The organism is Pseudomonas sp. GW821-FHT11G12 (assembly GCF_058808055.1).
In genome coordinates this window covers 281,568-338,552 of the sequence record NZ_JBXARH010000001.1, presented here as the reverse complement: position 1 = coordinate 338,552, position 56,985 = coordinate 281,568, and the positions used below count along the sequence as shown (strand labels likewise).

Annotated in this window: 49 protein-coding genes and 3 tRNA genes (2 of these 52 running past the window's edge); 24 read left to right on the top strand and 28 right to left on the bottom strand. The window is 60.8% G+C overall.

Going from position 1 to position 56,985, the window contains the following annotated elements; all coding sequences use genetic code 11:
* Positions 1-1,179: the 3' portion of a substrate-binding domain-containing protein gene (locus AC1RR7_RS01485; RefSeq protein ID WP_273538139.1), read on the top strand. 156 nt of this gene lie to the left of the window's left edge; the window shows 1,179 of its 1,335 coding nt (coding positions 157-1,335); its start codon lies off the left edge, out of view; the stop codon is at positions 1,177-1,179.
* A gap of 133 nt (positions 1,180-1,312) precedes the next feature.
* Here AC1RR7_RS01485 and AC1RR7_RS01480 read toward each other — a convergent pair whose 3' ends face one another.
* Positions 1,313-2,542: an acyl-CoA dehydrogenase gene (locus AC1RR7_RS01480; RefSeq protein WP_102621748.1), complete on the bottom strand. Its 1,230-nt coding sequence runs from the start codon at positions 2,540-2,542 to the stop codon at positions 1,313-1,315.
* Between the two features lie 176 nt (positions 2,543-2,718).
* On the opposite strand from AC1RR7_RS01480, the gene AC1RR7_RS01475 reads away from it, so the two are divergent.
* The 5 genes from AC1RR7_RS01475 (at position 2,719) to AC1RR7_RS01455 (ending at position 6,932) form a co-directional block, all read left to right on the top strand.
* Positions 2,719-3,663, top strand: a complete 945-nt coding sequence (locus AC1RR7_RS01475) for a LysR family transcriptional regulator (protein WP_011334997.1) — start codon at positions 2,719-2,721, stop codon at positions 3,661-3,663.
* 55 nt (positions 3,664-3,718) lie between these two features.
* The gene (locus AC1RR7_RS01470) at positions 3,719-4,120 is read left to right on the top strand and encodes a MerR family transcriptional regulator (RefSeq protein WP_007951507.1); all 402 of its coding nucleotides are present in this window, start codon (positions 3,719-3,721) and stop codon (positions 4,118-4,120) included.
* 29 nt (positions 4,121-4,149) lie between these two features.
* Positions 4,150-5,049 (top strand): hydroxymethylglutaryl-CoA lyase, encoded by a 900-nt coding sequence (locus AC1RR7_RS01465; RefSeq protein WP_273538127.1) that lies wholly within the window; start codon positions 4,150-4,152, stop codon positions 5,047-5,049.
* A 1,070-nt stretch (positions 5,050-6,119) separates the two neighbouring features.
* Complete coding sequence (locus AC1RR7_RS01460; RefSeq protein ID WP_236194455.1) at positions 6,120-6,485, top strand: DUF6124 family protein; 366 nt, start codon at positions 6,120-6,122, stop codon at positions 6,483-6,485.
* Between the two features lie 87 nt (positions 6,486-6,572).
* Complete coding sequence (locus AC1RR7_RS01455) at positions 6,573-6,932, top strand: DUF6124 family protein (RefSeq protein WP_493155832.1); 360 nt, start codon at positions 6,573-6,575, stop codon at positions 6,930-6,932.
* A 100-nt stretch (positions 6,933-7,032) separates the two neighbouring features.
* Here AC1RR7_RS01455 and AC1RR7_RS01450 read toward each other — a convergent pair whose 3' ends face one another.
* Positions 7,033-8,730 (bottom strand): AMP-binding protein, encoded by a 1,698-nt coding sequence (locus AC1RR7_RS01450; protein WP_493155830.1) that lies wholly within the window; start codon positions 8,728-8,730, stop codon positions 7,033-7,035.
* A 201-nt stretch (positions 8,731-8,931) separates the two neighbouring features.
* Here AC1RR7_RS01450 and AC1RR7_RS01445 point away from each other — a divergent pair, with 201 nt between their 5' ends.
* The 4 genes from AC1RR7_RS01445 to AC1RR7_RS01430 are packed head-to-tail and all read left to right on the top strand — an operon-like array spanning position 8,932 to position 14,493.
* Positions 8,932-10,095, top strand: coding sequence for an isovaleryl-CoA dehydrogenase (locus AC1RR7_RS01445; protein WP_102621744.1), 1,164 nt, complete (start codon positions 8,932-8,934; stop codon positions 10,093-10,095).
* Positions 10,096-10,107: 12 nt separating this feature from the next.
* Positions 10,108-11,715, top strand: coding sequence for a carboxyl transferase domain-containing protein (locus AC1RR7_RS01440; protein ID WP_007951515.1), 1,608 nt, complete (start codon positions 10,108-10,110; stop codon positions 11,713-11,715).
* A 13-nt stretch (positions 11,716-11,728) separates the two neighbouring features.
* Positions 11,729-12,544: a gamma-carboxygeranoyl-CoA hydratase gene (locus AC1RR7_RS01435; RefSeq protein WP_096822302.1), complete on the top strand. Its 816-nt coding sequence runs from the start codon at positions 11,729-11,731 to the stop codon at positions 12,542-12,544.
* Complete coding sequence (locus tag AC1RR7_RS01430; RefSeq protein ID WP_102621743.1) at positions 12,544-14,493, top strand: acetyl/propionyl/methylcrotonyl-CoA carboxylase subunit alpha; 1,950 nt, start codon at positions 12,544-12,546, stop codon at positions 14,491-14,493. Before AC1RR7_RS01435 ends, AC1RR7_RS01430 begins: the two co-directional genes overlap by 1 nt.
* A gap of 39 nt (positions 14,494-14,532) precedes the next feature.
* Here AC1RR7_RS01430 and AC1RR7_RS01425 read toward each other — a convergent pair whose 3' ends face one another.
* Positions 14,533-15,189, bottom strand: a complete 657-nt coding sequence (locus AC1RR7_RS01425) for a LexA family protein (protein WP_102621757.1) — start codon at positions 15,187-15,189, stop codon at positions 14,533-14,535.
* A 129-nt stretch (positions 15,190-15,318) separates the two neighbouring features.
* Here AC1RR7_RS01425 and AC1RR7_RS01420 point away from each other — a divergent pair, with 129 nt between their 5' ends.
* The 3 genes from AC1RR7_RS01420 (at position 15,319) to AC1RR7_RS01410 (ending at position 18,635) form a co-directional block, all read left to right on the top strand.
* Positions 15,319-15,657 carry a DUF6124 family protein gene (locus tag AC1RR7_RS01420; protein ID WP_096822304.1) on the top strand — a complete coding sequence of 113 codons (339 nt, stop codon included), beginning with the start codon at positions 15,319-15,321 and terminating at the stop codon, positions 15,655-15,657.
* Between the two features lie 467 nt (positions 15,658-16,124).
* Positions 16,125-17,276: a M14 family metallopeptidase gene (locus AC1RR7_RS01415; RefSeq protein ID WP_096822305.1), complete on the top strand. Its 1,152-nt coding sequence runs from the start codon at positions 16,125-16,127 to the stop codon at positions 17,274-17,276.
* A gap of 150 nt (positions 17,277-17,426) precedes the next feature.
* Positions 17,427-18,635: an MFS transporter gene (locus AC1RR7_RS01410; protein WP_493155828.1), complete on the top strand. Its 1,209-nt coding sequence runs from the start codon at positions 17,427-17,429 to the stop codon at positions 18,633-18,635.
* Between the two features lie 9 nt (positions 18,636-18,644).
* Here AC1RR7_RS01410 and AC1RR7_RS01405 read toward each other — a convergent pair whose 3' ends face one another.
* Together AC1RR7_RS01405 and AC1RR7_RS01400 are read right to left on the bottom strand one after the other, a co-directional pair.
* On the bottom strand, positions 18,645-19,190 hold the full coding sequence (locus AC1RR7_RS01405; protein ID WP_096822307.1) for a cytochrome b: 546 nt from the start codon (positions 19,188-19,190) through the stop codon (positions 18,645-18,647).
* Positions 19,187-20,281, bottom strand: coding sequence for a catalase family peroxidase (locus tag AC1RR7_RS01400; protein ID WP_493155827.1), 1,095 nt, complete (start codon positions 20,279-20,281; stop codon positions 19,187-19,189). The genes AC1RR7_RS01405 and AC1RR7_RS01400 overlap by 4 nt, the downstream gene beginning before the upstream one ends.
* A gap of 157 nt (positions 20,282-20,438) precedes the next feature.
* Here AC1RR7_RS01400 and AC1RR7_RS01395 point away from each other — a divergent pair, with 157 nt between their 5' ends.
* A complete protein-coding gene (locus AC1RR7_RS01395; protein ID WP_096822309.1) occupies positions 20,439-20,945 on the top strand; it encodes an RNA polymerase sigma factor in 507 nt (168 codons plus the stop codon).
* Complete coding sequence (locus AC1RR7_RS01390; RefSeq protein WP_493155825.1) at positions 20,942-21,694, top strand: anti-sigma factor family protein; 753 nt, start codon at positions 20,942-20,944, stop codon at positions 21,692-21,694. Before AC1RR7_RS01395 ends, AC1RR7_RS01390 begins: the two co-directional genes overlap by 4 nt.
* A 5-nt stretch (positions 21,695-21,699) precedes the next feature.
* Here AC1RR7_RS01390 and AC1RR7_RS01385 read toward each other — a convergent pair whose 3' ends face one another.
* The 7 genes from AC1RR7_RS01385 to AC1RR7_RS01355 all read right to left on the bottom strand — a co-directional run bounded on the left by AC1RR7_RS01385 (position 21,700) and on the right by AC1RR7_RS01355 (position 28,130).
* Positions 21,700-22,671 (bottom strand): Csu type fimbrial protein, encoded by a 972-nt coding sequence (locus AC1RR7_RS01385; RefSeq protein WP_096822311.1) that lies wholly within the window; start codon positions 22,669-22,671, stop codon positions 21,700-21,702.
* Positions 22,668-25,025, bottom strand: a complete 2,358-nt coding sequence (locus tag AC1RR7_RS01380) for a fimbria/pilus outer membrane usher protein (RefSeq protein WP_493155823.1) — start codon at positions 25,023-25,025, stop codon at positions 22,668-22,670. The genes AC1RR7_RS01385 and AC1RR7_RS01380 overlap by 4 nt, the downstream gene beginning before the upstream one ends.
* 108 nt (positions 25,026-25,133) lie before the next feature.
* Positions 25,134-25,916: a fimbrial biogenesis chaperone gene (locus tag AC1RR7_RS01375; protein ID WP_096822313.1), complete on the bottom strand. Its 783-nt coding sequence runs from the start codon at positions 25,914-25,916 to the stop codon at positions 25,134-25,136.
* Between the two features lie 23 nt (positions 25,917-25,939).
* Entirely contained in the window at positions 25,940-26,440 is a 501-nt protein-coding gene (locus AC1RR7_RS01370) for a Csu type fimbrial protein (protein WP_096822314.1), read from the bottom strand.
* Between the two features lie 4 nt (positions 26,441-26,444).
* Positions 26,445-26,981, bottom strand: a complete 537-nt coding sequence (locus tag AC1RR7_RS01365; protein ID WP_102621735.1) for a Csu type fimbrial protein — start codon at positions 26,979-26,981, stop codon at positions 26,445-26,447.
* Positions 26,982-27,000: 19 nt separating this feature from the next.
* Positions 27,001-27,534, bottom strand: a complete 534-nt coding sequence (locus AC1RR7_RS01360; protein ID WP_096822316.1) for a Csu type fimbrial protein — start codon at positions 27,532-27,534, stop codon at positions 27,001-27,003.
* An 86-nt stretch (positions 27,535-27,620) separates the two neighbouring features.
* Positions 27,621-28,130: a Csu type fimbrial protein gene (locus tag AC1RR7_RS01355; protein WP_493065207.1), complete on the bottom strand. Its 510-nt coding sequence runs from the start codon at positions 28,128-28,130 to the stop codon at positions 27,621-27,623.
* A 297-nt stretch (positions 28,131-28,427) separates the two neighbouring features.
* On the opposite strand from AC1RR7_RS01355, the gene zapE reads away from it, so the two are divergent.
* Complete coding sequence (zapE, locus tag AC1RR7_RS01350; RefSeq protein ID WP_493155821.1) at positions 28,428-29,558, top strand: cell division protein ZapE; 1,131 nt, start codon at positions 28,428-28,430, stop codon at positions 29,556-29,558.
* A 63-nt stretch (positions 29,559-29,621) separates the two neighbouring features.
* Positions 29,622-30,935, top strand: a complete 1,314-nt coding sequence (locus AC1RR7_RS01345) for a protein kinase (protein ID WP_493155819.1) — start codon at positions 29,622-29,624, stop codon at positions 30,933-30,935.
* A 56-nt stretch (positions 30,936-30,991) separates the two neighbouring features.
* Here the strand turns inward: AC1RR7_RS01345 and AC1RR7_RS01340 are convergent, their stop codons facing one another.
* Positions 30,992-31,696 carry a YebC/PmpR family DNA-binding transcriptional regulator gene (locus AC1RR7_RS01340; protein ID WP_007951538.1) on the bottom strand — a complete coding sequence of 235 codons (705 nt, stop codon included), beginning with the start codon at positions 31,694-31,696 and terminating at the stop codon, positions 30,992-30,994.
* A 219-nt stretch (positions 31,697-31,915) separates the two neighbouring features.
* On the opposite strand from AC1RR7_RS01340, the gene AC1RR7_RS01335 reads away from it, so the two are divergent.
* Positions 31,916-33,322, top strand: a complete 1,407-nt coding sequence (locus tag AC1RR7_RS01335; RefSeq protein WP_493155817.1) for a type VI secretion system Vgr family protein — start codon at positions 31,916-31,918, stop codon at positions 33,320-33,322.
* Between the two features lie 3 nt (positions 33,323-33,325).
* On the opposite strand, the gene AC1RR7_RS01330 is transcribed toward AC1RR7_RS01335, so the two are convergent.
* On the bottom strand, positions 33,326-34,723 hold the full coding sequence (locus tag AC1RR7_RS01330; RefSeq protein ID WP_493065208.1) for an FAD-dependent oxidoreductase: 1,398 nt from the start codon (positions 34,721-34,723) through the stop codon (positions 33,326-33,328).
* Positions 34,724-34,790: 67 nt separating this feature from the next.
* On the bottom strand, positions 34,791-36,116 hold the full coding sequence (locus AC1RR7_RS01325; RefSeq protein ID WP_493155815.1) for an MFS transporter: 1,326 nt from the start codon (positions 36,114-36,116) through the stop codon (positions 34,791-34,793).
* Between the two features lie 270 nt (positions 36,117-36,386).
* On the opposite strand from AC1RR7_RS01325, the gene AC1RR7_RS01320 reads away from it, so the two are divergent.
* Complete coding sequence (locus AC1RR7_RS01320; RefSeq protein WP_096822323.1) at positions 36,387-37,286, top strand: LysR family transcriptional regulator; 900 nt, start codon at positions 36,387-36,389, stop codon at positions 37,284-37,286.
* On the opposite strand, the gene AC1RR7_RS01315 is transcribed toward AC1RR7_RS01320, so the two are convergent.
* Positions 37,256-38,116, bottom strand: a complete 861-nt coding sequence (locus tag AC1RR7_RS01315) for a LysR substrate-binding domain-containing protein (protein WP_102621726.1) — start codon at positions 38,114-38,116, stop codon at positions 37,256-37,258. The genes AC1RR7_RS01320 and AC1RR7_RS01315 overlap by 31 nt on opposite strands.
* A 113-nt stretch (positions 38,117-38,229) precedes the next feature.
* Between AC1RR7_RS01315 and AC1RR7_RS01310 the strand changes: the two genes are divergently transcribed.
* From AC1RR7_RS01310 to AC1RR7_RS01300, 3 genes are all read left to right on the top strand, one after another.
* A complete protein-coding gene (locus AC1RR7_RS01310) occupies positions 38,230-39,339 on the top strand; it encodes a 2-aminoethylphosphonate--pyruvate transaminase (protein ID WP_493155813.1) in 1,110 nt (369 codons plus the stop codon).
* A 57-nt stretch (positions 39,340-39,396) separates the two neighbouring features.
* Positions 39,397-40,224 (top strand): phosphonoacetaldehyde hydrolase, encoded by an 828-nt coding sequence (gene phnX, locus AC1RR7_RS01305; RefSeq protein WP_493155811.1) that lies wholly within the window; start codon positions 39,397-39,399, stop codon positions 40,222-40,224.
* A gap of 190 nt (positions 40,225-40,414) precedes the next feature.
* Entirely contained in the window at positions 40,415-40,969 is a 555-nt protein-coding gene (locus tag AC1RR7_RS01300) for a cytochrome b (protein ID WP_096822327.1), read from the top strand.
* Here AC1RR7_RS01300 and AC1RR7_RS01295 read toward each other — a convergent pair.
* Positions 40,966-41,874 (bottom strand): 1-aminocyclopropane-1-carboxylate deaminase/D-cysteine desulfhydrase, encoded by a 909-nt coding sequence (locus AC1RR7_RS01295; RefSeq protein ID WP_493065159.1) that lies wholly within the window; start codon positions 41,872-41,874, stop codon positions 40,966-40,968. The genes AC1RR7_RS01300 and AC1RR7_RS01295 overlap by 4 nt on opposite strands.
* A gap of 41 nt (positions 41,875-41,915) precedes the next feature.
* Positions 41,916-43,952, bottom strand: a complete 2,037-nt coding sequence (locus tag AC1RR7_RS01290) for an oxidoreductase (protein ID WP_493155809.1) — start codon at positions 43,950-43,952, stop codon at positions 41,916-41,918.
* A 205-nt stretch (positions 43,953-44,157) separates the two neighbouring features.
* Between AC1RR7_RS01290 and AC1RR7_RS01285 the strand changes: the two genes are divergently transcribed.
* The gene (locus AC1RR7_RS01285; protein WP_493155807.1) at positions 44,158-45,288 is read left to right on the top strand and encodes a nitrilase-related carbon-nitrogen hydrolase; all 1,131 of its coding nucleotides are present in this window, start codon (positions 44,158-44,160) and stop codon (positions 45,286-45,288) included.
* 3 nt (positions 45,289-45,291) lie between these two features.
* Positions 45,292-46,332, top strand: coding sequence for an AraC family transcriptional regulator (locus AC1RR7_RS01280; protein ID WP_273535485.1), 1,041 nt, complete (start codon positions 45,292-45,294; stop codon positions 46,330-46,332).
* 315 nt (positions 46,333-46,647) lie between these two features.
* Here the strand turns inward: AC1RR7_RS01280 and AC1RR7_RS01275 are convergent, their stop codons facing one another.
* The 10 genes from AC1RR7_RS01275 to AC1RR7_RS01230 all read right to left on the bottom strand — a co-directional run.
* On the bottom strand, positions 46,648-47,484 hold the full coding sequence (locus AC1RR7_RS01275; RefSeq protein ID WP_493155805.1) for a DUF2242 domain-containing protein: 837 nt from the start codon (positions 47,482-47,484) through the stop codon (positions 46,648-46,650).
* Between the two features lie 226 nt (positions 47,485-47,710).
* The gene (locus tag AC1RR7_RS01270) at positions 47,711-49,582 is read right to left on the bottom strand and encodes a SurA N-terminal domain-containing protein (RefSeq protein WP_102621719.1); all 1,872 of its coding nucleotides are present in this window, start codon (positions 49,580-49,582) and stop codon (positions 47,711-47,713) included.
* A 233-nt stretch (positions 49,583-49,815) separates the two neighbouring features.
* Positions 49,816-50,088 (bottom strand): HU family DNA-binding protein, encoded by a 273-nt coding sequence (locus AC1RR7_RS01265; protein WP_096822334.1) that lies wholly within the window; start codon positions 50,086-50,088, stop codon positions 49,816-49,818.
* Between the two features lie 148 nt (positions 50,089-50,236).
* Entirely contained in the window at positions 50,237-52,633 is a 2,397-nt protein-coding gene (gene lon / locus AC1RR7_RS01260; RefSeq protein WP_096822335.1) for an endopeptidase La, read from the bottom strand.
* A gap of 162 nt (positions 52,634-52,795) precedes the next feature.
* On the bottom strand, positions 52,796-54,079 hold the full coding sequence (gene clpX, locus AC1RR7_RS01255) for an ATP-dependent Clp protease ATP-binding subunit ClpX (RefSeq protein ID WP_007951558.1): 1,284 nt from the start codon (positions 54,077-54,079) through the stop codon (positions 52,796-52,798).
* 112 nt (positions 54,080-54,191) lie between these two features.
* Positions 54,192-54,827, bottom strand: a complete 636-nt coding sequence (clpP, locus tag AC1RR7_RS01250; RefSeq protein WP_007951559.1) for an ATP-dependent Clp endopeptidase proteolytic subunit ClpP — start codon at positions 54,825-54,827, stop codon at positions 54,192-54,194.
* A 92-nt stretch (positions 54,828-54,919) separates the two neighbouring features.
* The gene (tig, locus tag AC1RR7_RS01245) at positions 54,920-56,230 is read right to left on the bottom strand and encodes a trigger factor (protein ID WP_011335037.1); all 1,311 of its coding nucleotides are present in this window, start codon (positions 56,228-56,230) and stop codon (positions 54,920-54,922) included.
* Between the two features lie 401 nt (positions 56,231-56,631).
* Positions 56,632-56,707 (bottom strand) — tRNA-His (locus AC1RR7_RS01240).
* Between the two features lie 76 nt (positions 56,708-56,783).
* A tRNA-Leu gene (locus AC1RR7_RS01235) sits at positions 56,784-56,868 on the bottom strand.
* Positions 56,869-56,926: 58 nt separating this feature from the next.
* Positions 56,927-56,985, bottom strand: a tRNA-His gene (locus tag AC1RR7_RS01230) (it continues 117 nt past the right edge of the window).

The window sequence follows — 56,985 nt, the reverse complement described above, 5'->3', positions numbered from 1 at the left end:
AAAGAACAGGGACTGTCGAAAGTCCACAGCGAAACCCCGGACACCGCCAACGAACAACGGGTCGTCGGTCTGACGGCCCAAGGCAAACGGGTCGTGGTGGAAATCGCCGCCCATGGCTCCAGCACCGGTTTCACGGCACTCAAAAGCAACAGCGCCGATCTGGCCGCCTCTTCTCGTCCGATCAAGGACAGCGAACTCGCCAGCCTGCAACCCCTCGGCGACCTGAAAAGCCCCGGCGCCGAGCAAGTCATCGCCATCGATGGCCTGGCGATCATCCTTCACCCCGCCAATCCGCTGAACCAATTGAATACCGAACAACTGGCGCGCATCTTCAGCGGCGAGGCGAAGACGTGGGAAGAACTCGGCGGCAAGGGTGGGACGATTCATCTGTATGCGCGGGATGATCAGTCCGGGACCTACGACACGTTCAAGGAACTTGTCCTCAGTCGTCGTGGGAAAACTCTGAACAACTCGGCGAAACGTTTCGAATCCAGCGAGCAATTGTCCGACGCGGTCAGTGCAGATCCGCAAGCCATCGGTTTTATCGGCCTGCCCTATGTGCGCCAGGCCAAAGCCGTGGCGATTGTCGATGGACAGTCCCTGGCGATGTTGCCGCTGGCCAGCCTGATCGCCACCGAAGACTATCCACTGTCGCGACGGTTGTTCTTCTATTTGCCACCCGACAGCCTGAACCCGTGGGCCCGGGCGTTGGTGGATTTTGCGCAAAGCCGTCAGGGCCAGGCGATTGTTGCGGCCAATGGCTTTATCGCCCAAACCGTGCACGCCATCTCGGTTACGCCGAATGCGCTGATGCCCGAGGGGTATCAATCCCTCAGCCGGCACGCCCAGCGTCTGACCGTGAACTTCCGCTTCGAAGAAGGCAGCGCGAGCCTCGACAACAAGGCCCGGCAGGATCTGGCCCGGGTGTTCGACTATATAAAGCACCACGAGAAGACCGACCGTGCAGTGACATTGGTAGGGTTCGGCGATGCCAAGGACGATCCGGCGCGGGCGGATTTGCTGTCAAAGCTGCGGGCGATGGCGGTACGTCGGGAGCTGGTGAAAAACGGCGTGGTGTTGCGCGAGGTGCGCGGATTTGGCGCGCTGATGCCGGTGGCGACCAACAGCGGGGATGAAGGCAGGATCAAGAACCGGCGGGTCGAGGTGTGGGTTTACTGAATCTGATGTCCTGATCGTTCCCACGCTCTGCGTGGGAATGCATACCGTGACGCTCCGCGTCACAGTGGACGCAGAGCGTCCATGGCTGCGTTACCACGCAGAGCGTGGGAACGATCAGGGGTGAAGTGCTGGATCAGCGCTCGCTGCGCAGCATTTCCTTCGGCACGTACTTGCCGATCTCGAATTTGCCGATCGCCGCGCGGTGCACTTCGTCCGGGCCGTCGGCCAGGCGCAGAGTGCGTTGCATGGCGTACATGTAGGCCAGCGGGAAGTCGTTCGACACCCCTGCACCGCCATGGATCTGGATCGCCCGGTCGATCACCCGCAACGCGACGTTCGGTGCGACGACCTTGATCTGCGCAATCTCGCTCTTGGCAACCTTGTTACCCACGGTGTCCATCATGTACGCCGCCTTCAGGGTCAGCAGGCGTGCCATGTCGATTTCCATGCGCGAGTCGGCGATCTTGTCGACGTTACCGCCCAGACGCGCCAGCGGTTTGCCGAACGCGGTACGGCTCACCGAACGTTTGCACATCAGTTCCAGTGCGCGCTCGGCCATACCGATCGAACGCATGCAGTGGTGAATCCGGCCTGGGCCAAGGCGACCTTGAGCAATTTCGAAGCCGCGTCCTTCACCGAGCAGGACGTTTTCGTACGGCACTCGCACGTTGTCGAACAGCACTTCGGCGTGGCCGTGGGGTGCGTCGTCGTAACCGAACACCGGCAGCGGACGGACGATCTTCACGCCTGGGGTGTCGACCGGCACCAAAATCATCGAGTGCTGGGCGTGGCGCGGAGCGTCAGGGTTGCTCAGGCCCATGAAGATCAGGATCTTGCAGCGCGGATCGCAGGCGCCGGAAGTCCACCATTTCTTGCCGTTGATCACCCACTCATCGCCATCACGCACGGCACGAGCAGCCATGTTGGTGGCGTCGGAGGATGCGACGTCCGGTTCGGTCATCGCAAACGCCGAGCGAATCTCGCCGCGCAGCAGCGGTTCGAGCCAGCGCTGTTTCTGTTCTTCGTTGGCGTAACGCACCAGCACTTCCATGTTGCCGGTGTCCGGTGCCGAGCAGTTGAACGGCTCGGGACCGAGCAGCGAACGGCCCATGATTTCCGCCAATGGCGCGTATTCGAGGTTGGTCAGGCCGGCGCCCAGTTCCGACTCAGGCAGAAACAAATTCCACAGCCCTTCAGCCTTGGCCTTGAGTTTGAGTTCTTCCATGATCGCGGTCGGCTGCCAGCGGTCGCCCTCGGCAACCTGCCGTTCGAACACGGCTTCGGCCGGGTAAACGTAAGTGTCCATGAACGCGGTCACGCGCTCACGCAGTTCTTGCACCTTGGGCGAATAAGCGAAATCCATGAGCAATTACCTTTTTTCGGCAGGTTGTTTAAGTCATGCAATCGATGCTAGAACAGCGTTGATAATTTACCTAGCCTATTCTCGGCGTGTATAAACATTCATCACCGATATATGATTGGTTGATTTTCCGGGCAGCCCTGACCTGTACCCTCCACCTATAACAAGAGAGCCGCGTAATGAATCTGAGCAAGGTCGACCTCAACCTTTTCATCGTCTTCGACGCGATCTACACCGAAGCCAACCTGACCCGCGCCGGGCAGATTGTCGGCATCACCCAGCCAGCGGTGTCCAACGCCTTGGCGCGGTTGCGCGAGACCTTCAACGACCCGCTCTTCGTACGCACGGCCCAGGGCATGGTGCCGACGCCCATGGCGCAGAACATCATCGGCCCGGTGCGTAACGCGCTGTCGCTGCTGCGGGTGTCGGTTCAGGAAAGCCGCATTTTCAACCCTTCGCAAGCGGTCAAGACTTACCGCATCAGCATGACTGACCTGACCGAAGCGGTGATTCTGCCGCCGCTGTTCCAGCGCCTGCGTCGCCTGGCGCCGACGGTGATCATCGAAAGTTTCCTGTCCAAACGCCGGGAAACCACCAAGGAACTGGCTGCCGGACGTCTCGACTTTGCCGTGGATGCACCGCTCAACACCGACCCGCAGGTGCGCCACGTCAAGCTGATGGAAGACCGATACGTCTGCGCCATGCGCAAGGGCCATCCGCTGGCGACCAAGGAAAAATTCACCCTCGACGATTACCTGTCGCTGACCCACATTCATATTTCCAGCCGTCGCAGTGGTCTGGGCCATGTCGATCTGGCGCTGGGCAAGATGGGCATCCAGCGCAAGATCGCGCTGCGCTCGCAGCACTATCTGATGGCGTCCCAGGTGTTGCAGCAGACCGACATGGTGATGACCGTGCCGGAGCGTTTTGCCCGTCGCCATGACCTGCATGCGTTCAATCTGCCGGTCAACGATGTGCCACCCGTGGAAACCCATTTGTACTGGCACGAAAGCACCGATCAGGACCCGGCCAACCGCTGGATGCGCGAGCAGATGATCGAGCTGTGCCAGCAAGTGACAGCGCACGAGAAGAAGCTCGACAAGCTGCAGGCGCCCGCCACTTGACGTAAACGTCAACCTGCCATTAGCTTAGCGCCAAGACCTTATTTCGAGCGCTTTCATGAGCAGCCAGACCTACAGCATTTCCGACCTCGCCCGCGAGCTGGACATCACCACCCGGGCGATCCGCTTCTATGAAGAACAAGGCCTGCTCAGCCCCGAGCGCCGAGGCCAGGAACGCATCTATTCGCCGCGCGACAAGGTCAGCCTGAAGCTGATCCTGCGGGGCAAGCGCATCGGTTTTTCCCTGGCCGAGTGCCGCGAGCTGATCGAGCTCTACGACCCCTCCAGCGGTAACACCAAACAACTCAACAGCATGCTGGCGAAAATCAGCGAGCGCCGGGAACAGCTTGAACAGCAGTTGCTGGACATCGAACAGATGAAGCTGGAACTCGACACCGCTGAAGAACGCTGCGTGCAGGCGCTGGAGCAGACGCTCAAGAGTCAGCAAGTCGCGCAGTAGCCTCCCGATAATTACAACAGGTCAACGCCATGTCCCTCCCCTCCCAAGTACGCCTGATCGAAGTCGGCCCGCGTGACGGCCTGCAGAACGAAGCCCAGCCCATCAGCGTCGCCGACAAGGTGCAACTGGTCGACGCCTTGAGCGCTGCCGGCCTCGGCTATATAGAGGTCGGCAGTTTCGTCTCGCCCAAGTGGGTACCGCAGATGGCCGGCTCCGCCGACGTGTTCGCGCAGATCCAGCGCAAGCCCGGCGTGACCTATGGCGCGCTGGCGCCAAACCTGCGCGGTTTTGAAGATGCGCTGGCCGCCGGGGTCAAGGAAGTCGCGGTGTTTGCTGCGGCATCCGAAGCGTTTTCGCAACGCAACATCAACTGCTCGATCAGCGAAAGCCTCGCGCGGTTCGCGCCGATCATGGAATCGGCGAAACAGCACGGCGTTACCGTGCGCGGTTACGTTTCCTGCGTGCTGGGTTGCCCTTATGAAGGCGAGGTCGCCCCGGAACAAGTGGCGATGGTCGCCCGCGAGTTGTACGCGATGGGCTGCTACGAAGTTTCGCTGGGCGACACCATCGGCACCGGCACTGCTGGCGCCACCCGCCGGCTGTTCGAAGTAGTGTCGAAGTATGTGCCTCGCGAGAAACTCGCCGGCCACTTCCACGACACCTATGGCCAGGCCATGGCCAACATCTACGCCAGCCTGCTGGAAGGCATCGCGGTGTTCGACAGCTCTATCGCCGGCCTCGGCGGCTGCCCGTACGCCAAAGGCGCCAGCGGTAACGTCGCCACCGAGGATGTGGTGTACCTGCTCAACGGCCTGGGCATCGAGACCGGTATCGACCTCGACGCCTTGATTGCTGCCGGCCAACAGATCAGTGCCGTGCTGGGTCGCCCAACCGGTTCGCGCGTGGCCAAGGCTCGTAGCGCACAGTGAGGGGATGGTGTTACCGCCGAGCGCGAAACGTGGGCACAAGCGAGTAACACGGAAACAAATTGTCTGGTTTTGCCTGAAGGAAAAATCCTTCAAAAAACTCAAACCCTTGATTTACAAGGGTTTTAAAAAGTTGGCACGGCTTCTGCTATCTCTATGGCATAACAAGAATAAAAAGCAGCAAACCAATAAAAATAAGACGTACCGACTCTGACATAACAAAAACAACACGGCAGAGACGCAGCTAACAGATTTTTTTGGAGAAGGTGTGCTTTTCAGGGTGTTCCTCGGAATGACCCGCAACCGGGCAGAGAACAATAAAACTACCTTCAGGTAGCTCCCGAATCGGTTGGATCGCCTAGCGAGAAAGCAGATCAGCGCTCAAAAAAATACGTTTGCTCTTGACCCCGGATGGGGGTCGCCAAAAACAGCGGTAAAGGGCCACGGTTGCCAAAAACAACAACAGACCGCCCCTCAATAATAAAAAAGAGCACGCGACGACAAAATTAAAGGGGAGCTTCGGCTCCCCTTTGTGCTGTCTGGCGTTCTGAAATTGTCCGCGACGGATCTCCTCCCCCATCTCGATCTTCCTGTAAGCGCTCACTCGGCAAGATCTCAGTGAGGCAATTGATCTTGTGCCTCAACATCCAGCCCCCCCCATACAAGTAATCCCAACAAAAACACGGAGGGTTCACGGCTTTCGCTGTGTGTAAACATGACGCCGCATGCGCGTTTAAAGTACACGAACCGTTACGCCATAAGGGCTACAACACCTTGCGTCGTTGCCTACGCGTACGCCAGAATCCGCCGGCTTACGCAGCTTGGAGAGGGCTATATCGTTTCCCTGTCACTGAAAAACAGTGATCGGGTTTGGTAGCCCGTCTGTAATAGCTGTATGGCAACACCGTATCCAGTCCCTTTTGGGGGCTCGGTTTTATGGTGGTCATGCGTGGGGCTCATTCGTGAGCGCCGGGTTCCTATTGCAGCCGGTCTACCAACCCGCGTATGGCCGCCACCCATCGTTTGGTAGCGTGGGTGATGGCTCCTTGAAGTCTGCGATAGGAGTTACACGTATGTTCAAAGCCACACCAAACCCACCAGAAACCGATTCAATCCCCTACGACGCCGCACTAGAAGCCGAAAACATAAAAACGGCAACCGAGCGGGCGATCAATCATTACCTCGATCCTGGGGCGCAGAAGACGTCCAAGCCATCGCGCAAGCCCGGCAAGATCTATCTGGTCAATCCAACGGTGGATGACGAAACGCTGCTGGTCGAAGCGTGCGAAACGCTGTCGTCGGCCAGTGACATGGCCCGGGATCTCGGCGACACCGTCGATCCGTCGCAGCGCAAGGCGATGCAGATACTGCAGCAGGTCATCATGCTGAGTGAGCTGCTGGTCAATCGCGTGCTGGATAACCATCACGTCTCGCGGTAGTTGCCGCCTCGGTGAGGGGCTTGTCCCCTCACTGCTTGGCAGCCGTCGATAAAAATCCTCAAGCGACTCTGTCCGGAGTTCCAGCTGATGTCCAAGACCGTCATTCCACCGTTAGAAGAACCGGTGTCCCCGTATGAATTTCCTGATTCAAGAAAACTCCACGACGCGGCCGAACGCGCCCTCGACTATTACCTGACCCCCGCAGCCAAGATCATGGCCACGCCCTACACCCCAAACGACATGTTCATGGTCAACCCGCAAACCGACACGGAGTCCTTGCTGGCCAACGCCTGCGAATCCCTCGCGTCAGCCACGGTCATGCTCGGTGACTTTGCCGGGATGCTGGAAGGGCCGAACCGCAAGACCCTGCTGGGCATTGCGCAAGTGGTGATGTTGGGGGAATTGGCGGTGAATCAGGCATTGGAAAATGTAGAGGTAAAGCAATAAGCGCTGCTTTCGAAGCCAGGGTCCGTGCCCTGGCTTCGAAGGCTCTGATCGATATAGAAAGTTGAAACTGTGGGAGCCAAGCCCCCACAGATTGGTTCTGTCAGCCCTCGTTACCGCGCAACTCCTCGATACTGATCTCGCGCATCCGGAATTTCTGGATCTTGCCCGTCACCGTCATCGGAAACTCCTCGACGAACTTGAAATGACGCGGAGTCTTGAAGTGGGCGATGCGTTCCTTGCACCACGCTTGCAGCTCTTGTTCGGTGGCGCTGTGGCCGGGATGGAATTTGATCCAGGCGACGATTTCCTCGCCGTAGCGTGAGCAGGGAATGCCGATCACCTGCACGTCCGCCACCGCCGGGTGGGTGAAAAAGAACTCTTCCAGTTCACGCGGGTAAATGTTTTCGCCGCCACGAATGATCATGTCCTTGTTGCGGCCGGCGATGCAGACGTAACCCTCGTCGTTCATGCTCGCCAGGTCGCCGGTGTGCATCCAGCCTGCCGCGTCGATGGCTTCGGCGGTGGCATTCGGGTTGTTCCAGTAGCCGAGCATCACGCTGTAGCCACGGGTACACAGTTCGCCGATGGTGCCACGTGGCACCGGGTTGCCGGCCTCGTCGATGATTTTGCTTTCGAGTTGTGGCTGGGTGCGGCCGACGGTGGTGACGCGCAGTTCCAGTTCGTCAGATGGCCCGGTCTGCAGGGACACGGGGCTGGTTTCGGTCATGCCGTAGGCGATCTGCACTTCGCTCATGTGCATTTCGCTGATGACCCGTCGCATCACCTCGATCGGGCAGGTGGCGCCGGCCATGATTCCGGTGCGCAGGGTCGACAGGTCGAATTCGGCGCGCTGCGGCTGATCGAGCATGGCGATGAACATGGTTGGTACGCCGTACAGTGCGGTGGCCTTTTCTTCGGCGACGGTGCTCAGGGTCAGCAGCGGATCGAAGGCATCGTTGGGGTAAATCATCGTGCTGCCGTGGGTGATGCAGCCCAGGTTGCCCATGACCATGCCGAAGCAGTGATACAGCGGCACCGGGATCACTAGGCGATCGGCGGCGGTCAGGCCGAGGCTTTCGCCGACCATGTAACCGTTGTTGAGGATGTTGTAGTGACTGAGGGTCGCGCCCTTGGGGAAACCGGTGGTGCCGGAGGTGTACTGGATGTTGACGGGCTGATCGAAGTGCAGGCTGTCGCTGCGTTCACGCAATTGTTCTGGAGAGACACTGGCGGCCAGATCTGCCAGTTGCGACCACGGGAGAAAACCCGAAGGCGGCTGGGGATCGAGGCTAATCAAGCCGCGCAGCTCCGGCAGGCGCTCGCTGCGCAGTTCGCCGATGGATTGCTCGGCCAGTTCCGGCAGCAAACCTTGCAACATGCCGTGATAGTTGGAGCTCTTGAACGCGCCCGCGCAGACCAGCCACTGGCAACCGGATTGCTTGAGCACGTATTCCAGCTCGGAGCTGCGGTAGGCCGGGTTGATGTTGACCAGAATCACGCCGATCTTTGCGGTGGCGAACTGAGTGATGCACCACTGCGCGCAGTTCGGCGCCCAGATGCCGAGCCGGTCACCGGCCTGCAAACCCAACGCCAGCAGGGCTCTGGCATGCACGTCCACCGCGTCGGCCAGTTGCCGCCAGGTGTAACGCTGCTGCTGATGGCGCACCACCAGCGCCTCGCCGTCCGGGTACTGCGCGACGGTCTCGTCGAACTTCTGCCCGATGGTCATCGCCAGCAAGGCTTTGTCCTGGGAACCACGGGTGTAGCTGCGCTGCGGGTTTGCACTGGGTTGATCCATGACGACCCCTATTGTCTTTATTAGTGGGTGTTGGACCGGAGCCATATGAGCTCCGACCATTCAGAACTGGCCCTACTCTCGCTCAAGTTGACGTTAACGTAAAGGGTGATTGACAGCCATTCGTCACAGGCTTACGTTAACGTAAAGGTGAGAGCCGAACCGCCGCCCTCCCTGCCCTACAAAAAAGCCAAAAGGTGACCCATGAGCTACCCATCCCTGAACTTTGCCCTCGGTGAAACCATCGACATGCTGCGCGATCAGGTTCAGTCCTTTGTCGCCAAGGAGGTCGCTCCGCGCGCCGCGCAGATCGACAGCGACAACCTGTTCCCCGCCGATCTGTGGCGCAAGTTCGGCGACATGGGCCTGCTCGGCATCACCGTGCCGGAAGAGTACGGCGGCGCTGGCCTGGGTTACCTGGCGCACGTCGTGGCGATGGAAGAAATCAGCCGCGGCTCCGCTTCTGTGGCTTTGTCCTACGGCGCCCACTCCAATCTCTGCGTGAACCAGATCAACCGCAACGGTAACCACGAACAGAAATCCAAGTACCTGCCGAAACTGATCAGCGGCGAACACGTCGGCGCACTCGCCATGAGCGAGCCGAACGCCGGTTCCGACGTGGTCTCGATGAAACTGCGCGCCGAAAAACGCGGTGACCGCTACGTCCTCAACGGCAGCAAGACCTGGATCACCAACGGCCCCGACGCCAACACCTACGTGATCTACGCCAAGACCGACCTGGAAAAAGGCCCCCACGGCATCACCGCGTTCATCGTCGAGCGCGACTGGAAAGGCTTCAGCCGCAGCAACAAGTTCGACAAGCTCGGCATGCGCGGTTCCAACACCTGCGAGCTGTTCTTCGACGACGTCGAAGTGCCGGAAGAAAACATCCTCGGCGTGCTCAACGGCGGCGTGAAAGTGCTGATGAGCGGCCTCGATTACGAGCGCGTCGTGCTTTCCGGTGGCCCGACCGGGATCATGCAGTCGTGCATGGACCTGATCGTGCCGTACATCCACGACCGCAAGCAGTTCGGCCAGAGCATCGGCGAATTCCAGCTGATCCAGGGCAAGGTCGCCGACATGTACACCCAGCTTAACGCCAGCCGCGCCTACCTCTACGCCGTGGCCCAGGCCTGCGAGCGCAACGAGACCACGCGCAAGGACGCCGCCGGCGTGATCCTCTACACCGCCGAACGCGCCACGCAAATGGCCCTCGACGCAATCCAGATTCTCGGCGGCAACGGTTACATCAACGAATTCCCGGCCGGCCGTCTGCTGCGTGACGCCAAGCTGTACGAAATCGGCGCTGGCACCAGTGAGATCCGTCGCATGCTGATCGGCCGCGAACTGTTCAACGAAACCCGCTAAACGGAGCTGTCCATGGCTATCCTGCATACCCAGCTCAACCCCCGTTCAGCGGAGTTCGCCGCCAACAGCGCGGCGATGCTCGAACAGGTCGACGCCCTGCACACCCTGCTCGCCCAAGTGGCACAGGGCGGAGGCGCGAAAGCCCAGGAACGTCACACCTCGCGCGGCAAACTGCTGCCCCGTGAGCGGATCAACCGCTTGCTCGATCCGGGCTCGCCGTTTCTGGAAATCAGCCAGTTGGCCGCCCACGCCGTGTATGGCGAAGACGTGCCCGCCGCTGGCGTGATTGCCGGCATCGGCCGCGTGGAAGGTGTCGAGTGCATGATCGTCGCCAACGACGCGACGGTGAAAGGTGGCTCGTACTACCCGCTGACCGTAAAGAAACACTTGCGCGCCCAGACCATCGCCCAACAGAACCGCCTGCCATGCATCTATCTGGTGGACTCGGGCGGCGCCAACCTGCCGCGTCAGGACGAAGTGTTCCCGGATCGCGAGCACTTCGGGCGAATCTTCTTCAACCAGGCCAACATGAGTGCCATGGGCATCCCGCAGATCGCTGTGGTCATGGGCTCGTGCACTGCGGGCGGCGCGTATGTGCCGGCGATGGCCGACGAAGCAATCATGGTGCGCAATCAGGCGACGATTTTTCTCGCCGGCCCGCCCTTGGTGAAAGCTGCGACCGGTGAAGTGGTCAGCGCCGAAGACCTCGGCGGGGCCGATGTGCATTGCAAGATTTCCGGGGTCGCCGACCACTACGCCGAAAGCGATGAGCACGCCCTCGCCCTCGCCCGCCGCAGCGTCGCCAACCTCAACTGGCGCAAGCTCGGCGAAGTGCAGCAGCGCGCGCCGATTGCGCCGCTGTACGCCAGCGACGAGTTGTACGGTGTGGTGTCGGCGGATGCCAAACAGCCGTTCGACGTGCGTGAAGTGATTGCGCGACTGGTCGACGGTTCGGTGTTCGATGAGTTCAAGGCGCTGTTCGGTACGACGCTGGTGTGCGGTTTCGCCCATCTGCACGGCTACCCGATCGCGATCCTCGCCAACAACGGCATCCTGTTCGCCGAAGCCGCGCAAAAAGGCGCGCACTTCATCGAACTGGCCTGCCAGCGCGGCATCCCGCTGCTGTTCCTGCAGAACATCACCGGCTTCATGGTCGGTCAGAAATACGAGGCCGGCGGCATCGCCAAACACGGCGCGAAACTGGTGACCGCCGTGGCATGCGCCAAGGTGCCGAAATTCACCGTGATCATCGGCGGCAGCTTCGGTGCCGGTAACTACGGCATGTGCGGGCGGGCCTACGATCCACGTTTCCTGTGGATGTGGCCAAACGCGCGGATTGGCGTGATGGGCGCCGAACAGGCGGCCGGCGTGCTGGTTCAGGTCAAGCGCGAACAGGCCGAACGCAGCGGTCAGGCGTTCAGTGCCGAGCAGGAAAGCGAGATCAAGCAACCGATTCTCGACCAGTACGAAGAGCAGGGTCACCCCTACTACTCCAGCGCACGGCTGTGGGACGACGGCGTCATCGACCCGGCGCAGACCCGCGATGTGCTGGCCCTGGCCTTGTCCGCGTCGTTGAACGCGCCTATCGAACCGAGCCGCTTCGGCGTGTTCCGGATGTGATCGGGAGAACCTCATGAGCGACTTCAACACCCTCGAATTGCAGAGCGATCCACGGGGTTTCGCGACCCTGTGGCTTAGCCGCGAAGAAAAGAACAATGCATTCAACGCCGAGATGATCCGCGAACTGATCCTGGCACTGGACAAGGTCGCCAGCGACGCCAGCCTGCGTTTCCTGCTGGTGCGCGGACGCGGCAAGCACTTCAGCGCCGGCGCCGATCTGGCCTGGATGCAGCAATCGGCCGAACTCGATTACCACACCAACCTCGACGACGCCCGGGAACTGGCGGAGCTGATGTACAACCTCGCCAAGCTGAAAATCCCGACCGTGGCAGTGGTGCAAGGCGCGGCGTTCGGCGGAGCATTGGGTCTGATCAGTTGCTGCGACATGGCAATTGGCGCCGATGACGCGCAGTTCTGCCTGTCGGAAGTGCGCATTGGCTTGGCGCCGGCGGTGATCAGCCCGTTCGTGGTGCAAGCCATCGGTGAACGTGCGGCGCGGCGTTATGCGCTGACGGCCGAGCGTTTTGGCGGCCAACGGGCGCGTGAAATTGGATTGCTCTCCGAAAGCTATCCGGCGGCCGAGCTTGAACAGAAAGTCGAACAATGGATCGACAACCTCCTGCTCAACAGCCCCGCCGCCATGCGCGCCAGCAAGGATCTGCTGCGTGAAGTCGGCAACGGCGCGTTGACTCCGGCCCTGCGCCGCTACACCGAAAATGCCATCGCCCGCATCCGCGTCAGCCCGGAAGGCCAGGAAGGTCTGCGGGCCTTTTTGCAGAAACGTCCACCGAGCTGGCAAGCCGCAACCACCACCAAGGAGCCGCGTTGATGAGCGCACCTGTTCTCACCACCCTGCTGGTGGCCAACCGTGGCGAGATCGCTTGCCGGGTCATGCGCACCGCCAAGGCCCTGGGCCTGACTACCGTTGCCGTGCACAGCGCCACCGACCGTGAAGCGCGGCACAGCCGTGAAGCGGATATCCGCGTCGATCTGGGCGGCAGCAAAGCGGCCGACAGTTACCTGCAAATCGACAAACTGATCGCGGCGGCGAAGGCCAGCGGCGCTCAGGCGATTCATCCGGGTTATGGTTTTCTTTCGGAAAACGCCGGGTTTGCCCGCGCCATCGAAGCGGCGGGCCTGATCTTCCTCGGCCCGCCGGCCTCGGCCATTGATGCGATGGGCAGCAAATCCGCCGCCAAGGCTCTGATGGAAACGGCCGGCGTGCCGCTGGTGCCGGGCTATCACGGTGAGGCCCAGGATCTGGACACCTTCCGCGATGCTTGCGAGCGCATTGGCTATCCAGTGCTGCTCAAGGCCACTGCCGGCGGTGGTGGCAAGGGCATGAAGGTCGTTGAAGACGTCAGCCAACTGGCTGAAGCGCTGGCTTCGGCCCAGCGTGAAGCGCAGTCGTCGTTCGGCGATTCGCGGATGCTCGTGGAGAAATACCTGCTCAAGCCGCGCCACGTGGAAATCCAGGTGTTCGCCGATCAGCATGGTAATTGCCTGTATTTGAATGAGCGCGACTGCTCGATTCAGCGCAGACACCAGAAGGTCGTTGAGGAGGCACCGGCACCGGGGCTGAGCCCGGAGTTGCGCCGGGCCATGGGCGAAGCGGCGGTGCGTTCGGCGCAGGCCATCGGTTATGTCGGCGCTGGCACGGTGGAGTTTTTGCTGGACGCTCGCGGCGAGTTTTTCTTCATGGAGATGAACACGCGGCTGCAAGTCGAACACCCGGTCACCGAGGCCATCACCGGCCTTGATCTGGTGGCCTGGCAGATTCGCGTCGCCCGTGGCGAAGCGTTGCCGATCACTCAGGATCAGGTGCCGCTGAACGGGCATGCGATTGAGGTTCGGCTGTATGCGGAAGATCCGTCGAATGATTTTCTGCCGGCTACCGGACGCCTCGATCTGTATCGCGAATCCACCGTTGGGCCGGGGCGTCGCGTTGATGCGGGCGTTGAGGAAGGCGATGAGATTTCGCCGTTTTATGACCCGATGCTCGGCAAGCTGATTGCCTGGGGCGAGGATCGTGAGCAGGCGCGGTTGCGGCTGCTGAGCATGCTCGATGAGTTCGCGATTGGCGGGTTGAAGACCAACATCAACTTCCTGCGGCGGATTATCGGTCATCCAGCATTTGCATCCGCCGAGCTGGATACCGGGTTCATTCCTCGCTATCAGGAACAGCTACTGCCAGCGCCTGTCGCGCTGAGCGATGAATTCTGGGATGCGGCGGCGCAGGCTTTTGCGCAGAGTTTGCCGGGGATGACTCGGGAAGATGATCCGGCCTCGCCTTGGGCGCTTCACAGCGGCTTGCGCGCGGGGTTGCCACGTGAAATCACTCTGCATTTAAGTTGCGAGGGGCAGGATCGGGCGCTCACGCTCGGTGCTGGCGGCAATGCAAAATTGATCGGCGAGCAACTGGTGATCGAGCGCGATGGTTTGCGTCGTCAGTTGCGTGCGATTCGTCGTGGAGAGGTTCTGTATCTGCAATGGGACGGCGAGTTGCGACGCATTGAAACGTACGACCCGATCAGCGCTGTCGAAGCCAGTCACAGCCATCAGGGCGGTCTGACTGCACCGATGAACGGCAGCATCGTGCGAGTGCTGGTGGAGGCCGGGCAATCGGTTGAGGCCGGCGCTCAACTGGTGGTGCTGGAAGCGATGAAGATGGAACACAGCATCCGCGCCCCCCATGCCGGTGTGATCAAGGCGCTGTATTGCCAGGAAGGCGAAATGGTCAGCGAAGGCAGCGCGCTGGTCGAGCTGGAAGAGGCTTGAAAGGTGGATCGATCCTACACATTGTGAGGATCGATCTGACTAGTACTTGGCCGATGCCTGAACCACGACACCGATAATTCGGCACTCGTCGGTAAACACGGCTTTCGGCCAGGTCGGATTGAGCGGCATCAGGTAACGCTGGCCGCCCTCTTCGATCAGTTTGCGGAAAATCGCTTCATCACTGTCCTGCCACTGGGCGATCACCAGTTTGCCGGGCTCCGCCTCCACCGCCGGATCCACCAGGATCAGCATCCCCTCGCCGATGCTCTGCCCGGTTGGTGCGGTCATCGAGTTGCCCATTACCGTGAGCCAGAACGCCGGGCCTCGGGCATGGTAATCCGTCAGTTCGAAACGTCGCTTGTCCTTGCCGCTCGAATACGCCGGTTGGGCTTCACGGGCCTCGATCGGGGTTTTCCAGTCGCTGACCGGATAGCGGAAGTAAGGGTTGTACTTCTGCGCCAGAGGCATTTCGTCGTCCTTGTCGACTTGCGGTTCGCGGATCACTACCGCGACTTCGAGAAACTCCATGCCCAGCGCTTTCAGCACGCGGTTCATCTGCGTGATGCCGGGCTCACGGCGTTTGTTCAGCCAATGGCCGATACCGCCCTGAGACATGCCGACGCGCTCGCCGAGTTCGACTTGAGTGACATTGAGTTCACTCATTTTGGCCTTGACCAACTCAATCCATTTATCCATGTGCGGCACCATACGTGCCCGTCCCGGGCCATCAAAACACATATTGTAGTATTTAAATTCTGGTCACAAATACTCTAGGTACTATTCTTGGATCACGGATTTGAATCGACCAAGGAGTGACCTTTCACCATGAACATCACCAGCAAAGACCTGCCCGACCTGCAAATGGACACCACGTTCACGTCTGCGCAAGGATGCGCCGCTGCGCAGCGGGCATTGGACTATTACTTGAAACCGGCTGTGTCAGAACCGGATGTGGAAGAACGTTTTTTCGGCGTGAACAGCAACCTGAGTGGCGAAGAATCCCTGGTCCACGCCTCGGATTTGCTGCGATGTGCAGCGGCCACGGCATTCAAGGCAGCAGACGGCTTGCAGGGTGTCAGTCGGGATTTGGCTTTTTCGGTCGTGCACATGGTGGACATGGCACGAGCGATGGTCGATCACTCGCTCGATGGCGGTGTTCGCTGAAGACGGACGGGAAAGAATTTTCCAATCGCGCAGATAAAAACGTTTGACTTGCAAATGATAATGATTATTATTGCAAGCAGCTGGTCGCGAGATCAGTCGATGGACCAGAGACCTTAGGTCGGTCTTCTGGACTATCTCCTCATCAGGCTAATCACGGTTTTTGACCCGGCTTTTTGCCGGGTCTTTTTTTTGCCAGTTTTCTGGCTTGTGGCTTCAGGCTAATGAAGTCTTTGGGTGCTGCAAATTCGATGGCGCGGATAATATCAAAAGAATATCGCTTGGCAAGAGAACCCCGCCCGCGTTAGGGAAAAGTAATGCCAATTAGCACTTGAGAATCAATCGCACAGCTACTAAGCTGCATCCGCGTCATGGAGGACGCCCCCCGCCACACCCCGCAATTTCCCTCGGTTTCACCCCTGTCTTGCGTGTAAAGTAGCCGCCATAAAAATCATATTCAGGAACCGATTATGACCGTGGCCAAATCTTCGTTCGACATCAGCGCCAACTTCGACAGCGGCAACATCCAAGTCATCGACATCAGCAACCCGCTCAGCCCGGTTCTGGCGATTCGGCCAGATACCCGCAGCGCCCACTTCCAGTGGTTCCACTTCAAGGCCAGCGGCCTGCATGTTCATCAGGAACACTGGTTCCGCCTGGTCAACGCCAGCCAGTCCTCCTACAACAAAGCCTGGACCGGCTATCAGGCCGTCGCTTCCTACGACCACGTCAACTGGTTCCGCATTCCGACCCAATTCGAAGGCGACAGCCTGCGCTTCTGCCTTGAAGCCGAGCAGACTCACGCCTGGTTCGCCTACTTCGAACCCTACAGCCGTGGCCGTCATGACTGGCTGATCGAGCAAGCGCTGACCAAGGCCGGCACCGAGCTGCTGGCCACTGGCAAGAGCGTCGAAGGCCGTGACATTCAACTGCTGCGCAAAGGCACTGGCGCCGAAGGCCGTCGCAAGATCTGGATCATCGCCCAGCAGCATCCGGGCGAACACATGGCCGAGTGGTTCATGGAAGGCGTGATCGAACGTCTGGAGCATCACAACGATCCGGTACTGAACAAACTGCTGGAAAGTGCCGATCTGTACCTGGTGCCGAACATGAACCCGGACGGTGCCTTCCACGGCCACCTGCGCACCAACGCCATGGGGCAGGACCTGAACCGCGCCTGGCAGAACGCCAGTCAGGAAGTCAGCCCTGAAGTCCTTTTCGTACAGCAGCAAATGGAAAAGTACGGCGTCGATCTGTTCCTCGACGTACACGGCGATGAAGAAATCCCCCACGTGTTCACTGCCGGCTGCGAAGGCAATCCGGGCTACACCCCGCGGATCGAGAAACTCGAAGAACACTTCCGCAGCCACCTGAAACACACCACCAAAGACTTCCAGACCAAGTACGGCTACACCCGCGACGAACCGGGTCAGGCCAACATGACCCTGGCGTGCAACAGCGTCGGCCAGAAGTTCGACTGCCTGTCGCTGACCCTGGAAATGCCGTTCAAGGATCACGATGACGCACCGAACCCGCTCACCGGCTGGTCGGGCCAACGCTCGAAACAGTTGGGCAAAGACGTGCTGACCACCATCGCCGACATGGTCGACACCCTGCGCTGATCCCCCCCCTGTTTTTCGCCACATGAAAGATCGCAGCGTGTCTGCGATCTTTTTTTTGCGCTGCACTTTTACCCAATCAGGTTGCAAAACAAAACTAGATTACTTACCGTCAATCCAGTTTTAATTTAAAACCTGAAAAGGAACCGGGACATGAAGGCTCAAACACTCGGCAGCGGCGTGGTGTTGCTGTTCGCCATCGCTTGCGGCCTGGCAGTCGGAAACGTGTATTACGCTCAACCGCTGCTGGACGCCATGGCCGAAGCCTTCAACCTGTCGCCCGCCAGTATCGGCATCGTCATCACGCTGACTCAGGTCGGCTACGGCGTCGGGCTGATACTGCTCGTGCCGCTCGGCGATCTGCTCAACCGTCGGCGCTTGATTGTCACGCAAACCCTGTTGTCCGCCGCGGCATTGCTGATGATCGCGCTGGCAACCAGCAGCACCTGGCTGCTGATCGGCATGACCCTGACCGGTCTGCTCGCCGTCGTCACTCAAGTGCTGGTGGCCTATGCCGCAACCCTGGCCATCCCGGCGCAACGCGGACACGTCGTCGGCGTCATCACCAGCGGCATCGTGGTCGGCATTTTGCTCGCGCGCACTGTGGCCGGCGGGATGGCGGATCTGGCCGGTTGGCGGGCGATTTATCTGTTGTCCGCAGGGCTGACGCTGGTCATGGCGTTGCTACTGTTTCGCGTACTGCCCAAGGACGAGAGCCCGCAACCGGCAACATCCTATACAGTGCTGATCGCCTCGGTGTTCCGGTTATTCCAAGAGGAACCGGTACTGCGACAACGGGCGATTCTGGCCCTGTTGACCTTCGCCAGCGCCATGGTCCTGTGGACGCCGATGGTTCTACCGCTCGCCGCCCCGCCGCTATCGCTTTCCCACAGTGAAATCGGATTGTTCGGACTGGCCGGCGCGGCTGGCGCACTGGCGGCTGCAAGAGCTGGGCGCTTGGCGGATAGAGGGTTCGGCCAATGGGTCAGCGGCCTGTCCTTGCTGCTGATGCTCGGTTCATGGCTGCCGATTGCGTTCACCCAATCCTCGTTGTGGGCACTGTTGCTCGGGGTGATCACCCTGGATCTGGGCTTGCAGGCTGTGCACGTCACCAGCCAGAGCATGATCTACAGCGTCCGCCCCCAGGCACAAAGCCGACTGACCGCCGGCTACATGCTGTTTTACTCGATTGGCAGCGCCGTGGGCTCAATCGCCTCGACGGCCATGTACGCCTGGGCAGGATGGCCGGGTGTCTGCTGGTTGGGTGCCGGAATCAACATGGTCGCGTTGTTGTACTGGTGGCGAACGCTCGCACCGCAAAAACGTGGCGAGCAGACTTGCTCCCTCGCCACGCCAGATTAACGTCCGTGGTCAGTCGCGACTCCGTCCCCGCAGCATGCTGTCGAGCACCTCGTCACGGCGCACCCAACCATGGAACAGCGCCGCCGCCAGGTGCAGCAACACAGTCAGAAACAACAGATACGCCAGATAACCGTGTGCCTTGCGCAACAGCGCAAACACCTGGGCATCCGCCGGCAGGATCGACGGCAATTGCAACGAATGGCCAAGCATCACCGGATCCCCCGCCGCGCTGATCATCGCCCAACCCAGCAGCGGCAACACCAGCATCAGCGCGTACAACAACACATGCGACGCCTTGGCCGCCATCACCTGCCAACCCGGCAAGTCCTCCGGCAGCGGCGGCTGACGCGTGCCCAGTCGCACCAGAATGCGCACGATCACCAGCAACAGAATCGCAATGCCAAGCGGTTTGTGCAGGTTGATCAACCATTCATGCCGCGCCGATACCGAGGTCACCATGCCGGCGCCGATAAACAGCATGGCGATGATCATCAGCGCCATCAGCCAGTGCAGCAGTCGCGCCAGCGGATTGAAATGCGTCGGTGGCGTTCTCATGGGCGAGCCTCCTGTTTGGCGGCGGGCAGTTGGCTGACTTCGCTGGTGCGACGCAGGTAGGAATCGGCGTAACCGGCTGAACGAGCGGCGAGCAGCGGGTCGTCGGAACCTTCAATCCCGGCGGGCAGGACCAGTGGGTCGTAGTTGATGTCACGGCATTCGCCGCTGAGCTGCGGCTGAGTCTTTTCCAGCACCAGGGTGCCGGCGTTCAGCACTTTGCGACCGGCAGGCCAGGCCTTGCTCGCGTCGTTCACCGGATCGTCGGCATTGGCCAGGGTGATGTTCAACTGAAAACGCAGCGGTCCTTCGGCCAGGTGTTGCACCAGATCCTTCTCCAGAAAGTCGCTGCCCTCCGGCGCCGTGGCCCCGGCGGGATCCTGCGCCAATGGCGTCATGCTCCAGCGCACGGCTTGCTTCTTGCCGCTGGCATCGACCAGATAGAACGCGTTGACACTGTTGTAGGTTTCCGTGACATAGCTGGCCGAAGGCTTGGCGCCCTTTATCCAGGTCAGGAACGGTACGGCTTCCGGGTGCGAGGCAAAGAACGCCGGGACCTTGGTCGGGTCCGGTTTGCCGGTCGCCGGATCCGGCGATTGCGCCTGCTGCAATTGATAGAACGCCTCGGGCGTGCCGACCGGGAACACCGGCATGCTGTTCATCCCGGTACGCCACTGCTGGCCGTTGGCCTGAGTGAAACGCAGCGCCAGGCTGCGAATCGGTACGGCGCTGTCCGGTGCATAAGGACTGCCCGCCGGCAACGCAAATCGCCCGACCACCGGTGTGCGTGGCTCGTTGAACACCTGCGCAACGGAGAACGGCCGCGCTTCACCGCTGCTCTCGAAATGTCCGATCACGCACACGCCCTTGGCGTGGTTGCGGCGAAACCCGGGATGCACGCCGTTGTTCTTTTCCAGCACATCGACCAACGCTTTTGGCGTCAGGCGTTGTGGGTCAAACGAGCCATGAACGTAGGCAAACGCCCCGGCCACTGCTGCGACCACCACGGCGATACCGCCAAGACGCAACACCAGGCTCGCGGCACTCAGTGACGGGCGTTGTGGCCCGCCGGGCGGTGAGCTGCGATCAACCATGAAAGACTCCAGGGCCATCGGCCACAAGTAGGAAGAATCAGCAAGACGCACGCCATCAGGATTTATTCCACGGCCCGGTATTTATTTTTCCGAGCGTGGAATAACCTCGAATGCCGGGCGTCTTCCTAGTCCACAGCGTAGTGACTAGCAGAACTTCATGAGCGAATTCGACGAACAACTGAGAGAAATCATTCCCAGATTGCGGCGCTTTGCCGTGTCGTTGACGCGCAACAGCAGCAGCGCCGATGACCTGGTGCAGGCCAGCCTGGAGCGAGCCCTGTCCAGTTGGGGCGACAAACGCGCCGAGGGCGATCTGCGCGCGTGGCTGTTTTCGATTCTGTATCGCCAGTTCCTTGATGCGCACCGACGCTCTCGGCGCTACGCGCGGATGCTCGAATTCTTCACCGGCCGCGATGACGCCGAACCCTCGGTAGAACGCACCGTGATTGCCCAATCGACCCTGCAAGCCTTCGATCGTCTACCCACCGAGCAACGCGCCCTGCTGTTGATGGTGTCGGTGGAAGGCTTGACCTATAAGGAGGTCGCCGAGATCCTCGACGTCCCCACCGGCACCGTGATGTCGCGCCTGTCCCGCGCCCGCCAGGCTCTGCGCCAGCTCAGCGACGGCGAAATCAGCAGCCCTTCCTTGCGGATACTCAAATGATCAGCCTGCCCCCCAGCGAGCGTGATTTGCACGCCTACATCGACCACCAGCTCAGCGACGCCGACCGGCGTGTGCTGGAAAACTGGCTGGCCAGCCACCCCGACGACGCCGCGTTGATCCGCGCCTGGCAACAGGATGCCCAGCACCTGCGCGCCGCCCTCGGTGGCGCCCTGCAACAGCCGGCGAATCCAGACCTCGATCCGGCACTGATCCGCCAACGGCTCAAGCATCGATCACGCCGCCAATGGGCCAGCGCAGCCGTGTTGCTGATAGCGGTCAGCATCGGCGCTATCAGTGGCTGGCAAGCCCGGGAAATGACCTTTGTGCGCACGGTTGCGCCCATGACCGATGCCTTGCAGGCGTACCGTTTGATCGCCCAGCAAGGGATTCTGCCGGCGGACTACAAGGTCGGCGGCGAAGGTGACATGCAGCGCTGGCTCGACCGTTACTTCACCCAGGCCAACCGCCTGCCGGACCTGACGGCGGCGGGTTTTCGACCGGTCAGCGGACGCCTGCTGAGCACCGAAGAAGGTCCGGCGGCGATGGTGATGTATGAGGATCGCGCCGGGCACAAAGTGAGTTTCTACGTGCGCCCGCCCGGGCCGAAAAACACCTTCCTGCCACGCGGTAGCCGACTCGACGGGGATTTACAGGCCGAATACTGGTCCGGCGAAGGTTACAACTACGCGATGGTCAGCCCGACCGACACCCCGGCAGCGCAGCTCCTCAAGCAGACCGTGCGCTTCTGATCGGATCAGAAGCCGACATCCAGTACCACGTTGTCCAGATAGGTGCCGGCGGGCGGCGTGGTCTGATCGGTGTAGATCTTCGCGTTGTAGTTGAAGATCTGGCTGCCGGTGCCCAAACCATTGCCAGGATTGACCTCGGCATCGCTGCTGGCCCGTCGCTCCGCACCGACACTGCCCCAGCGAGTGGTGCCGGCGCTTTTGAAAATGTCGTAGGCCAGGTAATTGCTGCCGGAAATCATTCGTCGTCGACCGCCGACACTGACCGCGTTCTGTCCGTCGTTCAAACCCACGGTATAGGCGCTGCCCTTGGTGCAGGCCAGGTTGATGGTCTGACCGGTCACCGGGGTAAACGCACTGATCACCGGGGCGCTGCCGAAAGCGATGTTGGGCGCAGTGATGGTGCAATCGTTGGCCACGGTCAGGTTCACCGTCAGCGTCGTGGTGCCGCTACCGATATCGCGCCCCAGACACACCGAGCCGATGCCAATCCCGGAGCAGTAGTTCCAGTTCCAGAAAATGCTCAGGGTTTCGGTATACACCCCGGCTGCTACGTTGCTGCCGATGGTGGTGCCGAAGTACAGCGGCACGGTTTTCGGCACCGTACCACCGAGCAATCCGAGCGCATCGATGATGCCGTTGCGGGCGAAGTCGTAGGCCGTGCCGCGGGTCAGCGGGTAACTGGTGCTGTTGTTGGCGTAGATCGTGTAGCCGATGACGTCGCCGGTCGGCCCGAGCAAACCACTCTGGGTCGAAGTCACCGTGGCCCAGAAGTGGTCGCTGGTGCTCAACAAGGACAGTAGCGAGCCCGTACAGCTCAAACCACCGTTCAGCGTGGAACTGGGTTGCGAGGTCGTGCGAACTGCAATCGAACTGATCGTACCGAACGCGGCCGGAGTGGTGGTGACCACCGAACACAGCGCCTGCGCCGCCCCCGGCAGCGTCAGCACCAGCCACAGACAGAGCCGAACCCTCGTCATTGGCACACCAACGGACCGATCAGCGGCACCTGATCCTGTTGCAGATCCACATTGAACTGCGCCTGACAGGTCTTGCCATCCGCCAGGGTCACCCTTAATGAGTTCTGTGCTTGCAGGTTTTCCAGGTAGACCAGCCCGTCCCAGCCCACCACCGTGCGCGTGCCACTCTCCTCATGCAGCACGCCGCTGCCCAGCGGCAGTTCCTGCTGCTGCGCATCCACCAGCACGATGCTCGCGGCAATCACCCGGCTCAGCGGAAATTCCAGCAGATAACCGCTGCCACGGCGCACGGCAATGCGCTGTTCGACATTCGGGCTGCGCACGTTGGCCGGCAGGTTCAACGGATCAATTTCGTATTTGCCGCGGTAGTAGGCACTGCTCCACGGCACCAGCAAGTGGCCGTTGCGATCCGTCTGACCGACCTGCTGATTCTCGTAACGCACCGGAACATCCGCATAACCATCGGTACTGACCACCACGAAGGCATCGTCGATGCGGTTGGCCGCAAACACTTGATGATCCATCCACACCAGCGAACCGCTGGCATCGGCCCAGCGGGTTTCCGCATCCGAGGTGCCGTAGACACCGGCCTGCAACTGCACCGATTGCAGACGCCAAGTCACATCGGCCTGACGGTAATCAGGCCCGTCGCCGTTGGCATAACCGAGATTGAAACCCACCCCGCCCTGGGACGGCACGGCACGGCTGTAGTTGACGCGTTGTTGCGTCTGCCCGGTCTTGCTGCGCTCGCTGCTGATGGCCAGGCTGCCGCGCAGATCGAACGGGATCACCAGTTGCGCCTGCACCGCCCAGTTGGCATCGCCGATTTCGCGGTTGGCCGACAGGTAGAAACTGCTGTTGTGCCATAACGGCTTGCTCCAGCTCAGGTTGAGCAACCGCGTGCGGGTTTCGTCCGCCGCCCGGATATCGAAATAACCGACACCCAGACTGCCCCACCGCTCAAGGTTCAGGCTCAGGGTCGCCTGCTCGCTACGCTTGCTGAGGCTGGTGTAAGGACTGTCGACCACCGTGAGGTCGGCGTACTGGTCGCGGCGTTGCAACCGTTGCCAGGAAAAGCTGAAACGCTGAGCGCTGTACTGATAACCGAGACTGAGTTGCTGACCACCGTCACCGTCAAAACGGCTCTGGCTGATCGCACTGTTGAGGACCCCGAAATTGCCCAGCCGCAGATTGCCACCGAGCCCGCCGAGGGTCAGTGAATCGGCCGCTTCGGCGTGGCTTTCCAACGTGAAGCTGTCGCTGATGCCATAACGCAGGCTGCCCGACGTCACGCCCGGCCCGTAGCTGAAATCCTTCAACCCGTAATCACGTCGCAGCGTACCGGCGCTGACCGAGAAATCGCTCAAGCCCTTTTGCAACAGGCTGCTGGTGACATAGAAAGGCACGGTGGTCGATACCTGCCGCCCCAACGCATCGGTGGTCACCACCACGGCTTCGCCCGCACCGTTGATGAACGGAATGTTGGTCAGCGTGTACGGCCCCGGCTGCAAATCGGTGCTGCTGGACTTGTAGCCATTGATGAACAGATCCACCGAGGACGGCACCGCCGCCTCACCGGCGAACTGCGGCAACGGGTAGGTCACCAGGTCCGGGCGCACCGCAAAATCCCGGGAAAACTGCACGCCGCCCAGACGCACCGAGCTGCTCCACGGCAAGGCGCCGCTGACCACGTCCCCCGCCTCGTAGGTCAGCATCCGCTCATCATCGGAGAAGCGCCATGTGGTGTCGTAGCGCAGATACCCGTTGCTCAGCGTGCTGACCGAATCCCCCGACAAGGTGCGCCGGTACTGCCCGGTGTTGGACAGCGTGCCCCAACTGTCGAACACCCGCACCTCGTTCCATGCCGCCAGATAAGTCCCGGCGTCATCGGTGTCGTTGAGGTACAGGTCATAGTTGAACAACGCGCCGAAACTGCTCAGCGCCGGGGTGCGCGGGTAGACCTGACGGTTACCGATGAATTGCTCCGGCAGCCAGTCCGGCGGCACGTCGAGCAGCAGTCGCTGGCTGACGCTGTCGTAGTCGCTGTGCAGCCCCGGCAGACCATCGAGATCGACTTCAGCCCCCGCACTCTCGGGCAGTTTCATACCGGTGTCACGCAACACACTGGCCGGCAGGAACAACCGCCCGCCGCGCTGCTCCACCGCCACCACCCGACCGGTATTCATCTGGTTGACCACCAGTTCCAGAAACAACTGAGCATCGCTGACGGCCTCCATGCCGCTGGGAGGCGGCGGCAGTTCGCCGGCCCCGGATGGATGAATGAACATCAGGCAACACGCGCCGGTGACAAGCCACAACGGACGCTGAATACGGCGAGCCCATCCCGGACTCATTAGCGTGTTTCGTCCGTCAATGGACTGGTTCCTCCTGAAACCGCTGTTGCCCGCCGGCCAATCGCTTGCCTGGCGGCCCCGCACTAGTCGGCCCGCAGGCCGCAATCCCTACTTCGCCGGAGCGATGCTCTGCACTTGTGCTGCGCCATTGATCCGTCCCGCCAGTTCCCCCGCCACAGGTCCCGGTGCCGGCCAGCGCATCACCGCGCCGGGCAACACATAACCCAACAGCCCTTCCGCCAGCGGTTTGCTCTGCCCGCCCTGCCTGAGCGCAACATCGGTCAAGCGCGCATGCACCGCGCCCTGATTGCGCACTTCCACATAAGGCCGGCCATCCACCGCCACCGTGCGCCAGCTCAATTGCGGCAGGCCGATGCCTTTGGGATCACGCTGACGGGTCGTGTCTTCCTTGCTCCACAGCCCCGCGCCGTAGGCGAACAGGGGCACCGAATAGCGCATCTGGAAGCGGATCGCGGCGGCGGTTTTCCCGGCATCGGCGGCAGGCGGCTGGGCCGAGGGAATTTCGTCGATGATGATCCGGTAGGCCAGTTCCTGGCCGGGCGGGACTTCCCTGGTCCGGGTCAGGCGCACCAGTTGCTTCTGCCCCGGCTCGATCTTCGCCACCGGTGGACTGCCGATCACGTCACGCTGGTTCTGGTATTGCTCCTGGAAACCGTTCTGGCTCCAGCCGAACACGCGGATCTGCAGGTTGGCGGTTTCGCTGCCACGATTCTCCAGCCACAGCGCACTGGCCTGCTGATCGGCTTCGAGCACCGGATCGATCGGCCAGATCAGCACCGAACTGGCCGCCTGCGCCTTGACCGCAGCGAGCAGAGCCCACATCAACATCGCGCAACGCACGAGCCATGGCCGTGACGTGATAAACCCCATAAACCCGCTCCTTGTGCCTTGCATCACCACGACAGCTGCACCTGCAACACGTCGCTGTATGTCCCCCCAGGCTGATTGCCCGGCAATTGCACCTGACCGTAGATCGGCAGGCTGATGTTGTTGGCGTCGCTATAGGCCACCGCCACGGTCTGGCCGATGCCCAGACTCTGGCTGTAGGCCGCATCGCGAAACAGCGCATACGCCACCTTCGCGCTGCCTCCACTGATCTGCATTCGTCGCCCACCGCTGTTGTACTGACCGCCATCGACCGTCATGTTCAGCGTCACCCCCGGCGTGCATTGCAACTGCACGCCACCGGTCAATGCCACTTGCACCGTGCCGGTGGCCAGGGCGGAACTCGAGCCGAAATTCAGCCCGCCATAGTTCGACACGCCCCCCACCACCAGGCAGCCCGGTGTGATCGTCGCGCTGACCTGAAAGCTCTGGCTGGTCACCGCCGCCAGCGGCAACGGCACAGCCCCCGCGCACAGCACCAGCAGCGCCGCACAGCCATGCCGGCCCATGGCACTAGAACGTCAGTTCAACGGAAATGGTGTCGGTGTAAGTGCCCGCCGGCAGGCCGGCCTTGCCCACCGCCTGACCGTAGATGTTCACGGTCTGCGCCACACCGGTGCTGGCGGCGAGGTTGATCACGCCGTCGATGGCCAGCAATTGCGAGTGCCCGGCATCGGTGTACAAGTCGTAAGGCACGTAGTTGGCGACACCGTCGTACAGCGCGCGGGTGCCGCCGGGCGACAACCCGTCATGGGCACCGGCCCGCACCTTGACCGTCGGCGTGGTGCCGGCAGAGCAGAGAATCGACAACGCCCCGCCACCGCCGCCCAGCACTTGCCCGGTGGCCGTGGTGAACAGGCTGTTGGCGGTGCCGAAGTTCAAGGCACCGAAGTTCAGGCCGGAGGACCCGCCGGAACCATTGACCTGGCAACTGCTGATCAGGATCAGGCTGGAGGTGATCTGACCGGTGACCGTGGTAGCGGCGTTGACGCTGGAGGCCAGCGTCAGGCCGAGCAACGACAAACCTATCCTTGATGCAATCGTACGCATGGTGTCCTTCCTCTACGGTTTACCAATCGAGCGTCACCGTCAGGGTGTCGGTGTAGACACCTACCGGTACCGCACGGGTGTTCGCCACCACCGTGCCAAATACCGGGATGGGTATCTGCGCGCCGCTGGTGACAGCGAAATTGTGTTGTTGGCCGATGCTGTAACTCTGGCTGCCCGAGGCATCGAGAAACAGTTGATAGGGAATGGTCTGGCGACCGTTGCTCAAGCGCCGGGTGCTGCCGTCGCCATGGGCGCCACCGTCGATGGTCACGGTGAAACCGGTCACTGAAGGATTGCAGGCCACGTTGAGCCGGCCGCTGCTGTCATTGGCCAGGCTGGCCTTGATCGGCGCATTCCAGGTCGGGCCCTGCTGGCCGAAATCGAGTTTGCCGAAATCGCCCACCGGGCTGGCGATGCTGGACGAATTGGTCACCTCGCAGCCGGCGATCAGAATCAGCCGCGCATGAATCTGCCCGTTGATCGCGGCTTGCGCGTCCTCGGTGAGCAACAGCAATGCGCCTGTGGCGACTACCAGCCAGTGCTTGCCTGTCATTGCGTCCCTACTCCTTCTGATCCTTCAGCATCACTCGACCTCTGCGTTCGTCATTGAACGTCGATTTCCTGTTGCATCCGGCTTGATCACCAGGTGACCGTTACCTTGACCAGATCCGAATACCGGCTGACACGCGGAACTTCGGCCATCCGCTCGATCCGCCCATACAGCGGCAATTCAACCGAACCGCTGTCCGGCACCCTCCCGGTGACCGGCACGTCCACCACCAGCGGCACTCGCCGCGCGGCGTCCTGATACAAACGGTAAGGAATGGCTTTGCCACCCGCCTCGCCTGCCATGTAGCGCACTTCGCCCGTCCCGCCGTGCAGGCCGCCATCGACGCGCAACTGATACGGCGTGTCCGGGTTGCATTCCAGGCGCGGCAATCGCGAATTGATCAGCGCCGCCCCGAGCGGCCCGGCCGGATCGTCGAGGCGCGCCGTGCTGCCGAAGTCGAGCACGCCCAGTTGCTCGATACCGGCTTCGCGCTGCTGGCCGATCAACTGGCAACCGCGCTGCACATCGACGCGCACTTCAACCTGCAAGTCAGCCGCCTGCACCGTTGTTGCGAACCCGCCCAGCAATGCCCAGACCATCCCTGCATTCACTGCCCGTTCCTTGATGGCGACAGCGTCTGTGTCGTTACAGTGTTTCAGGTTAGCAACGGACGCCGATTGCGCCAGTCGATTGGATCCACTGATCGGGCGGGATTTGTTTCGAAAGATTGGCGATCCGGCACGCCAGGACGCTGAAAAAACCTGTACGCGCCGCAGAATGCTGTCCAGAAAAGTCGCCGGCCGATAAAGCGCAGTGGAAGGAAAACTATCCGTCTGGTTACACTACGCCGCCGCGCTCGGGGGGAGCCGGCCTGACGATGACGGAGTGACCTCACCGTGCCCGCCCGACCGCCCGAACGTTCGCGTCTGTCACAACGCCTTTCAGGATTACGCCGCTTGTTCGGCAAGCGAAACCTGGCCAGTGCTGGCCATTGCGCCAGCGCCCAGTCAATCCGCGATTACTTCCGGCTCAAGGCCCATGGCCAGGGTTACACCCTCAGTCACAGCCAGCAACGGGTGATCGATTGCATGGCACAGCAGGCCGGCCTGTTGTTCGGCCCTTCGGCGCAAACCCCGCCCAGTCTTTACCTGCACGGCGCCGTCGGGCGCGGCAAGAGCTGGTTGCTCGACGGTTTTTTCCAGGCGTTGCCGATCCAGCAGAAACAGCGCCTGCACTTCCATGAGTTCTTCGCCCGCCTGCACCAGGGCATGTTCAGGCATCGCAAGCAGGACGACGCCCTCGGCGCCACCCTCGATGAGTTGCTGCAGGACTGCCGGGTGCTGTGTTTCGACGAGTTCCATGTGCATGACATCGGTGACGCGATGCTCATCACCCGCCTGTATAAAGCCCTGTTCCAGCGCGGAATCCTGTTGCTGGTGACCTCCAACTATCCGCCGGAAGGACTGTTGCCCAACCCGCTGTACCACGCGCGGTTCAAACCGGTGATCGACCTGATCAATGCCCGCATGCAGGTCATGGAAGTCGGCGGCCCCCACGACTACCGCAGCCAGGCGCGCAACCACGCGCATCAACTGTTCACCCAGGGCCATTACGTTTGGCCGGCCACGCCGGCACAACGTCTGGCACTGGACTTGCCACCACGCGATACCGCGCCGCAGCCGTTAGCGGTCGGCAACCGGGTTTTACAGGCGCGTCTGTGCACAGACCGCCGCGTCGCCTTTACCTTCAATGACCTGTGCGAGCAGCCCACGGCCGTGATGGATTATCTGGAGCTGTGCCGGCGCTTCGACCAGTGGATCATCGATGAACTGCCGGAACTGGACGCATGCTCGATTGCCGTCCAGCAGCGCTTCATCAACCTGATCGATGTGCTCTACGATCAGGACAAACACCTGACGCTGCTCGGGCAGTTGCCTCTGCACGAAAGCCTGGCCGGCAACGCCATTGACCTGGCCCGCACCCGCAGCCGGCTGGGGCAATTACCGGAAGTGCGTGAACCGGCCTGATTTGCCGTTATCATGCCGCCCATTCCCGGCGTCACTGCGCCCTCTTTGATAGCGACCCATTACATGCACACCCTTGCTCAATTGCGCGCCGGCGAACTGGCGGGCATCACCCGGCTGGACCTGGTCGAAGGCTTGACCGAGTTCCCACCCGAGATCTTCGACCTGGCCGACACGCTGGAGGTGCTCAACCTCAGCGGCAACGCGCTGAGCAGCCTGCCGGACGACTTGCATCGCCTGCGCCATCTGCGCGTGCTGTTCTGCTCCGATAACCGGTTCACCGAACTGCCTGAATCCATGGGTCAGTGCCAGGCACTGACAATGATCGGCTTCAAGGCCAACCGGATTGTCCAGGTCTCCGGCACCGCCCTGCCACCGCGCTTGCGCTGGCTGATCCTGACCGACAACCTCATCGAAACCCTGCCCGCCGAACTGGGCGAGCGCCCGCTCCTGCAAAAACTCATGCTCGCCGGTAACCGTCTGCGCGCGCTGCCGCCATCGTTGAGCCAGTGCCATCGACTGGAGCTGATCCGCATCGCCGCCAACCAGCTGACAGAATTGCCGCAATGGCTGTTGACCCTGCCGAGCCTGACCTGGCTGGCCTACGCCGGCAACCCGCTGGAAACCGAGGCCGACGCCGCCGCACTGGAGGCCACGCCGCTGATCGATTGGTCGACCTTGCGTCTGGAACAACGGCTGGGCGAAGGCGCGTCCGGGGTGATTTCCCGTGCGGTGTGGCAGCCGGCCGGCCAACCGGAGCGCTCGGTGGCGGTCAAACTCTACAAGGGTGAGATGACCAGCGACGGCTCACCGTTGCATGAGATGAACGCCTGCATCACGGCCGGGCTGCACCCGAACCTGATCCGGGTCGAGGGCCGCATCGGCAATCACCCCGATGGCCAGCAAGGACTGGTGATGCAACTGATCGATCCGAGCTATCGCAACCTCGCCGCCTTGCCGAGCCTGGCCTCCTGTTCGCGGGATATCTACACCGATGACTGCCGGTTCAGTGCCGATGTCGCCTTGCGCATCGCCCGGGGCATCGCTTCGGTCGCCGAGCATCTGCATGAACAAGGCATCACCCATGGCGACCTCTATGGGCACAACATTCTGTTGAACGATCAGGGCGACTGTCTGCTGGGGGACTTTGGCGCGGCGTCATTCCATGCCACCACGGACAACCTGGAAACCCGCGCACTGCAACGCATCGAAGTGCGAGCGTTCGGGATTTTGCTGGGGGAATTGCTGGCACGCATCGACTCGGGTCTGAGTGCGGATCGGCGTGAGGTGCTGGAGGCGCTGGAACAGCGCTGCTGTCAGCCGGATGTGCTGGCGCGACCGGGATTCAGTGAGGTTGTGCAGCAGCTGGAAGCGTTGTAGCCGCTACACCGCCATCGCGAGCGAACTCGCGATGGCGGCATCATTGACGCAGCGGATCAGCCGGCCAGGCCGACGAACATGTCCTGCACGTCGTCGTGGTTGTCGAGGCCTTCGAGGAACGCTTCGACTTCAGCCATCTGCTCGTCGCTCAGGCCGCTGACCGGGTTCTTCGGCTGGTAGCCCAGCTTGGCCGACAGCACGGTGAAACCTTGCTCAGGCAGGGCTTTCTGCACCGAATCCAGGTCGGTCGGATCGGTCAGGAACAGGGTTGCGCCCTCTTCGCCCGGCTCGAAATCCTGGGCACCGGCTTCGATCGCGGCCATTTCCGGATCGGCGTCCGGGGTGTCCGGCGAGGCTTCGATCATGCCGACGTGGTTGAAGTCCCACGCTACCGAGCCGGAAGCACCCAGTTGGCCCTTGCGGAACGCCACGCGGATTTCCGCCACGGTGCGGTTGATGTTGTCGGTGACGCACTCGACGATCAACGGAACCTGGTGCGGAGCGAAACCTTCGTAAGTCACGCGATGGTACTGAACGGTCTCACCCAGCAGGCCCGCGCCTTTCTTGATCGCGCGGTCCAGGGTTTCCTTGGGCATCGAGGCTTTCTTGGCCTGTTCGACCACCAGACGCAGGTGTGCGTTGGTGGCGGTATCGGCACCGTTGCGGGCAGCGATGGTGATTTCTTTCACCAGTTTGCCGAAGATCTTGCCCTTGGCGTTGGCTGCCGCTTCTTTGTGTTTAACCTTCCACTGTGCGCCCATTACTCACTCTCTTGATCTGTGGCGCCGAGACATCTATTGGCCGACGCGTGGCGCCAAGTTTATACGGCCTAAAGTCGGCAATCGACCAAAAATTCCGTCACGTGTCGACATCTTCTACACACCTTGTAGGGCGATTCTGAAAAACCGGTTTGTCATGACCATTTCGCACTGCGGTTTCGTACCCTCTGTAGCCCGTATGACCCGACAGAGCCCGTCCGAATGCTCAATGACAAGGAAAGTCCCTTCACGCTGACCCTCCTCGAGGGTGGCCTGTGCCTGCCGGTACTGCGCTTCAGCGGCCATGAAGGCCTGAACCGGCCCTATCGTTTCGAGATAGAAGTCCTTGGCCTGGCCCCGGCCCTCGCCCCCGCCACCCTGTTGCATCGGTCGGCCTTCCTGCAGTTGAATGAAGGTCATGGCCTTCACGGCACCCTTCACAGCGCCAGTTGCGAACATCGCGGTGCCCATCGGATCGGTTACCAAGTGGTGCTGGTGCCGCACCTGCAGAGGTTGGAGCAGCAGCCCAGGCGCCGGGTGTTCACCCGGTTGAGCGTGCCGGACATTCTCGAACGACTGCTCACCGAACATCGCCTGCCCGCACACGGTTACCGGCTCGACCTGACGGTGGGACACTATCCGCCGCGTCCGTTTTGCATCCAGTACGACGAGACCGACCTGGCACTGTTGCATCGACTGTGCGAGGAAGAAGGCATCCACTATCACTTCGAGCACCGGCCGGATGGCCATGTCGTGGTGTTCGCCGATGACAGCCTGAACCTGCCGCAGCCCCCGATACCCGTGCCCTTCAGTCCAGAGAACGAGGCGCGATCGCCCGCCCTCAGCACGCTGTTCCTGCGTCACGACGCCGTCACGGCGCAGGTGTCACCCACCGTCCGTGAACGCGGGCAACCGAGCAACGACGATGAGGCGGCCAATCACGCGGCGACAGGCGTCATCCCCCTGCGAGGATTCCCGCCCTCCGGGCAACGCCACGCCGATCAACGCAGCCGTCGCCAACTGGAACGCCAGCGCTGCCAGTACCGCTGCATTCAGGGGCGCAGCGATTGCACGCAATTGCTCAGTGGCCATCTGTTGCAGGTTACGGATCATCCGGTGGGTGCGTTCAACGAGCAGTGGCTGATCACCGAATTGCGCCATCAGGGGCAACAGCCGTCGATTCTCGACCCGATGTCCACACCTCGCCGTTATCACAACGACTTCACCGCACAGCCTTGGTCGACGGAGTATCGCCCGCCGCTGCGGCAACCGCGCCCGAGCATTCCGGGCTATCACCCAGCGCAAGTCCTGGGTTCGCCCGGGCAACCGCCGCAGCTGGACGATCTGGGCCGAATCGCCGTCCGGTTATGGCCCGGGCCGGCACAGAACGCCGACAGTGACGGCTTATGGCTGGCAATTGCCATGGTCGGTGCGGGCGGCCGGATCGCCAGGGAAGCGCTGCCGCGTGCTGGCAGCGAAGTATGGGTGAGTTTTCTCGACAGCGATCCGGATCGACCGATCCTGTGCCTGGACGTCAGCCAACCTCGCCCGGCGCGCAAAAACCCGGAACCACACGACAACGGCTTGTTGCTCGACTGGCTGCTCAATCGCACCCCGCCTTCGCCCTGACGTTCAACCCTTGTCAGCCTTGCCGGCGGCGGCGGCGAATTTCGCCAGGCGAACATCGAGGTGCCGAGGTCGCCGCCCGTGATCCTCGGCGCGCTCCTTGCGGCGAATGGCGTTGCGCACCATCAGCGAACCGAGATAGCGGATAGGCTCAGGCGGAAAGTAACCCAGTGGCCCGTTGACCAGCGGCGAACGCGTCCACGGGTTGTCGAGACCTAGCACCAGCGAGGCGAGAATCTGCCCGCCCATGTGGCACGGCCCGACGCCGCTGCCGGAGTATCCGAACCCGTAGAACACGTTGCCGCTGGCACTCATCTGGCCGAAAAACGGCAGGCCGGTGACCGAACGATCCGACGGGCCATTCCACGTTGCGTCGACCTTCACATCGGCGAAGGCCGGGAAAAAATCGTCGAGGCTGCGCTTGAGCAACCCGGCGTAAGGCGATGGTTGATCAAACACCGGCAGCATCCGCCCGCCGTAAGCGAAGGTGTTGCCGCCTTTGCCGAGCATGATCCGGCCGTCCGGGGTGTTGTGGTAGTAGTGAACGAAAATCCGCGAATCAAGCACGGTCACGCCGCTGGTCAAGCCGATTTCCTGCAACAGCTCCGGGCGCGGCTCGGTGATCAGCATGTCGCTGGAGACAATCGCCACGCTGCGTTCGAACTGCGGAAAAGCCCGCGCCATCCAGGCATTCATCGCCAGCACCACGCGGTCGGCGACCACACTGCCGCTGGCCGTCTGGAGACGCGCCGGACGCCCTTCCTCCAATCCGGTCATCGCTGTGCTCTCGTGAATTTTTACGCCCAGTTGCAATGCGACTCGCCGCAACCCACGCACCAGTTTGCCCGGCTGAACACTGGCGGCGGCCGGCGAGAACCAGCCTTCCAGATGCTTGTCCGAACCGGCCATGCGCTGAACATCAGCGACCGGACGTTGGGTAAAAGAGTTGATGCCGTTGCGCTCAAGCGCCGCAATCACCGCGTCGGTCGAACCGCATTGCGCACGATTGGTGGCGGTATAAAGCGTGCCGTCCAACCGGTAATCGGCATCGACGCCGTACTGCTCGCAGAACTCGCCGATGGCGTGGATGCTGCGTTCGGATTCCTTGACCAGCCGCACCGCTTCCTCGACGCCGAACAGCCGCTCGAGGGTGAAATACTTCGCCGACCATGACAGCGCACAACCGCCATTGCGCCCACTGGCACCGGCGCCGCAGATGTCGGCCTCGATCAGCAACACCTCGAGTTCGGGGTTCTGTTGCTTGAGCATGATCGCCGTCCACAAACCAGTGTAACCGCCCCCGACGATGCACACGTCGGTGCGCACTTCGCCTTGCAGCGGCGGGCACGGTTCGGACGAATCGAGTTGCAAGGCCTGCTCCAGCCAAAACGGTCTCATGAAAATTCTCCAGTCAGTCGGCCACGGCACAGCCTGCCGCGAATGCCGCAGCAGGCCGCGAGGCAGGAATTGTTCAGTTACGCAGGGGTTTGATCGTCAGGGCCCGATTGGGCACGTAGGCACGCGGTTCCATGACGCCGACCGGGCGGCTGTTCCAGTGTGGAATCAGCACCAGCGCCGAGAACAGCGCACAACCGGCGAACACGATGAACACCGTCACCGAATCGAAGTAGCCCGGCAGCAAACCACCGAGCACCGCACCGACCGAGCCGCAGCCGTTGACGAATCCGGCGGCGGTGGCGCCGGCCTTGGCCTTGCCGAAATCGATCGCGGCTGCACCGCTGATCATCGAGTCCGGGCCGTACAGGGTCAGGCCCATCACGAACAGCAGCGCCACCACCAGCATCACGCTGCCGGTGTGCAAGGCGCCCATGAACAGCGCCAGGGTTACGGTCAGCGCCAGCAGGCTCAGTACGCAGGCCGGCATGCGTCGGGCGCCGAACAGTTTGTCCGAGGCCATGCCGATCATGATCGGGCCTAAAAGACCTGCCAGTTCAAACGAGGTCGGAATGATCGCCGCGCCGACCTTGCCCACGGTGGGCATCTGCTCGAAGACGATCACCGGGCCCCACAACAGAATCGCGTAGCGCGCCGGTTTCAGCAGAAAGTACGCCAGTCCCAGCACCAGCACCGTGCGGTTACGGAGGATTTCCTTGAGCGGTTCCCAGACGCTGAGTTTGCTGTTGGCTTCGGCTTCCTCGGCACTGATGACCGGCTCCGGTTCCACCGCCGGCAGGCCTACATCTTCAGGTTTGTTGCGCTGAAAGATGAAGAACAACACCGCCACCGCCGCGACCACCGCCGCACTGGAAATGAACGCCGCGTGCCAGGTGCCGACCAGCGTGTACGCCCACCAACCGGCGAACGGCGACGCCACCAATCCACCAAAGGCGTAGCAGGAACTCCACAACCCGAGCACTCGCCCGCGCTGTTCCGAAGGGAAAAAACTGCCGAGGTTCTTGCACAACCCCGACCAACCGGTGGACTGCGCCAGGCCCTGAATCAACATGCAGGTGGCGAAGATCGGCAAGGTCGCAAAACTGCCCATCACCAGCGCCGCCGCAGCGGAAATCAGCAGGCCGCCGAGCACCACGATCCGTGGGCCAAAGCGGTCGGCGAGCATGCCCCAGGTGAACTGGCCAATGGCGTAGGCCGCCAGGTAAATCGCGTCGAGGTTGGCCATGGCCATTTTGTCGAGCATGAAGGTGGGGTCTTCGGCGATGCCCAGTTTGGCCACCGAAAAGGCTTTGCGGGTGAAATAGAACGCGGCGTAAGCGAGCCAGGTGACAGCGAAGATCTGCATGCGCCAACGCGCAAGGGTGCCGATGTGCTTGTTCATTGTGGTTCTGACCTCAGGGTGTGAGTGTGCCGGCAGAATCGTTAAGTAAACGCCTGTGTTTTTTATTGTTGAGCACTGCGATATCACCCCGTCCCTTCGGCGATACCGGTCAGATGAGTCCTGGTGTTGCACGCACAGGCTCATGGCCAGCGTCGCTGCCCGACCGGGCAGTCAGCGTTGGCGTGAGCCGATCAAAGCAATTACTGTTTAATAAATAAAATCGATTTATCGTATTTCACACATAAGCTCAGCTTGTTAATGGAGTCTGCGATGTCTGTTTCCCACGCCCAGCTCAAAGCCTTTCACGCCGTGGCCGTGCACGGAAGCTTCACCAAGGCCGCCGAGCGGCTTTATCTGACGCAACCGGCGATTTCCGATCAAGTGCGCAAGTTGGAAGAACGCTTCGGCGTGTTGCTGTTCCATCGCAACAAACGCTCGGTGCGCCTGACGGATCTGGGCGAACGCCTCCTGGCAATCACCCAGCGCCTGTTCGTGGTCGAGGCCGAAGCCCAGGAGCTGTTGCAGGAATCCCAGGCCCTGCAGACCGGCAGCCTGATTCTGGCCGTGGATGCGCCGGTGCATGTGTTGCCGCAGATCGCCCGGTTCTGCGAGCGCTACCCGGGGATCAGCGTGAAGATCGAAACCGGCAACACCGATGAATCGCTGTTTCGCCTGTTCAACTATCAAGCCGATCTGGCGCTGCTCGGGCGCGATGTCAGCGATGAACGCCTGCTGTGCGTGCCGCTGCGCAACGATCCGATGGTGGCATTCGTCTCGCGCCATCATCCGTGGGCCAAGCGTGAATCGATCTGCCTGGAAGATCTCGACGACACGCCGCTGGTGCTGCGCGAACACGGCTCGGTGACCCGCCAGACCCTGGAAGAAGAAATGGCCCGCGCCGGTTTCCGCATCCGCCCGGCGATCCAGGTCGAGGGCCGGGAAGCCGCGCGGGAAGCGGTGGTCGTGGGGATTGGCGTGGGCGTGGTGTCGGCGGCGGAGTTTGGCGCTGACTCAAGGGTTTGTGCACTGCCGATCACCGATTGCACCCGGCGCTTGACCGAGACATTGGTGTGCCTGCGGGAGCAGAGTTCGCGTCGGGTGGTGGCGACGTTTCTCGAGATGGTGCGCGAGAGTCTTGTTCAGACCGGCGCCAATCCGAAAAACGCCTGAATCAAGCGCAACTCCCGCCGCCGCTCCACACAGCCGATCATGTGCCGATTGACCAGCCCCTCGCCGGCAATCGGAATCGCCACCACCCGCGGGTCATGGCTGACTTCAACCGATGACACCACGCCAACCCCCAACTCAGCCGCCACCGCTTCCGTCACCGCCTCGCGGCTGTCGAGTTCCAGCAACACCCGTGGATTGACCGACGCCTGCGCACAGGCCTGATCGAAGGTGCGTCGGGTAATCGAACTCGGCTCGCGCAAGACCATGATCACCTGATCCAGCTCCTTGAGCCTGACTTCGCCACTGCGTTTCGCCCACGGATGCCCGGCCGGCACCAGTGCGCAGATCCGCGATTCGCTCAGCGCTTGCAGGTGCAGGCCCTTGCGCGGCTCGACTTCGGTCAGCACCGCCACGTCCGCATGTTCGGACAACAACGCCGCCAACGTTTCCTGAGCGTTGCCCAACCGCAGGTTCACCGTGATCCCGGGGTACCGTGCCCGCAGGCTGGCGAGCATCGGCATGACCATGTGCGGACCGTCCGCCGCCACCTCAAGTCGCCCGGTGAGCAACTGCCGGTTGGCTTCAAGCAGCGCCTGGGCCTCTTCGGCCATGCCGAACATCGCCCGGGTGATCGCCGCCAGTTTGGTGCCCTCCTCGGTCAGCTCGACCCGGCGTGCCGTCCGTCGCAACAGCGTGATCTGGTAATGCTCCTCCAGCGCCTTGATGTGCCCGGTGACCGCCGGCTGGCTGATGAACAGGCGTGCGGCGGCACGGGTGAAGCTGCCTTCCCGGGCCACGGCGTCGAAGGCGCGGAGCTGGAACAGGTTCATGAATAACCCTCACTGATGGCTGGCATAACAACAAACAATTTGATTGATGATCCGCCGAATTGCAACGTATGCCCCGTAGCTTCATCCCACAGCGCTATCGCGAGGACACACGAATGAGTACTGCCGCACCCATCCTGCTCACTCCCGGCCCGTTGACCACCTCGGCCCGCACCCGCCAGGCGATGATGGTCGACTGGGGTTCATGGGATGACCGCTTCAACCAATTGACCGCCAGCCTGTGCGAGCAACTGCTGGCCATCCTCAACGGCGCCGACAGCCACCACTGTGTGCCTTTGCAGGGCAGCGGCACCTTCGCCGTCGAAGCCGCGATCGGCACCCTCGTCCCCCGCGACGGCAAGGTGCTGGTGCTGATCAACGGCGCCTACGGCAAGCGTCTGGCGAAAATCTGCGAAGTGCTGGGCCGCTCGTTCAGCACCTTTGAAACCGCTGAAGACGAACCAACCACCGCCGCCGACGTCGACCGCCTGCTGCGCGCCGACCGCGACATTACCCACGTCGCGCTGATCCACTGCGAAACCAGCACCGGCATCCTCAATCCACTGCCGGAGATCGCTCAGGTCGTCGAGCAACACGGCAAACGCCTGATCATTGATGCCATGAGCTCGTTCGGCGCCTTGCCGGTGGATGCGCAAAAAGTCCCGTTCGATGCACTGATCGCCGCTTCCGGCAAATGCCTGGAAGGCGTGCCGGGCATGGGCTTCGTGTTTGCCCGCAAGGAATCCCTGGCCGCTGCCGCCGGCAACTCCCATTCGCTGGCGATGGACCTGTTCGACCAGCACAGCTACATGAAGAAGACCGGCCAATGGCGCTTCACCCCGCCGACCCACGTGGTCGCGGCGCTGCACGAAGCCCTGCTGCAATACAACGAAGAAGGCGGCCTGCCGGCACGGCATGCGCGTTACGCCGCCAACTGCCAGGCGCTGATGGAGGAGATGGGCAAACTCGGCTTGCGCAGCTTCCTGCCCGCCGCCATCCAGGCACCGATCATCGCCACGTTCCATGCGCCAAAGGATCCGCGCTACCAGTTCAAGGACTTCTACGAACGGGTCAAGGCCAAGGGATACATCCTCTACCCCGGCAAGCTGACCCAGGTCGAAACCTTCCGCGTCGGCTGCATCGGCCACGTCACCCCGGCGCAGATGCATGAAGCCGTCTCGGCAGTGGGTGAAGTGCTGCGCGAGATGGAAGTGCTCGACATCTGATTCATCCGGCCCGCTCCCCCATTTGAATTGCATTGCCCACTCAGGAATTTGATTGCCATGAACTACAACAACCCAAGCAAACTGCAAGCTGCCATCCTCGACTGGGCCGGCACCGTGGTCGATTTCGGTTCTTTCGCACCGACCCAGATCTTCGTCGAAGCCTTCGCCGAGTTCGACGTCCAGGTCTCCATCGACGAAGCTCGCGGCCCGATGGGCATGGGCAAGTGGGATCACATCCGCACCCTGTGCGATCAGCCGCAGGTTGCCGAGCGCTATCGCAAGGCGTTCGGCCGCACCCCGACCGACGATGACGTGACCGCGATCTACAACCGCTTCATGCCGCTGCAGATCGAAAAAATCGCCGAGCACTCGGCGCTGATCCCCGGCGCACTGGAGACCATCGCCAACCTGCGTCAGCAAGGGATCAAGATCGGCTCCTGCTCGGGCTATCCGAAGCAAGTGATGGACAAAGTCGTGGCACTGGCCGCCAGCAACGGCTACATCGCCGACCACGTCGTGGCCACCGACGAAGTGCCGAACGGCCGCCCATGGCCGGCACAGGCCCTGGCCAACGTGATTGCGCTGGGCATCGACGATGTCGCCGCCTGCGTGAAGATCGACGACACCGTGCCGGGGATTCTTGAAGGTCGTCGCGCCGGGATGTGGACCGTGGCGCTGATCTGCTCCGGCAACGCGCTGGGCCTGGATTACGAAGGCTACCGCGCACTGGGCAGCGACGCGCTGGCCAGCGAACGCAAGCGCATTCACGCGCTGTTCGAAGGTTCGCGTCCGCACTACATGATCGACACCATCACCGATCTGCCGGAAGTGATCGCCGACATCAACAAGCGTCTGGCCAACGGTGAAATGCCGCAAAGCAGCTGATAACGCAGCCTGCGGCAAACAGAAACGCCAGTGTCTGCGCGACACTGGCGTTTTTTTATGGGCAAACCCCTGATTTCGCGCAATGAAAGAGTTTTTAGACACGCGCAAATCGGCCAAAGCGGATTACAGTTAAAGCATGCCGTCGCTCAAGAACGGCACGTTTCGACCCTGATCCGTGAGGAAATACCGTATGCCGTGGACAAGTTCCGAATCACGCTACAGCACCGTGTCAGTCCTGTTGCACTGGTTGATGCTGGTGTTGTTGGTGCTGGTGTATGCCAGCATGGAATTGCGAGGCATCTTTCCCAAGGGCAGTGGTGGCCGCTCGCTGATCCGTGAAGCGCATTACATGCTCGGCCTGACCGTGTTCGTGCTGGTGTGGTTTCGCCTGCTGGCCCGCAGCATCGGCCCGGCACCAAAAATCTTCCCGGCTTCACCGCAATGGCAGACCGCACTGGCCCGACTGATGCACTGGGCGCTGTACCTGTTCATGATCAGCATGCCGATCCTTGGCTGGCTGATTACCAGCGCCGAAGGTCATCAAGTGATGTTCTACGGTTTCGACCTGCCGTTGCTGGTGCAGGAGGACAAAGCCTTCGCCAAGCAGGTTGAACACTGGCACGTGTTGATCGGCAACATCGGCTACTGGCTGATCGGCCTGCACGCGCTGGCGGGGCTGTATCACCATTACGTGGTGGGCGATAACACCCTGCTGCGGATGATGCCCAAGCGCAACCAGGTTTAGCCATCGAATCCACGCCGGCCCTGCAAGCCGCCGGTGTGGACGAAGATCAGTCGCGTTCCACGGGCAAAGCGGCCCGCCTCGATCTGCTGTTTGAGTGCCAGCAAAGCCTTGCCGGTATAGAGCGATTCGAGGGGAATGCCGCTGGCCTGTTCAGCCTGTGCGATGAACTCAAGCAACGGCGCATCGACTTTGGCGAAACCGCCACGGCTGGCGTCGATCAGTTCGTAGCCTGCGATGTCACCGACAATCGCTTCGACGTTTGCAGCGACGCCGTGATCGTCGGGCACGGCCATGGCGCCATACACCGGGTGTTTACCCGCCTCCGCCAGAACCAGTCCCGCGAGCGTGGTGCCAGTGCCGCACGCCAGCCACCAACCGTCATGGTCGTCCCAACCGAGCTTGCCCAGTTGCTCACTGACCTGATCCTTGAGTGATGCGCAACCCTGTGCGCCAGGCAATCCGCCGCCACCTTCGGGCACCGGATGCAGCGTCGGATATTGCGCCAGCCACGGCTGCCAGAACCCCGGCTCGTGCCGCGCCCGGTAGCCACCAAAACCGAGCCAGTGCAGCTGCATGCCGAAGTCCTGTAGATCCCTGACCGTCGGCGTGTCCTGCGGATGCCCGCGAAGCAAACCGACCGTTGCGAATCCCAAGCGCTTGCCCGCAGCAGCCAGTGCATGCAGATGATTGGAGTGCGCACCGCCCAGGCTGATGATGCCTTCGGCGCCCGCACGGTCGGCGGCTTTGAGGTGTTCGACGAGTTTGAACCACTTGTTGCCGCTGATCAGCGGATCGATCCGGTCCAGACGCAGAATCGCGACTTCAATGCCGGCGGCAGTGAGCCAGTCCAAATGAAGGGGTTCGAGGGGGGCTGGGGCCAGCCAGTCGGTGGGAGGCAGAAACATGAAGGCCGGCTCTGTGCAAAGAGCCGGCATTCTAGGGTGGATCAGAGCTCGGCGGCCAGACGCGAACCCTGATTGATCGCACGCTTGGCATCCAGCTCGGCCGCCACATCGGCGCCGCCGATCAGGTGCACGTTCTGCCCGGCTGCCACCAGCCCTTCTTGCAGCTCGCGCAGCGGATCCTGGCCAGCGCAGATGACGATGTTGTCCACCGGCAGCACTTGCGGCTCGCCGGTTTCACCGATGCGGATGTGCAGGCCTTCGTCGTCGATCTTCAGGTACTCGACGCTGTTGAGCATCTGCACCTGCTTGTTCTTCAGACCGGTGCGGTGAATCCAGCCGGTGGTCTTGCCCAGACCGTCGCCGACCTTGGACTTCTTGCGTTGCAGCAGGAACACGTCACGGGCCGGTGCATGCGGTGCAGCCTTGATCCCGGCCACACCACCACGGGCCTCGAGGTGGGTGTCGATGCCCCACTCTTTCCAGAACGCAGCGCGATCCTGACTGGTGGCCACACCTTCATGGACGAGGAATTCCGACACGTCGAAACCGATACCGCCGGCGCCGATCACCGCCACTCGTTTGCCGACCGGTTTGCGCTCGAGCAGCACATCCAGATAGCTCAGCACTTTGGCATTCTCGACGCCCGGAATCGCCGGCAGGCGCGGTGCAATACCGGTCGCCAGGATGACTTCGTCGTAACCGCCCTCTACCAGTTTCGCCACATCGACTCGGGTGTTCAGGCACACCTCGACGTTGGTGGTCTGCAACTTGCGTTTGAAGTAACGCAGGGTTTCGTAGAATTCTTCTTTGCCCGGTACTCGCTTGGCCACGTTGAACTGACCACCGATCTCGCTGGCCGAATCAAACAGCGTCACTTGATGCCCACGCTCGGCAGCCACGGTGGCGGCGGACAAACCCGCAGGGCCGGCACCGACCACGGCAATCTTCTTGATCTGCTTGACCGGCAGGTAGTTGAGCTCGGTCTCGTGGCAGGCACGCGGGTTGACCAGGCAACTGGTGAGTTTGCCGCCGAAGGTGTGATCGAGACAGGCCTGGTTGCAGCCGATGCAGGTGTTGATTTCGTCGGCGCGGCCTTCGGCGGCCTTGTTGACGAAGTCCGGGTCGGCGAGGAACGGACGCGCCATCGACACCATGTCAGCATCGCCTTCGGCGAGGATCTGCTCGGCAACTTCCGGGGTGTTGATGCGGTTGGTGGTGATCAGCGGAATATTAACCGAGCCACGCAGCTTGGCCGTGACCTTGCTGAACGCCGCACGCGGCACTTTGGTGGCGATGGTCGGAATCCGCGCTTCGTGCCAGCCGATACCGGTGTTGATGATGGTCGCGCCGGCCTGCTCGATGGCTTTGGCCAGGGTGACGATTTCTTCCCAGGTGCTGCCACCTTCGACCAGGTCGAGCATCGACAGACGGAAGATGATGATGAAGTTCGGGCCGACCGCTTCACGCACCCGGCGAACGATTTCCACCGGCAGGCGCATGCGGTTTTCGTAGCTGCCGCCCCAGCGGTCGGTACGGTGGTTGGTGTGGGCTGCGAGGAACTGGTTGATGAAGTAGCCTTCGGAACCCATGATTTCCACGCCGTCGTACTCGGCGGTCTGGGCCAGTACCGAGCAGGTGACGAAATCGCTGATCTGCTTCTCGATGCCTTCCTCGTCCAGCTCTTTGGGCTTGAACGGGTTGATCGGCGCCTGGATTGCGCTTGGGGCCACCTGTTTCGGACTATAGGCATAACGGCCGGCGTGGAGGATCTGCATGCAGATCTTGCCGCCCGCCTCGTGCACGGCACGGGTGACGATGCGGTGCTTGAGCGCTTCGTCCTCGGTGGTCAGCTTGGCTGCACCGGAGTACACGCCGCCCTCGTCGTTCGGGCCGATACCGCCGGTCACCATAAGGCCAACGCCGCCACGGGCACGTTCGGCGAAGTACGCCGCCATGCGTTCGAAACCACCCGGCTTCTCTTCAAGGCCGGTGTGCATCGAGCCCATCAGGGTGCGGTTGCGCAACGTGGTGAATCCCAGATCCAGCGGGGCCAGCAGGTGCGGGTAAGTGGCGGTCATCGGTAACTCCACAGCGAGCGATCACGGAAAATGCGGGAGCTCTGCGTCCCCCGTCAGTCATGTTCGACAGACTAAGAGTCGCATCGCTGTCACTCAATGACCGTAACTGACAAGTTATTGATCCAAATGCGCAGCGCCCCTTGGCAAGCGCAGGCATGGGCCCTACCCTAGTCGCACACCCTGTACCCGGCTGTTGTTGGATTTCATGCGCAAACTTTTGTACCTGACCTTTTCCATGGCGCTTGTCGCCGCGCTTACCTTCTACGCCATGTGGGCGGCTGACCGCCCGGCCGGTCATTACCTGTCGGACCTGCGGATCAAACTGGCGGTCGATCAGGGCACCCGAGCCGACCGTGGCAACCTGCTGGGGATTCAGCCGGAACTGTTCCCGACCGACTATCAAAGCTCCGAACGCCTGCACCGCAAGCTCGCCGCTTATTTGCAGCAGGCTCAGGATCAGGGTTTGCTCAATGAAAAAACCATCGTGGTGCTGCCCGAGCATGTTGGCACCTGGCTGATGATCAGCGGCGAGAAAGACGAGCTGTACCAGGCCCCCACCCTCGCCGAAGCGATGAACTGGCTGGCCGCCAGCAATCCGTTGCAATTCGCCCGCGCCTGGCTCACCGCCAGGGGCAGCAGCCGTCTGGATGACGCCCACTTGCGGATGAAATCCCGAGACATGGCCAAGGACTATCAGCTGCTGTTCGGCGGTCTGGCCAAGGAATTCCACATCACCCTGGTGGCCGGCTCGATCGTGCTGCCGGAACCGAACATCATCGACGGCCGGCTCAAGGTCGGCAGCGGCGCGCTGTACAACACCAGCGTGGTGTTCGGCCGTGACGGCGCCCCGCTCGGTCAGCCACAGCGGCAGATGCGCCCGATCTTCGATCAGGATGACACGATGCCATCCAACGATGTCTCCCGGATCAATGTGATCGATACCCCGGCTGGGCGCCTCGGCGTGCTGATCGGCAACGACAGCTGGTACCCGGACAACTATCGCAGACTCGATGAGCAAGGCGCGCAACTGATTGCGGTGCCCGCGTTCGTCATCGGTCATGGCGTGTGGGATCTGCCCTGGCAGGGCTACAGAGGCTTGAACGCGCCAGACTCGGTCAGCCTCAAACCGGGAGAGGTCAGCGAAGGCCAGGCCTGGCACCGCTTGACCCTGACGGCACAACCACCGGGCAGCCGGGCGATTGCCGGCATGAGCGTGTTCCTGCGCGGGCAGTTCTGGGACAAGCCGAGCTCCGGGCAGAGCTTCCTCAGCAGTAACGGCCAGCAGTTCGCCGACGGTGAAGCCCGTGGCGCGCGCTTGCTGAACCTCTGGTTGTAAACCATGAAGCCGCTGCCGATGCGTCTCGGGGATCTGTCAGTAGGCTTCGTTCATAGCCTGGCCGATGCCGTGCGCAGCCATGACGCCGACCCGCAACCGCTGCTCGAACAATACGGCCTCGACGCAGCACGGCTGGCCGAGGCCGGGGCACGCCTGTCGATCCCGCGCTACATGCGCCTGGGCCATGGCGCGATCCAGTTGACCGGCGATCCGGCACTCGGTTTGCGCATGGGCCAGCTCAGTCGCCTGAGCCAGGCGGGATTGGCCGGCGTCACCGCAGCGCAGGCACCGACCGTGCGCGAAGCCGCCCGCTGCCTGACTCGCTTCGAACCGTTGTACGGTTCCAATTATCGCGGCCAGTCGAGTTTCCACGAGGATGCCAGCGGAGCCTGGCTGCGCTTCTACTCGATCAGCCCGTACAACGCCTACAACCGCTTTGTGGTGGATTCGATCATCGCCGGCTGGCTGCATCAGTTGTCCAGCGTCAGCCCCGAACCGCTGCGCGCCGAACGGATCGAGATCGAATTCGACACCCCGGATTATCGCGACGCCTACGCCGTACTCGGCGACTGCCCGATCCAGTTCGGCGCCGAGCACAATCAGCTGCGTCTGAGCCTCACCAGCCTGGCCGCACGCAACCCGGAGCATTGCCCCAGCACCTGGAAGCATCTGCTGCAACTGTGTGAACGGGAACTGGAACAATTGACGCGAACCCGCAGCCTGCGCGAACGCATCACGCAATTGCTCGGACCGTTGCTCAATGGGGGTCGTGAACCCGACCTGGAAGAAGTGGCGGCGCGCCTGAAGCTGCCGACCTGGACGTTACGGCGAAAACTGGCCGAAGAAGGCACGCAGTTTCGCGCGATCCTCAACGACACTCGCCGTGATCTGGCGATGACCTACATCCGTGACACTGAACTGGCGTTCGGTGAAATCGCCTACCTGCTGGGTTTCGCCTCGGCCGAAGCTTTCCAGCGCGCCTTCAAGCGCTGGAACGGCCAGACGCCGGGCGAGTTTCGCCGCAGTCACCGCAAGACCGGTTGAAGCCTCAGAGCTCGGTGGCGTCTTCCGCAGGCTCCGGTGAATCCAGTTCGTAGGCCTGGAATTCGAGCAGTTCTTCTTGATAGTCATCCATCGTGTAATCCCCCTAACTGCTTTGCTGAAATGGCCTGGAGCAAATGACCAGTGCCTCGAGCATAAAGTGCCCGTATGAAGGAAAAATGAAACGCAGCCTTCATGAAATAAACGTAGCAGGCGGTCAGGGATTTATCGCGGGGATATTTTCAGAATGTGTGAACCGACATTTCAGATCACACAGAAATCGAAGCGGGAGCGACGTTGCGTCGCTCCCGCAACCGATCAATGCCCGGTTGGCATTGCCGGAATCGGCTCGGACGGCGGCGGCAGATCCGTCGGATTGGCCGGAGGCGTGATGACTTCCGTTGCCGGCGCTGCTGCTGGAACCATCTCCGAACCTGGTGCCGGGGTGATCGGTGCTGCTTCAGCCGGTGGAACGACCGGCTCTGAACTGACCGGAGCCGGCTCTGCGGGGGCCGGGGTCGGCGCAGGTTCAGCCGCTGGCGTCGGCGCCAATGCGGCCGGCGCGGCCTTGGGTTCCGGCACGCCCAGATCGGCCTTCGGCTTCTCGGTGATGTGCGCAGCTTTCTTCGCATCCGCCGGCAGGAACAGCTCCACCAGGGTGAAGAAGCGCTCGTAGAATTTCTGCGAGGACACGGTTTCGCTGGCCACCTTGACCATCGAGTCGTCAGAGGAGCCGATCGGCATCGACACCGAGCCCAGCACGCCAACCCCCAGGCTGGCCGAGTTGTTGGTCTTCTTCAGCGCGTAGCGGTCCTGCAAGGCGTTGGCGAATACCGTGGCGTGGTGGCCAGCGCTACCATCATCGGCACACACGACGTTGAAGCTGATCTCCAGGTGGGTTTCACCGGTCTGCTGGAAACTCTTGTGTCCGCTGACCAGTTTCGGGTCGCTGCTGGTGATGATGTAGCCCTGGCTGAGCAACGCCCGGCGAGCCGCTTCGCAACTGGCGGTGTCGGTGACCGGGTAATTGCGCGAAAAGGTGCCGGAGTCGTCGAAGTTCTCATGCTCGTAGATAGGCTTGTCCTTGGAGCAGCCGGCAGCGGCGGTCAGCAACAACGCCAACCCGATGAAACGCACGGGAATAGAATTCAACATTAAACATCCTGAGGGAAAAACGGTCCGGGGCGTATTGTGCAACATATCGCTGCCCCGCGGCGTACGGATTAGTGTCTTAAAACAGTTACAACTCTACCGGTCATGGGTGCAGGGAAAAAGGCAAACCGGTCAATGGTCGATGAAAATCCTGTCACCCAGTGATTGATAGGCAAAAAAAAGCCCCGAATGTTCATCCGGGGCTCATTTTTTGTCGCTCAGTCAGGCATCAGAAACGCTTGATGTCCGCTTCGCTTTCCAGCTGCTTGCGGTACGCCGCGAAGTCCTGCTGGCCTTCACGCGAGGCAAGGAAGCGACGGTATTGCGCTTTCTCTTCATCGGTCGGCGCAGCGGCTTCGTTCACAGCGTTCAGGCGCACGATGGTCAGGCTGCCATCAGGCAGTGTCACGCTGCTGAAAGTCGGCTTGTCCTTGCCTGCCGGTTTCGGCATGCGGAACAGTGCTTGCAGCACGGCTGGATCAACACCTTCCTGGGCGCGGGTGGCCGCCTGGGTCACTTTCCAGTTCTGACCGTCGATGGCCTTGTCCAGCGGGGTCTTGCCATCACGCAGACCGGCGATCAGTTGCTCGGCCTTGGTCTTGGCAGCAGCGCTGGCGTGCTCTTTGGCCAACTGGGTGCGAATGGCAGTCGCCACGGCTTCCAGCGGCAGTTGCGCAGGCTTGAGGTGTTCCTTGGCGCGCAGCACGATCACGGTTTCCGGATCCAGCTCGATGGCGGTGCTGTTGGCACCCTCTTCCAGTACTTCGGTGCTGAACGCTGCAGTCACCACGGCGCGGTTGGCTGCAACACCTTCGCCACCTTCACGGCCGAACGGCTTGGAGGTGTGCACGGTCAGTTTCAGATCCTGCGCCGGCTGAGCCAGGTCAGACGATTCGAACGAAGAGTCTTCCAGCTGCTTGGTCGCCTCGACGAAACGCTGCTCGACCTGCTGGGTTTTCAGCTCGCGGGTCAACTTGTCTTTCAGGCTGGCGAAAGTCGGAACTTCCGGTGCTTCGACGCCCAGCAGCTTGATCAGGTGGAAACCGAAGTCGGTGCGAACCGGCTCGGACACTTGATCCTTGTTCAACGAATACAGGGCTTTTTCGAAAGCCGGATCGTAAACGCCAGGACCGGCATAACCCAGGTCGCCGCCATTGTTGGCCGACCCCGGATCCTGCGAGAACTCCTTGGCCAGCGCTTCGAACTTCTCACCCTTGGCCAGGCGTGCCTGAATGTCTTCGATCTTCGCCTTGGCCTGAGCCTCGGTGGTCTTGTCATTCACTTCGATCAGAATATGCGCCGCACGACGCTGTTCCGACAGGTTGGCGATCTCTTTCTGATACGCCGCCTGCAGGTCTTCGTCCTTGACGGCGACCTGGTCGAAGAAGGAAGCCTTCTTCAGCTCGAGGTAATCGATGACCACCTGATCCGGGGTCATGAATTCCTTGGCGTGTTCGTCGTAGTAAGCCTTGACCTCATCGTCGGTCAGCTTCACTGCCGCCGGGTCAGCCTTGATGCTCAGCGAGGCGAAGTCACGGGTCTGTTTTTCCAGACGGGCGAAGGCCAGCACTTGAGCGTCAGTCACGAAACCGCTGCCCGCCACACCGGCGCGCAACTGGCCGATCAGCATTTCCTGAGCCAGCATCTGGCGGAATTGCATACGGCTGTAGCCCAGTTGACGGATCACCTGGTCGAAACGGTCGGAACTGAACTTGCCGTCAACCTGGAATTCAGGTGTTTGCAGGATCACTTGGTCCAGCGCCGCTTCGGAGAAAGCGAACTTCGATTTTTCTGCGCCTTGCAGCAGCAGCTTGCGATCGATCAGACCCTTGAGGGCCGACTCGCGCAGCATTTTTTCGTCGAGCAAGGAAGCATCGAAGTCCTTGCCCAGCTGTTGCATCAGCTGACGGCGTTGCATGTCAACGGCCTGGCTCAGCTCGTTCTGGCTGATTTCTTCACCATTGACCTTGGCCGCCTCGTTGGTGTGAGTCGTGGCCTTGAAAATGGCGTCGAAACCGGTCAGAGCCATCAGTGCAACGATGACCCCGATAATGGTCTTGGCAATCCAGCCTTGTGAATTGTCCCTGATATTCTGCAGCATGCGTCCCCCAGAAACGGTTGAACTTCAAAAATTAGGCAACCGTGGAGCGTGGGTAGAATCCGGATAGAAGAAAGGCGCATCCGAGGATGCGCCTTCTCGTAACTGGCGGAGCGGACAGGGCTCGAACCCTCGATCCCGGTGTAGCAGGCAATTATTCCAAACCGCCTGCTCTACCGCTCCGCTGCCAAGTCAGGCATGACCCCGACCCGGATGGGTAAAAACCTGAATCAAACTTAGTTGACGGCTTCTTTCAGGGCTTTACCGGCTTTGAAACCTGGCTTTTTGGCAGCAGCGATTTCCAGAGTCTTGCCGGTCTGTGGGTTACGACCAACGCGAGCTGGACGATCAGTTACGGAGAAAGTACCGAAACCAACCAGAACTACGGAGTCGCCAGCCTTGAGAGCGCCAGTGACGGATTCGATTACAGCGTCCAGCGCACGGCCAGCAGCAGCTTTCGGGATATCAGCGGATGCAGCGATAGCATCAATCAGTTCCGACTTGTTCACTCTAAGTCCCCTTATATCTATTTGAGTATGATTCTAAGTTTTTTGGTGAAAGCAAAAACGAGTGCTGAATGGCCTACAGACACTTAAGAGCCGCTTTATAACAAGGGCTCTAAAAAGCTGTCAAGGAAGCCCCCCAGGCAAAAGCGTATTAATGCGTGCTAATTCTTTCCTTAGAGTCAGACTCACGTTTTTCGTCCTTGGCAACTATCTCCGGAGCCACATCCGGCAAGGGCTCCGGCGCGTATTGCAGCGCAATTTGCAGGACCTCGTCAATCCATTTAACCGGTTTGATCTGCAGATCCTGCTTGATATTGTCAGGAATCTCCTTCAGATCGCGCACGTTCTCTTCCGGAATAATCACTGTCTTGATTCCGCCACGGTGAGCGGCCAGCAGTTTTTCCTTCAGACCGCCAATGGCGAGGACTTGACCACGCAGGGTGATCTCGCCGGTCATGGCGACATCGGCACGCACAGGAATACCCGTCAAAGCCGACACCAGCGCAGTACACATGCCTACACCGGCGCTAGGACCGTCTTTCGGCGTAGCACCTTCCGGCATGTGAATGTGGGTGTCGCGCTTCTCGTGGAAGTCCAGGGGAATGCCCAGGCTCTTGGCACGGCTGCGCACCACGGTCAGGGCCGCAGTGATCGATTCGACCATTACGTCACCCAGCGAACCGGTCTTGATCAGTTGACCTTTACCCGGTACGACAGCGGCTTCGATGGTCAGCAGTTCGCCGCCGACCTGAGTCCAGGCCAGGCCGGTCACCTGACCGATCTGATCCTGTTGCTCGGCCAGACCGTAGCGGAATTTGCGGACACCGAGGAAGTGTTCCAGCAGATCAGCTGTCACTTTCACCGAGAAGCGTTTTTCCAGTGCATGCTCTTTCACTGCCTTGCGGCAGACCTTGGCAATCTGCCGCTCGAGGCCACGCACACCGGCTTCACGGGTGTAGTAACGGATGATGTCGCGGATCGCTTCCTCGTCGAATTCCAGCTCGCCTTTCTTCAGGCCGTTGGCTGCAATCTGCTTTGGCGACAGGTACTTGACGGCGATGTTGATCTTTTCGTCTTCGGTGTAGCCCGGCAGACGGATCACTTCCATCCGGTCGAGCAGCGCCGGCGGAATGTTCATCGAGTTCGAGGTGCACAGGAACATCACATCCGACAGGTCGTAATCGACTTCCAGATAGTGATCGTTGAAGTTGTGGTTCTGCTCCGGATCGAGCACTTCCAGCAACGCCGACGCCGGATCGCCACGCATATCGCTGCCCATCTTGTCGATTTCATCGAGCAGGAACAGCGGGTTGCGGACGCCCACCTTTGTCATCTTTTGAATCAATCTTCCTGGCATCGAACCGATGTAAGTCCGACGATGGCCACGGATTTCCGCTTCGTCCCGCACGCCGCCGAGGGCCATGCGCACGAATTTACGGTTGGTGGCGTGGGCAATCGACTCCGCCAGCGAGGTTTTACCCACGCCCGGAGGACCGACCAGGCACAACACCGGGCCACGAATCTTCTTCACGCGCTTCTGCACAGCGAGGTATTCAAGGATGCGCTCCTTGACCTCTTCGAGGCCGTAGTGATCGGCATCGAGAATGTCTTCAGCACGAGCCAGGTCCAGACGCACCTTGCTCTGAGCCTTCCACGGCACCTGCACCAGCCAGTCGATGTAGGAGCGCACGACGGTGGCTTCAGCCGACATCGGCGACATCTGCTTGAGTTTGTTCAGCTCGGCAGTGGCCTTGGCCAGCGCGTCTTTCGGCAGGCCAGCGGCATCGATTCGCTTTTTCAGGTCTTCGATTTCGTTGTGGCCTTCGTCGCTGTCGCCGAGTTCCTTCTGAATGGCCTTCATCTGCTCATTCAGGTAGTACTCGCGCTGACTGCGCTCCATTTGCTTCTTGACGCGGCCACGGATGCGTTTTTCGACCTGCAGCAGATCGATTTCAGCATCCAGCAAGGCCAGGACGTGCTCGACGCGGGCCGGCAGCTCGATGATTTCGAGGATTTCCTGCTTCTGCTCGATCTTCAGCGCCATGTGCGCGGCCATGGTGTCTACCAGACGGCCAGGCTCATCGATGCTGTTGAGCGACGACAGGACTTCAGCCGGGACTTTCTTGCCCAACTGAACATATTGTTCGAACTGCGACAGCAGCGTGCGCACGAAGACTTCGGACTCGCGCTCAGCGGCGTCGACTTCATCAATCAGCGACACTTCGGCGCGGCAATGGCCGTCGACTTCGCTGAAACGCTCGACAGCGCCACGCTGCTCGCCCTCGACCAGAACCTTGACGGTGCCGTCAGGCAGCTTGAGCAGCTGCAGAACGGTGGCAATGGTGCCAACGCGATACAGAGCGTCTTCTCCGGGATCGTCGTCAGCCGGGTTTCTCTGGGCCAGCAGCAGGATCTGCTTGTCGCCCGTCATCGCGGCCTCGAGGGCTTCGATGGATTTCTCGCGCCCCACGAACAGCGGGATAACCATGTGCGGATACACAACGACATCACGCAATGGCAGGAGAGGCAATTCGATGGTGGTCTTCATGATTTCGCCTCTACGGCGGCCATATGGCCGTAATCAGATGGAATTAAGCTTGAAACCAAGATGGGGGCTGCTTCCAAAAAAAACAAGCGCTATGAGGACGTTAAAATTTCTTAAAAAAAAAGAGGCCCGAAGGCCCCTTCTTTATTCCAGCAGACTGGACGCTTAGGCGTCCGGCGCTGCCTTGGCAGCCGGCTCACTGTTTTCGTAGATATACAGTGGCTTGGACTTGCCTTCGATCACGCTTTCATCAATCACGACTTTGCTCACCTCGGACTGCGAGGGGATTTCATACATCGTGTCGAGCAGCACACCTTCGAGAATCGAACGCAGGCCACGGGCACCGGTTTTACGTTCCAGGGCACGTTTGGCGACCGATTTCAGCGCGTCGGAACGGAATTCCAGATCCACGCCTTCCATCTCGAACAGCTTGGCGTACTGTTTGGTCAGGGCATTTTTCGGCTCGGTGAGAATCTGCATCAATGCAGCCTCATCCAGCTCGTCCAGCGTCGCGAGGACCGGCAGACGACCGACGAATTCCGGGATCAGACCGAACTTGACCAGATCGTCAGGCTCGACTTCACGCAGGGATTCACCGACTTTCTTGCCTTCTTCCTTGCTGCGTACTTCTGCGTTGAAACCGATGCCACCTTTGGTGGAACGGTTTTGAATCACTTTCTCCAGACCGGAGAACGCACCACCGCAGATGAACAGGATGTTACGGGTGTCGACCTGCAGGAACTCCTGCTGCGGATGCTTGCGACCACCTTGCGGCGGAACGGAAGCGACCGTGCCTTCGATCAACTTGAGCAAGGCCTGCTGCACGCCTTCACCGGAAACGTCCCGGGTGATCGACGGGTTGTCGGACTTGCGCGAAATCTTGTCGATTTCATCGATGTAGACAATGCCCATCTGGGCCTTTTCCACGTCGTAATCGCACTTCTGCAGCAGCTTCTGAATGATGTTCTCGACGTCTTCACCCACATAACCCGCCTCGGTGAGGGTGGTTGCGTCGGCGATGGTGAACGGAACGTTCAGCAAGCGGGCCAAAGTTTCGGCCAGCAGGGTTTTACCGGAGCCTGTCGGGCCGATCAGCAGGATGTTGCTCTTGCCGAGTTCGACGTCGTCAGCCTTTTTGTCACGCTGGTTCAGACGCTTGTAGTGGTTGTACACCGCTACCGCCAGAACCTTCTTTGCACGCTCCTGACCGATTACGTACTGGTCAAGGATGCCGCTGATTTCTTTAGGCGAAGGCAATTTATGCGCGCTGCTTTCGGCCTGTGCTTCCTGCACCTCCTCACGGATGATGTCATTGCACAGGTCGACGCACTCGTCGCAGATAAAGACCGAGGGGCCGGCAATCAATTTGCGCACTTCATGCTGGCTTTTGCCACAGAAGGAGCAATAGAGCAGCTTGCCGTTGTCCTCGCCGTTGCGGGTGTCAGTCATTCGTTCGATCCAAATCCGATAGGCTTGCAACACAAGATGAAGGCTATTGCGGGCTTTTTCAAGCCCGCCGCTGATCGGACCAGCCGACCAGGCCTATTTCGAGCTGCTTATTTTAAGCTGGACGCTGGTTGATCACTTCGTCGATCAAGCCATATTCCTTCGCAGCTTCTGCACTCATGAAGTTGTCGCGGTTGGTATCGCGCTCGATTTCTTCCAGAGTGCGACCGCTGTGCTTGGCCATCAGCGTGTTGAGACGCTCGCGGATGAAAAGGATTTCCTTGGCGTGGATTTCGATATCCGACGCCTGGCCCTGGAAACCGCCCAGTGGCTGGTGAATCATCACACGCGAGTTCGGCAGGCAGAAGCGCTTGCCCGGAGCACCTGCGGTCAGCAGGAATGCGCCCATGCTGCACGCCTGGCCGATGCAGGTGGTCGACACGTTTGGCTTGATGAATTGCATGGTGTCGTAGATCGACATGCCCGCAGTCACCGAACCGCCCGGGGAGTTGATATAAAGATGGATGTCCTTGTCCGGGTTTTCCGCTTCAAGGAACAGCAATTGCGCGCAAATCAGGTTGGCCATGTAGTCCTCTACAGGACCCACCAGAAAGATCACTCGTTCCTTGAGCAGACGCGAGTAGATGTCATAGGCGCGCTCGCCACGAGCAGATTGCTCGACAACCATCGGGACCAGGCCGCCGGCGGCCTGGATATCAGAGTTCTGCTGAATATACGAATTTCGGAACATGCTCTGCAGTCACTCCCAAATAGTTATGTCTTGAATACGCATAAGCCAGCTCGAAAGCTGGCTTATGGTGTGTGCTTCTAACGCAAAAACAATCAGTCGGCTTTTGGAGCTTCTACCGGCTTGACCGCTTCTTCGTAAGAGACCGATTTGTCGGTCACACTGGCTTTCTGCAGAACAGTATCCACAACTTGTTCTTCCAGCACAACCGAACGGACTTCGTTCAGTTGCTGCTCGTTCTTGTAGTACCAGGACACAACCTGCTCAGGCTCTTGGTAAGCCGAAGCCATTTCCTGGATCATTTCGCGAACGCGGGCTTCGTCTGGCTTCAGGTCGAATTGCTTGACCACTTCAGCCACGATCAGACCCAGCACAACGCGGCGCTTGGCTTGTTCTTCGAACAGCTCGGCCGGCAGTTGGTCAGGCTTGATGTTGCCGCCGAACTGCTGAACAGCCTGCACGCGCAGACGGTCAACTTCGTTGGACAGCAGAGCCTTTGGCACTTCGATCGGGTTGGTGGCCAGCAGACCGTCCATTACCTGATTCTTGACCTTGGATTTGATCGCCTGACGCAGTTCACGCTCCATGTTCTTGCGAACTTCGGTGCGGAAGCCGTCGATGCCGCTTTCCTTGATACCGAACTGGGCGAAGAACTCTTCGTTCAGCTCTGGCAGTTTTGGCTCGGAAACGGTGTTGACGGTCACGGTGAACTCGGCGGTTTTGCCAGCCAGGTCCAGGTTCTGATAGTCCTCTGGGAAGGTCAGGTTCAGAACGCGCTCTTCGCCAGCTTTAGCACCGACCAAGCCTTCTTCGAAGCCTGGGATCATGCGGCCGGAACCCAGCACCAGCTGAGTGCCCTTGGCGGAACCGCCAGCGAACACTTCGCCGTCAACCTTGCCAACGAAATCGATGTTCAGTTGGTCTTCGTTCTGGGCAGCGCGATCGGCCACTTCGAAACGGGTGTTCTGCTTGCGCAGGATGTCCAGCATCTTGTCCAGATCGGCGTCAGCCACGTCAGCGCTCAGACGCTCGACGGTGATGCCTTCGAAGCCGGCAACGGTGAACTCTGGGAACACTTCGAATACGGCTACGTATTCCAGGTCCTTGCCAGCTTCGAGCGACTTAGGCTCGATCGACGGCGAACCGGCCGGGTTCAGCTTCTGCTCAACCACAGCTTCGTAGAAGGAGGACTGGATCACGTCGCCGATCGCTTCCTGGCGCGCATCAGCACCGAAACGGCGCTTGATTTCGCTCATTGGCACTTTGCCTGGACGGAAGCCAGCAATCTTGGCCTTTTGGGCAGTCTGCTGCAGACGCTTGTTGACCTGAGTCTCGATGCGCTCAGCCGGCACGGTGATGCTCATGCGGCGCTCAAGAGCAGTAGTATTTTCAACAGAAACTTGCATGGATATTCCTCGTTGCACAGACGTTAGCCGGCCGTTTCCGACCCAAGAATCAAGGGCATGCATTCTAGTGGGTCAAACTCAAGAAGTCACCCTACTGAAAACGGGTAAGAAAACAGCAGGCAATTTGAAGGCGGGGACAAACGGTTGCGCCTCGCCCTGTTAGCAAATACAGCCAATCAAGCCAGGGCTCTGCGCCAACCTCTTCTATATATAGAGGCGGTTGAATCATCTCCCTGACAGCCAACCTCGCAAGCAAGGTCGGCGGGCAGCGCAGCATCATCGAGCAACATTAATACGACGAAGCGCCCTGCCCTGCGACCCGAAACCGGCAGTCGCCGAAATACTCGAAACCGTAAAACAAAAAAGGCGCCAGACTGTTAAGTCTGGCGCCTTTCGAAATATGGGGTGGACGATGGGGATCGAACCCACGACAACGGGAGTCACAATCCCGTGCTCTACCAACTGAGCTACGCCCACCATATTGCGTGCCAAAGAAGCCAAACAACTTCTTTGTAGAACTTCACCCTACCAACGGCATGAATGAAGCTTTGATTGGTGCGGATGAAGAGACTCGAACTCTTACGCCTCGCGGCGCTGGAACCTAAATCCAGTGTGTCTACCAATTCCACCACATCCGCGGATGAAGCTTTTTAAAGCAAAGGCGCCAGACTGTTACATCTGGCGCCTTTCGAAATATGGGGTGGACGATGGGGATCGAACCCACGACAACGGGAGTCACAATCCCGTGCTCTACC

Excerpts from the sequence above, each read along its gene's own strand:
- AC1RR7_RS01480 (WP_102621748.1), bottom strand. The coding sequence starts at position 2,542 with ATGGATTTCGCTTATTCGCCCAAGGTGCAAGAACTGCGTGAGCGCGTG.
- AC1RR7_RS01475 (WP_011334997.1), top strand. The coding sequence starts at position 2,719 with ATGAATCTGAGCAAGGTCGACCTCAACCTTTTCATCGTCTTCGACGCG.
- AC1RR7_RS01470 (WP_007951507.1), top strand. The coding sequence starts at position 3,719 with ATGAGCAGCCAGACCTACAGCATTTCCGACCTCGCCCGCGAGCTGGAC.
- AC1RR7_RS01465 (WP_273538127.1), top strand. The coding sequence starts at position 4,150 with ATGTCCCTCCCCTCCCAAGTACGCCTGATCGAAGTCGGCCCGCGTGAC.
- AC1RR7_RS01460 (WP_236194455.1), top strand. The coding sequence starts at position 6,120 with ATGTTCAAAGCCACACCAAACCCACCAGAAACCGATTCAATCCCCTAC.
- AC1RR7_RS01455 (WP_493155832.1), top strand. The coding sequence starts at position 6,573 with ATGTCCAAGACCGTCATTCCACCGTTAGAAGAACCGGTGTCCCCGTAT.
- AC1RR7_RS01450 (WP_493155830.1), bottom strand. The coding sequence starts at position 8,730 with ATGGATCAACCCAGTGCAAACCCGCAGCGCAGCTACACCCGTGGTTCC.
- AC1RR7_RS01445 (WP_102621744.1), top strand. The coding sequence starts at position 8,932 with ATGAGCTACCCATCCCTGAACTTTGCCCTCGGTGAAACCATCGACATG.
- AC1RR7_RS01440 (WP_007951515.1), top strand. The coding sequence starts at position 10,108 with ATGGCTATCCTGCATACCCAGCTCAACCCCCGTTCAGCGGAGTTCGCC.
- AC1RR7_RS01435 (WP_096822302.1), top strand. The coding sequence starts at position 11,729 with ATGAGCGACTTCAACACCCTCGAATTGCAGAGCGATCCACGGGGTTTC.
- AC1RR7_RS01430 (WP_102621743.1), top strand. The coding sequence starts at position 12,544 with ATGAGCGCACCTGTTCTCACCACCCTGCTGGTGGCCAACCGTGGCGAG.
- AC1RR7_RS01425 (WP_102621757.1), bottom strand. The coding sequence starts at position 15,189 with ATGGATAAATGGATTGAGTTGGTCAAGGCCAAAATGAGTGAACTCAAT.
- AC1RR7_RS01420 (WP_096822304.1), top strand. The coding sequence starts at position 15,319 with ATGAACATCACCAGCAAAGACCTGCCCGACCTGCAAATGGACACCACG.
- AC1RR7_RS01415 (WP_096822305.1), top strand. The coding sequence starts at position 16,125 with ATGACCGTGGCCAAATCTTCGTTCGACATCAGCGCCAACTTCGACAGC.
- AC1RR7_RS01410 (WP_493155828.1), top strand. The coding sequence starts at position 17,427 with ATGAAGGCTCAAACACTCGGCAGCGGCGTGGTGTTGCTGTTCGCCATC.
- AC1RR7_RS01405 (WP_096822307.1), bottom strand. The coding sequence starts at position 19,190 with ATGAGAACGCCACCGACGCATTTCAATCCGCTGGCGCGACTGCTGCAC.
- AC1RR7_RS01400 (WP_493155827.1), bottom strand. The coding sequence starts at position 20,281 with ATGGTTGATCGCAGCTCACCGCCCGGCGGGCCACAACGCCCGTCACTG.
- AC1RR7_RS01395 (WP_096822309.1), top strand. The coding sequence starts at position 20,439 with ATGAGCGAATTCGACGAACAACTGAGAGAAATCATTCCCAGATTGCGG.
- AC1RR7_RS01390 (WP_493155825.1), top strand. The coding sequence starts at position 20,942 with ATGATCAGCCTGCCCCCCAGCGAGCGTGATTTGCACGCCTACATCGAC.
- AC1RR7_RS01385 (WP_096822311.1), bottom strand. The coding sequence starts at position 22,671 with ATGACGAGGGTTCGGCTCTGTCTGTGGCTGGTGCTGACGCTGCCGGGG.
- AC1RR7_RS01380 (WP_493155823.1), bottom strand. The coding sequence starts at position 25,025 with ATGAGTCCGGGATGGGCTCGCCGTATTCAGCGTCCGTTGTGGCTTGTC.
- AC1RR7_RS01375 (WP_096822313.1), bottom strand. The coding sequence starts at position 25,916 with ATGGGGTTTATCACGTCACGGCCATGGCTCGTGCGTTGCGCGATGTTG.
- AC1RR7_RS01370 (WP_096822314.1), bottom strand. The coding sequence starts at position 26,440 with ATGGGCCGGCATGGCTGTGCGGCGCTGCTGGTGCTGTGCGCGGGGGCT.
- AC1RR7_RS01365 (WP_102621735.1), bottom strand. The coding sequence starts at position 26,981 with ATGCGTACGATTGCATCAAGGATAGGTTTGTCGTTGCTCGGCCTGACG.
- AC1RR7_RS01360 (WP_096822316.1), bottom strand. The coding sequence starts at position 27,534 with ATGACAGGCAAGCACTGGCTGGTAGTCGCCACAGGCGCATTGCTGTTG.
- AC1RR7_RS01355 (WP_493065207.1), bottom strand. The coding sequence starts at position 28,130 with ATGGTCTGGGCATTGCTGGGCGGGTTCGCAACAACGGTGCAGGCGGCT.
- AC1RR7_RS01345 (WP_493155819.1), top strand. The coding sequence starts at position 29,622 with ATGCACACCCTTGCTCAATTGCGCGCCGGCGAACTGGCGGGCATCACC.
- AC1RR7_RS01340 (WP_007951538.1), bottom strand. The coding sequence starts at position 31,696 with ATGGGCGCACAGTGGAAGGTTAAACACAAAGAAGCGGCAGCCAACGCC.
- AC1RR7_RS01335 (WP_493155817.1), top strand. The coding sequence starts at position 31,916 with ATGCTCAATGACAAGGAAAGTCCCTTCACGCTGACCCTCCTCGAGGGT.
- AC1RR7_RS01325 (WP_493155815.1), bottom strand. The coding sequence starts at position 36,116 with ATGAACAAGCACATCGGCACCCTTGCGCGTTGGCGCATGCAGATCTTC.
- AC1RR7_RS01320 (WP_096822323.1), top strand. The coding sequence starts at position 36,387 with ATGTCTGTTTCCCACGCCCAGCTCAAAGCCTTTCACGCCGTGGCCGTG.
- AC1RR7_RS01315 (WP_102621726.1), bottom strand. The coding sequence starts at position 38,116 with ATGAACCTGTTCCAGCTCCGCGCCTTCGACGCCGTGGCCCGGGAAGGC.
- AC1RR7_RS01310 (WP_493155813.1), top strand. The coding sequence starts at position 38,230 with ATGAGTACTGCCGCACCCATCCTGCTCACTCCCGGCCCGTTGACCACC.
- phnX (WP_493155811.1), top strand. The coding sequence starts at position 39,397 with ATGAACTACAACAACCCAAGCAAACTGCAAGCTGCCATCCTCGACTGG.
- AC1RR7_RS01300 (WP_096822327.1), top strand. The coding sequence starts at position 40,415 with ATGCCGTGGACAAGTTCCGAATCACGCTACAGCACCGTGTCAGTCCTG.
- AC1RR7_RS01295 (WP_493065159.1), bottom strand. The coding sequence starts at position 41,874 with ATGTTTCTGCCTCCCACCGACTGGCTGGCCCCAGCCCCCCTCGAACCC.
- AC1RR7_RS01290 (WP_493155809.1), bottom strand. The coding sequence starts at position 43,952 with ATGACCGCCACTTACCCGCACCTGCTGGCCCCGCTGGATCTGGGATTC.
- AC1RR7_RS01285 (WP_493155807.1), top strand. The coding sequence starts at position 44,158 with ATGCGCAAACTTTTGTACCTGACCTTTTCCATGGCGCTTGTCGCCGCG.
- AC1RR7_RS01280 (WP_273535485.1), top strand. The coding sequence starts at position 45,292 with ATGAAGCCGCTGCCGATGCGTCTCGGGGATCTGTCAGTAGGCTTCGTT.
- AC1RR7_RS01275 (WP_493155805.1), bottom strand. The coding sequence starts at position 47,484 with ATGTTGAATTCTATTCCCGTGCGTTTCATCGGGTTGGCGTTGTTGCTG.
- AC1RR7_RS01270 (WP_102621719.1), bottom strand. The coding sequence starts at position 49,582 with ATGCTGCAGAATATCAGGGACAATTCACAAGGCTGGATTGCCAAGACC.
- lon (WP_096822335.1), bottom strand. The coding sequence starts at position 52,633 with ATGAAGACCACCATCGAATTGCCTCTCCTGCCATTGCGTGATGTCGTT.
- clpX (WP_007951558.1), bottom strand. The coding sequence starts at position 54,079 with ATGACTGACACCCGCAACGGCGAGGACAACGGCAAGCTGCTCTATTGC.
- clpP (WP_007951559.1), bottom strand. The coding sequence starts at position 54,827 with ATGTTCCGAAATTCGTATATTCAGCAGAACTCTGATATCCAGGCCGCC.
- tig (WP_011335037.1), bottom strand. The coding sequence starts at position 56,230 with ATGCAAGTTTCTGTTGAAAATACTACTGCTCTTGAGCGCCGCATGAGC.